Origin of the sequence: Streptomyces sp. NPDC050504 (genome assembly GCF_044458065.1) — a bacterium.
In the GTDB taxonomy this organism is placed as follows: domain Bacteria; phylum Actinomycetota; class Actinomycetes; order Streptomycetales; family Streptomycetaceae; genus Streptomyces.
In genome coordinates this window covers 860,013-916,321 of record NZ_JBITHO010000003.1, presented here as the reverse complement: position 1 = coordinate 916,321, position 56,309 = coordinate 860,013, and the positions used below count along the sequence as shown (strand labels likewise).

Genomic DNA, 56,309 nt, shown 5'->3' with positions numbered 1-56,309 from the left:
CAGGGCCTGCATCAGCGGGGCAGTGACATGCTCCTGCCCGATGACCTCGGCGAACGACTCGGGGCGATAGCGGCGGTACAGCGCAAGGGACGACACACCTACGAGGTTATCCGGGCCCACCGACAACCCGGCCCAGGAACGCAAGGCGCCCCCCACGCACCCGCCAGAGCCGACCTACCCTTGCTGCCTTCCGGCCCTGGGGGAGTTCAGTCAGATAGCGCCACGTGAGGGGCTGCCCCCCACCCTAGCGGATCCCCCCGCCCGGGATCGAGTTCGCGAGCACCCCCCGGCGTCTTGTATTGTTTGCGGCGGAGGATTCGCCTAGAGGCCTAGGGCGCACGCTTGGAAAGCGTGTTGGGGGCAACCCCTCACGAGTTCGAATCTCGTATCCTCCGCAGGCAGAAGGCCCGGACCGTGCAAACGGTCCGGGCCTTCGTCGTTCCCCGGCACAGTTTCCATCTCAGTTTCCGTCTCTGTTTCCGTCCCGGTGCACCGATCCGGTGGTGACATCCGGTTCGACCAGGGGAGGAGGGTCCCTGACCCAGGTGCCAGGGGCCCTCCCGCCTTGTCCGCGTCTCCTACGGGATCGCCGTGGGGGCCGGGACCTTCCTGTTGGCGCCTCCGACGGGTGGTGGAGGTTGGCCGACCTCCTGTTTGCCCTTGGTCACGACCTGTTGACGTAGGTCAGGACCACGAAGATGAAGCCGCCCAGCCCGAGTGCGGCCAGAGCCCCTGTGCTGATGGCCTCGTAGTACGAGACCCCCTCCATCGTTCGACGGAGGATTCCCGCGAAGCACCCGCCGATGATCGCGACCAGGATCGTGATCACGGCTTCCGTCTTCCTGTTTCTCGGAGACCCGTCCCCCGGCCCGGAGAGTTGCGGATTGTTCTGCGCTGCCGTCATGGCTCGCTCTGCCTTCGTCAGCCGCCTATGAAGGATGACCTGTCGGATTCGGGCCAACGAAGTTACCCGGCCGCTGACGCGGCTTCACCCCAAGGGCCGCTCGTTCGGTCGTGGCGCGACCGTCACGGCGACCCGTCTTGCCTGGGTCCTCCACTCCTGCCGATCCACTCCTGTCGACAGAGCGTCCGGGCGGCGGCAGGACTCGGCGTCCGCCCGGACGGCCCCGTCGTCTGTGACGAGGGCTTGTCTTGGAAGAGATCGTGACGCAGAACACCCCAAAAGCCCCTAAGAAATCGGCCATTTGTGGGGATGGTCACTACTGTCCGTTCAGTTGCGAAGAACGATCAATTGACCCTGGTCAAGCGGGGGTTGACCCTCCGTCAACAGGTTCGGGGCTACGGCGTCGGGGTGTTCAGGGCCTCGCAGCTCAGGTCGGGGAACTTCCGGGCGGCTCCTCGGACGTGGCCCGTGCCGGTCAGGACGTGTTTGGTGGTGGTCAGGGCCGTGAGGCCCATGGGGCCGCGGGCGTGCAGTTTCTGGGTGGAGATGCCCAGCTCCGTGCCCAGGCCCAGTTCCGCGCCGTCGGCCAGGCGGGTCGAGGCGTTGACCGCCACCACCGCGGTGTCCAGTGCCGCGACGAAGCGGTGGGCCGCCGTCTGGGAGTCGGTGACGATCGCCTCCGTGTGGCCGCTGCCGTGCAGGCGGATGTGGCGTACGGCGGCGTCCAGCGAGTCCACGACCGCGGCCGCGATGTCCAGGGACAGGTATTCGCGCCCCCAGTCCTCGTCCGTCGCGGGCACCACCGCGTCGCTGTGGGCGCGCACCCGTTCGTCGCCGTGGACCGTCACCTTCCGCTCCGCCAGGGCGGCCAGGGCGCGGGGCAGGAACGCGGGGGCGACGGCGGCGTGCACGAGGAGGGACTCGGCGGCGTTGCAGACCGAGGGGCGCTGGGTCTTGGCGTTGAGCAGGATGTCCAGTGCCATGTCCAGGTCGGCGTGCTCGTCCACGTAGACGTGGCAGTTGCCCACCCCCGTCTCGATCACGGGTACGGCGGACTCGCGCACCGTGGTCCTGATCAGTTCGCGGCCGCCCCGGGGGATCAGGACGTCCACGAGGCCGGTGAGGGACATGAGTTCGCGTACGGAGTCGCGGGTGGCGCCCGGGACGGTCTGGAGCGCGTCGGGCGGCAGCGACGCGTCCGCGACCCCCTCGCGCATGATCTCCACCAGTGCGGCGTTGGTGTGCCGGGCGGTCGACGAGCCGCGCAGCAGCGCCGCGTTGCCGCTCTTGAGGCAGAGCACGCCCGCGTCGACCGTGACGTTGGGCCGGCCCTCGTAGACCATGCCGACCACGCCGATCGGGGTGCGGATCTGCCGTACGTCCAGGCCGCTGGGCATCACCGCCCCGCTGATCACCTCGCCGAGCGGGTCGGGGCGGTCCGCCAGCGCGCGGACCATGGCGGCCAGGTCCTCGACCTGCCCCGCCGTCAGCGTCAGCCGGTCGAGCACCGCGTCCGGCAGTCCGGCCGCGCGGGCGGCGGCCAGGTCCATCGCGTTCGCGGCGATGACGTCCGGGACGCGGGCGGCCAGCCGCGCGGCCACCGCGACCAGCGCCGCGTCGCGCTCGGCGCCCGTGGTGACAGCGAGGCGGTCGGCGGCGGACCTGGCGGCCAGGGCGGCCTCGCGGACCGTGCCGGACGCGAGGGACGTGCAGGGCGGTACGGAGGAGGGGGAGGAGGGGGGTGCGGAGGAGGCGGGGGGTGCGGAGGGCGTGGCGGAGGGCGCGGAGGAGGTGGGGGGCGTGGCGGGGGTGTGCGGCATGTGAGGTGTGGGGTTCCAGAGGGGTGCGGGGAGCGAGGGGTGCAGCGGGGGCGAGGCGGTCATCGGCCCGTACCTCCGTGCACCACGGCTTCGGGCCGTTCGCTGTCGAGGCCGAACGCCGTGTGGACCGCGCGGGCCGCGGCCTCGATGTCGTCGGCGTGGACGACGACCGAGGTGCGGATCTCCGACGTGGAGATCATCTGGATGTTGACGCCGGTGTCAGCCAGGGCGGAGAACAGCGTGGCCGACACCCCGGGGTGGGAGCGCATGCCCAGGCCCACCACGGAGAGCTTGCCGACCCGGTCGTCGAGGCGCAGCGCCGGGAAGCCGGTGTCCTGCTGGATGCGCCGCAGGGCCTCCAGGGCGGGCTCCGTCCCCGACGCGGGCAGGGTGAAGGAGATGTCCGTGCAGTCCGTGGCCTCGGTCGAGGCGTTCTGCACGATCATGTCGATGTCGCATCCGGCGTCGGCGAGCGCGCCGAACACGACGGCGGCCGCTCCCGGCTTGTCCGGGACGCCGACGACAGTGATCTTCGACCGGCCGCGGTCGTGCGCGATTCCGGATATCAGCGGGGCTTCCATGGCGGGGGCCGTCGTTCCTTCCTTGGTGGGCGTGCCTTCCTTGGTGGGCGTGATGCGCGTGCCCGCGTGGGCCGCGGCGGATCCGATGTCGTCCGCGAACGAGGAGCGCACCCGGAGCGGGACCCGGTAGCGCTTGGCGTACTCCACGCAGCGCGAGTGCAGGATCTTGGCGCCGTGGGCGGCGAGTTCGAGCATCTCGTCGTAGCCGACCTCGGACAGCGCACGGGCCGCGGGCACGATCCTCGGGTCGGCGGTGAACACGCCGTCGACGTCCGTGTAGATCTCGCACAGGTCGGCGTCGAGGGCCGCGGCCAGCGCGACCGCCGTGGTGTCGGAGCCGCCGCGCCCCAGGGTCGTCACGTCCCGCGTGTCCTGCGAGACGCCCTGGAAACCCGCCACGATGACGACGGACCCGGCCGCGAGCGCCGCCCGTATCCGGTCCGGCACCACCTCGACGATCCGCGCCCTGCCGTGCACGGCGTCCGTGATCATGCCCGCCTGCGCACCGGTGAACGAGGTGGCGTGGTGGCCGAGTTCCGTGACGGCCATGGCGAGCAGGGCCATGGAGACGCGCTCGCCCGCGGTGAGCAGCATGTCCAGCTCGCGGCCCGCGGGGCCGGTGCTGATCCGGTCCGCCAGGTCGAGGAGTTCGTCCGTGGTGTCCCCCATGGCGGACACCACCACGACGACGTCGTGGCCCGCCTCCCTGGCCGCCACCACCCGCCGGGCGACGCGCTGGACGCACTCGGCGTCGGCCACCGAGGAGCCGCCGTACTTCTGCACGACGAGCGTCATTCTTCTTCCTGCCTTTCTGTCGTCCCTGTGGGGTTCTTCGGTGCTTCTGCCGTCGGGAGCGCGAGGAGTTCCGCGACCGTCGGCGCGCAGCCGCCGCAGCCCGTGGTGGCCCCGGTCGCGCGGGCGACGGCTGCCAGGTCGCGCGCGCCCCCGGCCCGACAGCGCAGCAGCGCGCCCTTGGTGACGCCGTTGCACTGGCAGACGACCGTGTCGTCCGGGAGCGCCGCGGGGCCGTTGCCCGTCGCGGCGCCCGCTTCGGCGAGTTCGGGGAAGAGCAGCAGCCTGCGGTCGCGGGGCACCGCCTCCTGGCGGTCGAAGAGCCGGGTGACGATGCCCGCGGTCGAGGTGTCGCCGAGCAGGACCGCGCCGGTGACGCGCTCGCCGCTGAGCACGATCCGCTGGTAGACGGCCCGCCGGGTGTCGGTGTACGTGACGACCTCGCGGTCGGGACCGGCCCCGGCGGTCGGGTCGCCGAGCGCCGCGAGGTCGACGCCCGCCGCCTTGAGGCGGGCGACCGGGCGGCTCGGCCGGTACGGCGGGGAGCCGGCGGCGCCGGTCAGCGCCGCCGCCGCGACCCCGGCCTGGTCCCAGGCGGCGGCGACGAGGCCCGAGACGGTGTTCTCGTGCTCGGCGCAGTCGCCCACGGCGTACACGGCCGGATCGCTCGTCCGCATCCACGCGTCCACCCGCACGCCGCGCCCCGTGGCGAGACCCGCGCTCCTGGCCAGGGCGATGTCGGGGCGCGTGCCGCACGCCACGACCAGGAGGTCGCCCGGGACGGTGCGGCCGTCGGCGAGTTCGACGCCGTTGAAGGCGTCGGCGAGTTCGGTGGTGGCGAATGTGCCGGTGGGGTCGGTGGCGGCGAAGGCGCCGGTGCGGCCGGTGGCAGTGGACGCGCCGGTGCGGCCGGTGGCGGTGGACGCGCCCGTGCGGCCGGTGGCGGTGGACGCGCCGGTTCGGCCGGTGCCGGTGGACGCGCCCGTGCGGCCTGTGGCAGTGGACGCGCCCGTGCGGCCGGTGGCGGTGGTCGCGCCGGTGGGGTCCGTCCCTGTGGACGCGTGGGGGGCGGTCCCCGTCGGCGCGCAAGAGAGTCCGACGCCCGCGGACTCCTCGTCGCGCGCGCCGCCGACCACGTCGATCCCGGTCAGGACCTCGATGCCCAGCCCGCCCAGCGACTCGGCCAGCATCGCCCCGGCCGTACCGTCGAGTTGGCGTTCCATCAGGTGCGGCGCCGCGTGCAGGATCCGAACGCTCAGGCCGCGCTCCGCGAGCCCCCTCGCCGCCTCGACGCCGAGCAGGCCGCCGCCCAGGACGAGGGCGCGCGTCCCCGCGTCGGCGAGCCGCGCGATGCGTCGGCAGTCGTCGAGGGTGCGGAAGGCCACGACGCCCGGCACGAGACTGCCGTCGTCGCCGACGAGCCTCTTCAGCGGCGGTACGAAAGGCGTGCTGCCGGTGGCCAGGACCAGCCGGTCGTACGGCAGGACGTCCCCGCCGTCGAGCGTCACCGCGCGCTCCGACACGTCCAGGGCCACGGCCGTCCGGCCGGTGAGCACGGACACGTCAGGGGGGAGCGCGGGCAGCGCGATGCTCTCCTCGGTGGCCCGGCCCGCCAGCAGGTTGGTCAGCAGGACCCGGTTGTACGCGTGCCTCGGCTCGCCGCCGACGACGGTGATCCGCACGGCCGGGTCGCGGCGGTGCGTCTCGGCCGCCACCCGGTGGCCCGCCATGCCGTTGCCGACGACGACCAGATGCGTGGGGGTCATCCCAGGCGCTCCAGCCGTACGGCGGCGACCTTGAACTCCGGCATCCGGGACACCGGGTCGAGCGCGTCGCCCACCACCGAGTTGACCCGCTGCGCGCCGCCCCAGTGGAACGGCATGAACAGGGTGTCCGGGGGCACCGCCGCGGTGATCCTGGCGGCCGCCTCGGCCGAACCGCGGCGGCTCACCAGCCGGACCCGGTCCCCGGCGGCGACGCCGTACCGGGCGGCCAGGTCGGGGTGGATCTCCACGTGCGGTTCGCCGACGTCGTCGGTCAGTGCGGAGATGCGACGGGTCTGGGCACCGCTCTGGTAGTGCTGCATGATCCGTCCGGTGGTCAGGTGGAGGGGGTAGTGCGCGTCGGGCGTCTCAGCCGACGGCGTGTGGTCGACGGCCACGAAACGGGCCCGGCCGTCGGGGTGGGCGAAGGCGTCGAGGAACATCCGGGGGGTGCCCTCGGCGGGCGGCCCTTGAGGACCGGGCGGCACGCCCTGGAGGCCGGGGCCCGGCGCGTCCGACGACCCGTCCGGCACCTCACCCGCCTCCTCACCCGCCTCCTCCCCCGGCCCCGCCCCGGGCCGCGGCCAGAACACCCCGTCCTGCGCGTCGATGAGCCCGTAGGTGATGCCCGAGTAGTCCGCGGGCCCGCCCGCCGACGCCCTGCGCAGTTCGTCGAACACCTCGCGCGCGCTGTCGGAGAACCCGGTGGACCGGCCGAGCCCGCGGCTCAGCTCGGTGAGCGTCCACAGGTCCGTACGGACTCCGGGAGGCGGCGCGACGGCCCGGCGCCTGCGGATGACGCGGCCCTCCAGGTTGGTCGTCGTGCCGTCCTCCTCCGCCCACTGGGCCGAGGGCAGGACGACGTCCGCGAGTGCGGCGGTCTCGCTGAGCACCGGATCCGCGACCACCAGCAGGTCCAGGCCGCGCAGCCGCTCCTCGACCAGGTTCGCGTTGGGCGCCGAGACGACCGGGTTGCTGCCGAACACCAGCAGGCCGCGCGGCCCGCCCTCCGTACCGAGGGAGCGCAGCAGTTCGTACGCGCTGACGCCGGGGCCCGGCAGGGAGTCGGGCGGCACGCCCCAGACCCGGGCGACGTGGGCGCGGGCCGCCGGGTCGTCGATGCGGCGGTAGCCCGGCAGCTGGTCCGCCTTCTGGCCGTGCTCCCGGCCGCCCTGGCCGTTGCCCTGCCCGGTCAGGCAGCCGTATCCGGAGCCCTCCCGGCCGGGCAGGCCGAGCGCCAGGGCCAGGTTGATGAACGCGCTGACGGTGTCGGTGCCGCTCCGGTGCTGTTCGCCCCCGCGCCCGGTGAGGACGAGGGCGCGCGGGGCGGCGGCGAGCAGGCGCACGGCGCGGTACTGGTCGGCGACCGGGACGCCGGTGAGGCGTTCGACCTGCTCGGGCCAGTAGGCGGCGACGCTCTCGCGCACGTCGGTGAAGCCCCGGGTGCGCCCGGCCACGTACTCCTCGTCGACCAGGCCCTCGGCCACGGCGATGTGGAGCAGACCGGCCGCCAGGGCCAGGTCCGTGCCGGGTACGGGCCGCAGGTGCAGGTCGGCGCGGGCGGCGGTGGCGGTGCGCCGCGGGTCCACGACCACCAGGGAGCCGCCCGCCGCCTGCTGGGCGTCCAGGTAGCGGACGAACGGCGGCATGGTCTCCGCCGGGTTGGCGCCGACCAGGAGCAGCGCGTCGGCCCGTCCCACGTCGGCGAGCGGGAAGGGCAGGCCCCGGTCGAGGCCGAACGCGCGCAGGCCTGCGGCGGCGGCCGACGACATGCAGAACCGGCCGTTGTAGTCGATGTTCGCCGTGCGCAGCACGACCCGGGCGAACTTGCCCAGGAGGTACGCCTTCTCGTTGGTCAGCCCGCCGCCGCCGAAGACGGCCACGCCGTCGGGGCCGTGGCTCCGCTGGATCGCGCGGATCCCGTCGGCCACGCGGCGCAGCGCCTCGTCCCAGTCGGCCTCTTCGAGCGGTCCGCCGGGGGTGCGCCGCACCAGGGGCGTCGTGAGCCTGCGGCCCCGTGCGAGGAGGTCGGCCGCGGTCCAGCCCTTGCGGCACAGTCCGCCCTGGTTGGTGGGGAAGTCGCGGGGGGCCACGGTGGTGCGGCCCGTGTCGTCGGTGTGCAGCCACATGCCGCACTGGAGCGCGCAGTACGGGCAGTGCGTGGCGGTACCGTGCGGCGCTGCGGCGGCCGTCGGCAGGGGCTCACTCATCGCCGCTCCGTCCCGCACCGGCGAGCCGCGAACCGCCGACCTGTCCCGCACCGCCGAGCCGCGAACCACCCGCCCGTTCCGCACCGCCGAGCCTGCGGCCGCACACCCAGGTCACGGCCGCGCACAGCACGTAGTAGGCGGTGAAGGCCAGCAGCGCGCCGCCGGAGTCGCCCGTCGCGCCGATGGACTCGCCGAGCGCGCGGTTGACGAAGAACCCGCCCAGGGCGCCGATCGCGGAGACCAGCCCCAGCGCGGCGGCCGCCAGCCGTCGGCCCCTGGCGCGCCGCTCCCGCTCGTCGCCGGGCCCGCCCTCGCGCAGGGCGCGCGCGACGAACAGGGCGGGGATCATCCGGTACGTGGATCCGTTGCCGATGCCCGCGGTGAGGAAGAGCGCCAGGAAGGCGAGCAGGAAACCGGCGTACGAGTGGCCGCGCACCGCGGCCCACGCGCCCAGCGAACCCGCCGCCATGCAGAGGAAGTTGGCCAGGGTGACCGCGGACCCGCCGTACCGGTCGGCCAGCAGGCCGCCCAGCGGGCGCGCCGCCGAGCCGACGAGCGCGCCCAGGAAGACGTAGTGGACGGCGTCCGTGCCGGGGAACTCCACGGTCAGCAGCAGGGGCAGCGCGGTCGAGAAGCCGACGAACGAACCGAACGTGCCGATGTAGAGGACCGCGACCAGCCAGGTCTGGCCCGCCTTGAGGGCCTCGAAGGGCCGCACGGGGGCGGTGGCCGCCGTCCGCAGGTTGTCCATGCGCAGCAGGGCGCCGAGCGCGGCCAGGAGCACCAGGGGGAGCCAGACGAGACCGGCCGCGGCGAGCCCCAGGGACGAGATGACGAACGGGACCGCCAACTGCACCGAGCTGACGCCGACGTTGCCGCCCGCGGCGTTGACGCCGAGGGCCGCGCCCTGCCGGGACTCGGGGTAGAAGTGGGTGATGTTGGCCATGCTGGAGGCGAAGTTGCCGCCGCCCAGGCCAGCGGTCGCGGCGCACAGCAGGAAGAACCAGTACGGCGTGGACGGGTCGGCGACCGCGACGGCCAGCAGGACGGCGGGCACCAGGAGCAGCAGCGTGCTGACGACCGTCCAGTTGCGCCCGCCGTAGCGGGCGGGCGCGAAGGTGTACGGGATGCGCAGCACGGCGCCGACCAGGCTCGGCAGGGCGACCAGCCAGAAGAGCTGGTCGGCGGTGAAGTTCCGGTCCGAGAGCTCGACGGTGACGACGCTCCACAGCGTCCAGACGGTGAAGCCCAGGTGTTCGCTGACCACCGACCAGAGCAGGTTGCGCCGGGCCACCCGCCGTCCGGTGCTCCGCCAGAACTCGGCGTCGCCCGGCTCCCAGTGCTCGATCCAGCGGCCCCCGGCCGGTCCCCGGCCGTCGGCCCTGCCCGGGTTCCCCGGCGGGGACGGATCCGCCTCGGTGGCCGGAGCACGCAGTTCGGTGCTCACCCCACCGGCTCCTTCCGGGTCCCCAGGAGGCGGATGCTGCGGATGACCTCGCGCGTGCAGGTCAGTTCGCCGAGCCCGGCGATCACTTCGGTGATCGCGGCGTCCGTGGCCGGGTGCGTGACGAGCGCCAGTTCCGCCTCGGCGCCCAGCCCCTCCTGCCGTACGGTCTCCAGGGAGACCCCCCGGTCGGCGAAGACCGCGCTGATCCGCGAGAGGACCCCGGGTTCGTCGGTGACGAACATGCTGATGTGGTGGCGGGCGGCCACCTGCGACCTGGGGCCGTGCGGCAGCACCCGGGAGAGCTCCGCCTGTGCCGCGCCCCGGCCCGCGACCCGTTCGCGGCACAGCTCGACGAGGTCGCCGAGCACCGCGCTCGACGTGGCGAGGCCGCCCGCGCCCGCCCCGTGGAACATCAGCTCGCCCGCGGCCAGCGCCTCCACGAGGATGCCGTTGTCCGCTCCGCGCACCCCGGCCAGCGCGTGTCCCCTGGGGACGAGCATGGGGTGGACGCGGGCGCTGACGCCGTCCGGCGTGCGGTCGCAGATCCCGACCAGTTTGATGACGCAGCCGTTGGCGTCCGCGTGGGCGACGTCGCTCGGACCGATGTGGGTGATGCCCTCGAAGCGGACTTCCTCCAGGGGCAGTTCGGTGTCGAAGGCGATGCGCGCCAGGATCGCCATCTTCGCCGCGGCGTCCGCGCCGCTGACGTCGGCCGTGGGGTCCGCCTCCGCGTAGCCGAGGCGCTGGGCCTCGTGCAGGGCGCCCTGGAACGTGCCCCCGGAGTCCGCCATCCGGTCCAGGATGAAGTTGGTCGTGCCGTTGACGATGCCCGTCACCCGCAGCGGCCGGTCGCCGGCCAGCGACTGCCGCAGCGGGCGCAGCACCGGCACGGCGCCCGCGACGGCCGCCTCGTAGGCGAGGCCGACGCCCTGTTTGCGGGCGATGCGGTGCAGTTCGACGCCGTCGGCCGCGATCAGCGCCTTGTTCGCGGTGACCACGGACGCCCCGGCCTCCATGGCGGCGGTGACCAGGGAGCGGGCCGGTTCGATGCCGCCGATGAGCTCGACGACGACGTCGACGTCGCCCCGGGTGACGAGGCCGTGCGCGTCGGTGGTGACCAGGGAGCCGTCGATGCCCGGCAGTTCCCTGGGTCTGCGTACGGCGATGCCCGCGAGTTCTACGGGCGCGCCGGTCCTGGTCGCCAGTTCGGCGGCGCGCCCGGTGAGGGCGCGGGCCGTCTCGGCGCCCACGGTGCCGTGCCCGAGGAGCGCGACGCGGAGCGCCCCCGTGGTGCGTTTCATGTGGTCCCCCCAGAGTTCGTGGATGTCCGCGCGGTGGATGTCCGCGCGACGGGCCGGTCGGTCGTCGGCCCGGTGGAGCGCTCAGCCGGCGACGGTCTCGGAGGACGGCCGGTCCTCCTGCGCGGCGGGGGCCGCTTCCGGTTCGGCGGGTGCCGCGCGCCCCGCCGTGAAGCGCTGGAAGACCTTGGCGCCGACGGCGAGCGACACCGGCAGCAGCAGGTACCAGCCGAAGAAGCAGAAGACGACCAGGACGGCGACGAGCGAGACGACGGCGCCCAGGCGGCCGAAGGGGCTGCCGCGCAGCAGCTTGACCGCGGCGGAGAGCCCGGCGACGTACACCGCGACGAAGCAGGCCGAGGCCGCGGTCATGATCGGGTCGAGCCTGATGTCCAGGACGGCCGCGCACACCAGCAGTACGGCGGTCAGCGACGCGAGGACGACGAGGCTGCGCTTGGGGATCTCGCCCGCGCGGTGGCCCTTGCCCAGGGCCCTGGGCAGGTCGCCGTCCCTGCCGAGGGCGGCGCCGAGCCGGGAGCCGCCCGCGATGTAGGCGTTGACGGTGGCGAAGGTGAGCAGGGCGGCCGCGCCCGCGGTGACGGCGCGGGCGGAGTCGCCGATGCCCCGTTCCAGCAGGAGGGTCAGCGGCACCGAGCCGCGCTCGGGGTCGGAGCCGAGCACGGCCATCGACGTGGTGGCCACGCCCAGGTAGAGGACGGCCACGACGACGATGGTCAGGCCGGTGACGATGGGCAGTTGGCGCCGGGGGTTGGAGAACTCGCCCGACAGGTGCGAGACCGCCTCCCAGCCGGAGAAGGCGAAGAACAGCAGGGTGGCGGCGTGGCCGACGGCGAACCAGCCGTGCGGCGCGAACGGGGTGAAGTTGTCGCCGTGCGAGTCGGGCGCGGCGACCGCGATGGCGACGACCATGAGGGCGGCGAGCAGCCCGACGAGCAGCAGTTGCAGCCCGCCGGAGAGCTTCAGGCCCAGCCAGTTGCTGATGTAGGCGCCGAGCAGCAGGACCGCGGCGACGCCGAGCGACATCAGGTAGCCGCCGCCCAGCGCGTCGGCGACGTAGGAGCCGCCGACGATGGCGGCGCTCGCCGTGCCGACGGGGACGGCGAAGTAGAAGAGCCAGCCCACGGGGGCCGAGGTGCGGGGCCCGAACGCCTTGGCCGCGTAGGTGGCCACCCCGCCCCCGTCGGGGTAGCGCATGCCGAGCGAGGCGAACGCGCTGGCGATCGGGACGCAGAACGCGACCATCAGGGCCCAGGCCACCAGGGAGGCCGGGCCCGCCTCGCGTGCCGTCAGGGCGGGCAGGGCGAGGACGCCGCCGCCGAGGACCGCGCCGACGTACAGCGCGGTTCCCTGCGCCACGCCGATGCGATGGCTGGAACTCATGTCTTCTTCTCTCCGTGGGGTCGGGGCCGTACGGACGGGCAGGGGAGTGCGGACCGGCCGGGGCGTCAGCCGGAGCTGGGGACGAGGTCGCCGCGTACGGCGGCGGGGCGCCGGTCGAGTCCCGCCAGGAACCCGGCCGCGGCGGCCAGGAAGCCCGGGACCTCCAGCAGGAACGCGTCGTGTCCGACGTCGCTCGTCGTGTCCCGCTCGTGCCGGGCGGCCAGGCCGCGCGCCGCCAGCCCGGTCCTGACGTGCTCGCTGTGCTCGGGGCCGAAGAGCCGGTCGGACGCGAAGCTGTAGAGCAGCACGTCGGGCGGTACGGGCAGGGTGTGCAGCCGGTCGGGGGCCGCGAACGCGTCGAAGCGGTCCATGGCGTCCATGAGGTGCAGATAGCTCCGGGCGTCGAAGCGGCGCAGGAACTTGTCCGTCTGGTGTTCCAGGTAGCCCTCGACGGCGAAGTCGCCCTGCACGACCGGCGACGGATGGGTGCGCGTGCCGCTCCTGCGCGCGGTGCGGCCGAACTTGCGCTGGAGGGACCGCTCGGAGAGGTACGTGAGGTGGGCGATCATCCGGGCCGTGCCCAGGCCCGCGCGCAGGCCGTCCTCCCGCGAGGGGTCGACCGCGGCGCTGCTGCGGATGGCGTGCCGGGCGATCGCGTTCCAGGCGAGGTTGTCGGCGCTCTGCCGGGCCGTGGACGCGATGACCGCGAAGCCGTCCGCGTCCCCCGGGTGGCGCAGCAGCCACTCCAGGGTCTGCATCCCGCCCAGGGACCCGCCGACGACGGCCCGCAGCCGGCGGATCCCCAGGGTGGTGAGCAGGGCGCGGTGGACGGCGACCATGTCGGCCACGGAGATCTCGGGGAACGCGTCCCCGTGGGGCACGGAGTCGGGTCCCGCCGCCCAGGGGCCCGTGGTGCCCGCGCAGCCCCCGAGGACGTTCGCGCAGACCACGTAGTACTTGTGGGTGTCCACCGGTCGGCCGGGGCCCACCATCGCCTCCCACCAGCCCGGCGCGTCGTCCGCGCCGTGGCGCGCCGGATGCGCATCGCCGGTCAGCGCGTGGCAGACGAACACCACGTTGTCGCGCGTCTCGTTGAGCCGGCCGAAGGTCTCGTACGCCACCTGTACCGGGGCTAATCGCCCGCCCGTCGCGAGGTGTAGCGGACGGCCTTCCGGGAAGGGCGTGACGAACGACAGACGGCTGCTGGTCGGCGCGGGCCAGCCCTTGAGCACCACAAGATCCCCCTGTTGTCGCGTGCGGTTCGAACGGGCGGAGCTGTACGGCCGTACGACTCCGTACGGCCGGGCGGTACTTCCGGTCGTACGGAGTCGTACGGCCGGGTGGAGTCGTACGGCCGGGTGGAGTCGTACGGCCGGGCGGCGCTACACCGCGGCCAGTGCCTGCTCCAGGTCGTGGATCAGGTCGTCGGGGTGTTCGAGGCCGACCGCGAGCCGCACCGACCCCTGGGTGATCCCGGCGCCGAGCAGGTCCTTCTCCGGCAGGTGGGCGTGGGTCGTGGAGGCGGGGTGGGTGGCCAGCGAGCGCACGTCGCCGACGTTCGTGACGTGCGAGAAGAGCTTGAGCCCCTCGATGAATCGGGCCCCCGCCTTCCGTCCGCCCTTCAGCTCGACCATCACCATGGGCCCGAACCCGCCGCCCAGGTAGCGCTCGACCTGCTCGGCCTCGGTGCCCTCCGCCAGGCTCGGGTGGCGCACCAGGTCGACCTTGGGGTGGCCCACGAGGAACTCGGCGACCTTCAGGGCGTTGTCCGAGTGCGCGGGCATGCGCAGCGGCAGCGTCTCGATGCCCTGGAGGATGAGGAAGGCGTTGAAGGGGCTCAGGCACAGGCCGAGGTCGCGCAGCAGGGTCTCGCGGGCCTTGAAGAGGTAGCTGCTGCGGCCCCGGGTGTCGGGGAGCTTGCGGCACTCCTCGCCCCAGACGACGTTCCCGTACGCGGGGTCGGGCAGGGTCATCTGCGGGTGGCGCGGGGAGTTGTCCCAGTCGAAGTTGCCGCTGTCGACGATGACGCCGCCGATCGCCGAGCCGTGGCCGCCCAGGTACTTGGTGCCCGAGTAGACGGAGACCGCGGCGCCGTGGTCGAAGGGGCGGCAGGTGAACGGCTGCAGGGTGTTGTCCATGATCAGCGGGATCCCGTAGCGCGCGCCGATCTCGGCGACCTCCCCGATGGGGAAGATCCGCAGGCGCGGGTTGGGCAGGGTCTCGCCGAAGTAGAGGCGGGTCCTGTCGTCGGTCGCCTCCTCGAAGTTCTTCGGGTCGGCCGGGCTGACGAACCTGGTGTCCACGCCGAGCCGCCGCAGCGTGGCGCCCAGCAGGCTCCAGATGCCGCCGAACAGCTCGTTCGAGGAGACGATGTTGTCGCCCGCCTCGACCAGGTTGAGGATCGACAGCGTCACCGCCGCGTGCCCGGAGGCCGTGGCCAGACCGGCGACGCCGCCGTCTATCTGGGCCATGCGCTCCTCGAACACGTTCAGGGTGGGGTTGCCCAGGCGGGTGTAGGCGTGCCCGTTGCCTTCGAGGCCGAACAGCCCGGCCGCCATGTCGGCGTCGGGGAACTCGTAGGCGGCCGTCATGTAGATGGGCGTGATGAGCGGCGGGTTGACGCCCATGCGGACGTGCCGGCCGCCCTGGACGGTCGCCGACTCGCGCCGGACGTAACCGCGGTCGTCGAACAGCTCCGCTTCGTCGCTGGACAGCATGGAGAGGGGTCCTTCCGGAAAAAGGGGTGGGAGGTGAAAGGGGCCGGCGTACCGGGTCAGAGGTACGTCATGGACTGGTACAGCTCCTCCAGGCGGCGGTTGACCCGCCGCAGCCAGCGCCCGGTCCTGTTCATCAGCCGGCGCGGCGCCGACGTCCCGGTCACGTGCGCACCGACCGCTCGTGCAGCAGCGACACGGCGCGCCGGGCGGAGCCGATGGCCCCGGCCTGCCAGCCGATGTAGTGCGTGAGCCAGTCGCCCGCGAAGTAGACGCGCCCGGCGGGCTCGTTCAGCAGGTCGTAGGCGGCGCCGGAGTCCTCCGGCCATTCGATCCAGCCGCCCTCGATGTGCGGTATGCGGTGCCAGGCGACCGCGAAGCCCGAGGCGAGCTCCTCGCGGTGGGCCGGGCCGTGGATGCGCTCGCCCAGGGCGACGGCCTTCGCGGTCCGCTCGCGGGGCGTCAGCCTGCCGAACGCCAGCGCGTCCTCGCGGTAGTGGTAGTAGCCGACCAGGACGCCGCGCCGGGAGTGGAAGCCGTGTGAGGGGTACCAGACGTGCGTCAGCGGCAGGTCCGTCTCGGTGATGCCGCCGTAGATCCGGTGGTCCTCCTCCCACCAGCGGCGCCGGTACTCGAGGCCCAGCTTGCCGACGGCCAGCGGAGCGGGCACCCGCAGCGCGGAGGCCACCGCGGAGCCGAGGTTGTGCTCCGTGCGCGCCAGGACGTTGGGCGGCAGCGCGGCCACGCAGAAGTCGGCCCGCTCGACCCGTTCCCGGCCGCGCGCGTCCTCGTACCGCACCTCGACGCCGGAGTCGAGGTCCCGGATCTCGCGGACCACCGCCCCGTAGGAGATGCGCCGCTCGCCGACCCGGTCGACGAACGCGTCGACGATCCGGTCCATGCCGCCGACCGGCTGGAACATCATCATCGCCTGGTCGTAGTCCACCTCGAAGGAGAGGTAGCGGCCGCTGCCCCGGGCGAAGTACTCCGACAGCGAGGGCACCGGGCCGTACAGCTCGCCCGCGGCGTCGGCGGCCCCCGGCGGGGTGCGGTAGCCGCGGCGGGGGCCGCCCCGGTAGTCCCGGTCGTCCGCGCGCTTGCCGATGGCGCCGAAGTCGCCGAGGAACGCCAGCAGCCGCTCGCGGTCGTCGGCGGTCAGCTCCTTGTCCAGCGCCCTGCGGTCGACCGCCTTGGCCAGCAGCTCCGACACGTAGCCGTGGGCGTCGGCCTTCACCGTGCGGTGCCGCAGGGGCGTGCCGACCTTGTCCAGGTAGACGTAGGCGTCGCCGTTCTGGTTGGCGAACGGTTCGATGGGGACGCCGAGTTCGCGACAGTAGTCGAGCGTGACCATGTGCTGCGCGATGCGGGCGGGGCCCGCGTTGAAGTACTGCCCGGCGGAGAACTCCGCCCGCTGGGTGCGCCCGCCCAGCTCCCGCTCCTCCGTGCCGGAGCGCACGGTCCAGTTCCGCCCGCCGGGGCGCTGCTTGGCCTCCAGGATCCGGCAGTCGTATCCGGCCTTTCCGAGCTCGTACGCCGCCGTCAGACCGGCGATTCCGGCCCCCAGGACCACGATCCGCGGCGCCTTCCGGCCATCGGTGAAGTCACCCGCACGCGGCGGCACGAACGCCGACGCCTGCTGCGCCGCACGGGCGTCGGGGGCGAGACCGAGCGCGCCCATGGTCGCCCAGAGCATCCCGGCGCCGCCCACGACACCCACGTTCCGCAGGAAATCCCGTCTGCTGCCGTACGCATCCGCCACCGCTGCCTCCGCCTCGTGTCCCGTTCGTGAAGCCGTTCGTGAAGCCGATCCCGGCGCCGTCCCAGGCGCCGTTCGCGGCACTACGAGCATCCGTACTCGGCCAACCCGGCGGGAATGGCTGCTCGGTCGCCCGTCCGGGCTGCCCGGACGGCTACTGCCCGATCGGGCACCCCGGACGGGCGACCGGGCGACCCTTCCCGGCGCGCCGGGCGCACGGAACGCTGACCGCTGCTGTCCGCGCCCACGGCCCAGCCGGTGGGACGGTGCAGCCGGTGGGACGGCGCGCCGGTGGGACGGCGCGGCAAAGCGGCGGACGCGGCGCCGGAAAGCGGCGCCCGCCGGGAACGGCGCCGCGCGGACACCAGCACCGCGCGGACAACGGTCGAGAGACGACGAGGAGTTGGCGATGAGCTTGGCGATGAGCGAGGTGTACTCCATGGACCAGCGCACGGGCCTGGCGGTGGAGTCGGTCGCGGAGGAGTCCGGGGCCCGGGAGGTCGCCCGGGTGTGCGGGGCCGCGGCCGACGCCGCCGCGGGCCTCGACCGCATGGGGCCGGGCGGCCGGGCGGCCCTGCTGGAGGCCGTCGCGGTCGAGCTGGAGGCCGCCGGCGCCGCCCTGGTGGAGGCAGCCGACCGGGAGACGGCGCTCGGCGCGGACCGGCTGCGCGGCGAACTCGTCCGCACGTGCGGACAGTTGCGCTTCTTCGCCGAGGTGCTGCGCGAGGGCTCCTACGCGGACGCGGTGATCGACCGGGCCACGGCCGGGGGCGATACGGGACCCGGGCTGCCCGACATGCGGCGCATGCTGCGGCCCCTCGGCCCGGTCGCCGTCTTCGGCTCCAGCAACTTCCCGCTCGCCTTCTCGGTCGCGGGCGGCGACACCGCGTCGGCCCTCGCCGCGGGCTGCCCCGTCGTCGTGAAGGCGCACCCCTCCCACCCCGCGACCAGTCGGCTGGCGTTCGACGCGGTGGCCAGGGCCGTGGCCGCTGCGGGCGCGCCCGCCGGCACCGTGGGCATCGTCTGGGGGTTCGAGGCGGGCCGCAGCCTGGTCCTCGACCCCCGGATCAAGGCCGTCGGCTTCACGGGCTCGCTCGTCGGCGGCCGCCGGCTCCACCAGCTGGCGGCGTCGCGCCCCGAACCGATCCCCTTCCACGGCGAACTGAGCAGCCTCAACCCGGTCTTCGTGCTGCCGGGCGCCGCACGGGACCGGGCCGCGTCCATCGCCCGGGACTTCGTACGGTCCCTGTCCTTCGGGCACGGCCAGGTGTGCACCAAGCCGGGGCTGCTGCTCGTGCCCGCGGGGACGGACGGGGACGAGCTGCGCGCGGAAGCGGCCGCCGCCGTGACCGAGGTCGCCCCCTCCTGGCTCCTCAACGACGGCATCCGCGCCGCCTTCCGGGAGGGCGTCGAGCGGCTGTCCGCGCTGCCCGGCGTGCGCACCGCCGCGGTCGGCCGACCGGCGGACGACGACGAGCGGCAGGTCGCCGCGTGTCTGCTGCACGTGGCGGCCAAGGAGCTGCTGCGCCCGGAAGCGCCCCTCATGGAGGAGTGCTTCGGCCCCTTCGCCGTGATCGCCGAATACCGGGACGTGGCCGAACTCATCGAGGTCGCGGAGGCGTTGGAAGGACAGCTGTCCTGCGCGGTGCACGCCGACGAGGGCGAGCAGGAACTGTCGGGCCTGCTGCTCGACCGGCTCGCCCGGTCCTGCGGAAGGATCGTCTGGAACGGCTTCACGACCGGCGTGACCGTCGGCTGGGCCACGCACCACGGCGGCCCCTACCCCGCGACGACCTCCCCCGGGCACACCTCCGTCGGCGCCTCCGCCGTCTCCCGCTTCCTGCGCCCCGTCTGCTACCAGTCCGTGCCCGACGCGCTGCTCCCGCCCCAGTTGCGGAACGCCAATCCGCTGTCCCTGCCGCGCCGCATGGACGGCGTACGCGCCTGAAGCACCCCAATTGGCCCCGAGTGGAACGAGGTTGCACAAGAGCCCCTCCGACGTCAGACTGGACGACGCTTGTATGTGTCTGCTGTCCGTGTCGTCCTGGGCAGCGGCCCACCGCCGTCGTGGACCGGTCAGCGCCGACCATCCGCTGATCAGCGATGACCGACGTACGAGGGGGAAGCCGCATGTCAGCAGCGACAGAGCGGGTCGCCGTCATGACCAGGAGCGAAGTGCTGCGCAGGGGGGTGCAGACCCTCTTGGGGGACGTCCCCGACGTCGAGTCCGTACGCGACTGCGCCTACGAACCGCAGGCGGCCGCCGCGATCGACTTCACCGACGTGGACATCCTGTTACTTTCCTGCCCCCGGGAGGACTGGGTCAAGGAGACCGCGAACCGCGCGGGCGCGGCAGGGGCGAAGGTACTGCTCCTGCTGGACGAGCGCATGGTCGACGACCCGGACTCCATCCGCGGGCTCGTCGCCGACGGGGTGCTGCTGAAGCACGAGCTGACGTCAGCCGCCCTCGCCCTCGCCTTCACCCAGGTGCGGAGCGGGGGCTTTCCGCTGCCGTCCGCCTTCTCCCACGCCCTGATCAGGCGCTCCCCCGGCCCGGCCCTGGGGCACCGCGACCGCATCGCCACCCTCACCCCGCGCGAGCGCGAGACGCTGGAGCTGCTGGTGGAGGGGCTGAGCAACAAGCTGATCGCCCGGCGGCTGCGGATCTCGGAGCACGGCGCGAAGCGGCTCGTGGCGAACATCCTGGCCAAGATGAACTGCCCCAACCGCACCCAGGCGGCGGCCATCGCCGTGCGCATGGACGCGGTGCGGATGGACGCCGTCTGCTGAAGCACCCGGCCGCCTGCGGGCGCCGCGCCGATCACGGCCCGGCGCCCGCAGGCCACGCGGTCACGCGCCCACGTACTCCGCCAGGTGCTCGCCCGTCAGCGTCGCGCGCGCCGCGACCAGGTCGGCCGGGGTGCCCTCGAAGACGACCTGGCCGCCGTCGTGGCCCGCGCCTGGCCCCAGGTCGATGATCCAGTCGGCGTGAGCCATGACCGCGGGGTGGTGCTCGACCACGATCACCGACTTGCCCGCGTCGACCAGCCGGTCCAGCAGGCCCAGCAGCTGCTCCACGTCGGCGAGGTGCAGGCCGGTGGTCGGCTCGTCCAGGACGTACACACCGCCCTTGTCGCCCATGTGCGTCGCCAGCTTGAGGCGCTGGCGCTCGCCGCCGGAGAGGGTGGTCAGGGGCTGGCCGAGGCGGAGGTAGCCGAGGCCGACGTCCGCGAGGCGCGCCAGGATGCGGTGGGCCGCGGGCGTGGCCGCGTCGCCCGACCCGAAGAACTCCTCCGCCTCGTCCACCGACATCGCCAGCACCTCGCTGATGTCGCGCCCGCCGAGGTGGTATTCGAGGACCGACGGCTGGTACCGCTTGCCTTCGCAGTCCTCGCAGGGGGTGGCGACGCCGGCCATCATGGCGAGGTCGGTGTAGATGACTCCGGCGCCGTTGCAGTGCGGGCAGGCGCCTTCGGAGTTGGCGCTGAACAGGGCGGGCTTGACCCCGTTGGCCTTGGCGAACGCCTTGCGGATCGGGTCGAGCAGTCCGGTGTACGTCGCCGGGTTCGAGCGCCGGGACCCCCGGATCGGCGACTGGTCGACCACGACGACGCCCTCGCCTGGCGGGATCGAACCGTGCACCAGGGAGCTCTTCCCCGAGCCCGCCACACCGGTCACCACGGTCAGCACGCCGAGCGGGACGTCCACGTCGACATCCCTGAGGTTGTGCGCGCTCGCGCCCCGCACCTCAAGGGCGCCGGTGGGCTTCCGTACGGACTCCTTGACGGCGGCCCGGTCGTCCAGGTGGCGGCCGGTGACCGTGTCGCCCTTCCGCAGCCCTTCCACGGTGCCCTCGAAACACACCTCGCCGCCCGCCGTACCGGCGCCGGGTCCCAGGTCCACCACGTGGTCGGCGATCGCGATCGTCTGCGGCTTGTGCTCGACGACCAGCACCGTGTTGCCCTTGTCCCGCAGGCGCAGCAGCAGGTCGTTCATCCGGTTGATGTCGTGCGGGTGCAGGCCGGTGGTCGGCTCGTCGAAGACGTACGTGACGTCGGTGAGGGACGAGCCCAAGTGCCGCACCATCTTCACGCGCTGCGCCTCGCCGCCCGAGAGCGTGCCCGAAGGGCGGTCCAGGGACAGGTACCCGAGGCCGATCTCGACGAACGAGTCGAGGGTCTCGCCCAGCGCCGTGAGCAGCGGGGCGACCGAGTCGTCCTTGAGGCCGCGCACCCACTCGGCCAGGTCCCTGATCTCCATCGCGCAGGCGTCGGCGATGCTGATCCGCTTGATCTTCGACGACCTGGCGCCCTCGCTGAGGCGCGTGCCCCCGCACTCGGGACAGGAGGTGAAGGTGACCGCCCGCTCCACGAACGCCCTGATGTGCGGCTGCATCCCCTCCTTGTCCTTGGCGAGGAACGACTTCTGGATCTTGGGGATCAGGCCCTCGTAGGTGAGGTTGACGCCGTTGACCTTGACCTTGGTGGGCTCCCGGTAGAGGAAGTCCTGCATCTCCTTCTTGGTGAACCTGCGGATCGGCTTGTTCGGGTCGAGGAAGCCCGACTCGGCGTAGATCCCGACCGTCCACACGTTGTCCGACTTCCAGCCGGGGATCGTGAAGGCACCCTCCGCAATCGACTTGGAGTCGTCGTACAGCTGGGTGAGGTCGATGTCGGAGACCGTGCCGCGGCCCTCGCAGTTCGGGCACATGCCGCCAGTGCGGCTGTAGGTCGCCTTCACCGCCTTCTTGTCGCCCACGGAGATCGCGCCGCTGCCGCGGACCGAGGCGGTGTTGAAGGAGTACGCGCTGGGCGGGCCGATGTGCGGCACGCCGAGGCGGCTGAAGAGGATGCGGAGCATGGCGTTGGCGTCGGTGACCGTGCCGACCGTGGAGCGCGGGTCGGCGCCCAGCCGCTGCTGGTCGACGACGATCGCCGTCGTCAGCCCTTCGAGCACGTCGACCTCGGGCCGCGCCAGCGACGGCATGAAGCCCTGGACGAAGGCGCTGTACGTCTCGTTGATCAGGCGCTGCGACTCGGCGGCGATCGTGTTGAACACCAGCGAGCTCTTGCCCGAGCCCGAAACGCCCGTGAACACGGTCAACCGGCGCTTGGGGATCTCGACGCTGACGTCCTTGAGGTTGTTCTCGCGCGCCCCGTGCACCCGGATCAGGTCGTGGCTGTCGGCGGCGTGCTCCGCGGGCGACCGCCCGTCCGTCCTCTTGGCCATGGTCCTCGGGTCTCCATCCGTCGGGGCGGGGCGGGCCTGCCGTTCGCCGTACGACTGCCACGCTAGACGCGGTGCGGCGGTCGGCGCTTCTCGAAACCTGACCGGGCGCGGTGCCGTGCGTCAGGCTCCCGGGTGCACGTGGAGGTCCAGGCCCGTCGTGCCCCCGGGCTCCCGGTCCGGCAGGAGCCGCATGTCGTGGTCGTAGTCGCCGCCCGTGAGCGTGCGGAACGGGACGGGGGCGTCCGTGAAGAGGCCGTCCAGGCGGTGCGCGTACGCCTGCTTCGCGGCCTCGTACTCCTCGTCGGTCAGCGCGTTCGCCCCGGTCACCGCGTACGGCTCCAGCGGCTCCATGCCCGTGAACCAGAACAGTCCGTGCTGCAAGGGGTGGAGCAGGTCGGACAGGCGGCCGTGGATGCCCCGGTCGGAGAACGCCGTCCCCCTGGCCCCCGCCGTCACGGAAACCAGCGCCCTGCGGCCCGCCAGAGGGCCGTGGCTGTACGGCGGCGGAACGGCGGGGCCGTAGGCGAAGCCCGCCGTGAACACCCGGTCGACCCAGCCCTTGAGGATCGCGGGCGCCGAGAACCACCACATCGGGAACTGCAGGATCACCGCGTCCGACCAGAGCACCTTCTCCTGCTCCGCCGCGATGTCCGCCGCCAGCCGGCCGTCCAGGGTGGCCCGCTCCGAGTCGGCCATCACCGCGAGCCGTTCGTCCGCGTCCCTGTCGGGGAAGTCGTCGGCGTCGACGGTCGCCTTCCACTTCATCGCGTACAGATCGGAGACGCGCACCTCGTGGCCCGCCGCACGGAGGTGTTCGGCCGCGAAGGAGGTGAGGGAGGCGTTGAGGGAGCGGGGCTCGGGGTGGGCGCTGACTATCAGGATCTTCTTCTTCGACATGGTCCTACGGTGGCCCGGCCGCGGGGCGGTAGCCAGCACCTTGTTCGTCCGGGGAACGGCGTTCCTGGTACTCGCGGGACCACCCTCGCGAAAGTGCCGCCCATACTTGGGTTACTTGGGTCCATGGACGTGACGGGGGACGGCGGCATGGCCGACAGGGACGGGAACGGCGGAAGCGGCAGCACGGGCAGCGGGGGCACGGGCGGGGGCGGCGCCGTCGGGGGCGGCGCCGCGCACGGGGCGGGCGGGGCGGGCGGGGGCGACAACCGGCTGGCCCTCGGCGGCTTCCTGCGCGCCCGCAGGGCCCGCGTGTCCCCCGAGCACGTCGGGCTCGTCGGAGGGCGGCGCAGGCGCGTGCGCGGGCTGCGCCGCGAAGAGCTGGCCCAGCTCGCCGGAATCAGCGTGGACTACTACGTACGGCTGGAGCAGGGCCGGGCCACCCAGCCCTCTCCCGAAGTGCTGGACGCGCTCGCGCGGGCGCTGGGGCTCGACGCCGCCGAACACCGCCACCTCGCCACCCTCGCGGCCGCCCGGCACAGCGCCGCGCCCCGGGCCAGAGTGAGCCCCCAGTTGCAGCGGCTGCTGGACTCCCTGGACGGCTTCCCCACGTTCGTGACGGACCACAGACTCGACGTGGTGGCGTGGAACGCGCCGGGCGCCGAACTGATCGGCGGCGTGGCCGCCCCGGAGCGCCGGGACCGCAACAACGCCAGGTTCCTCTTCCTCGACCCCGCGTCGCGCGACGTCCACCCCGACTGGGCGGACCGGGCGGCGGAGGCCGTGGGCCAACTGCGGGTCGCGTCGGGGCGCTACCCGGACGACACGGAACTCGCCGCGCTCATCACCGAACTGTCCGCGCTCAGCACCGACTTCCGGAAGATCTGGGACAGCGGGGAGATCACGATGTGCGCGGCGGGGCGCAAACGGCTGCGGCATCCCGTCGCCGGACTGCTCGAACTGAACTTCGAGGTACTGTACGTCCCCGGCGCGCCGGGCGAACAAGGGCTGGTGGTGCACGTGTTCAGCGCGGAGGCGGACAGCCCGGAGGCCGCCGCCCTCGCCCTGCTGGGGAGCCCGTTGGAACGCCCCCGCTCTTGAGGCGGACGGGGCTCGAACCTCGCCGCCCTCGGAACGTGCCGCCCCTAGACCTTGCCGCCGCAGATCACGTCGTACGGGCGGCCGATCGCCATCGTCAGCTTCATGGGCTCGGTCGTCCCTGACGGGCACGTCGCCTCGCTCTTGGCCAGTGCGAGCACCTTGAAGTCGCTGCCGCCCGCCGACGCGCACTTCACTTCCTGCGCGGTCGACGAGACGCAGTCGCCCACCACCAACTGGCCGCCGCCCTCGCCCGCGTCACCGGGGTGGGGGGCGGCGAGGTTGCGGCCGCAGACGGTGCTGGTGGGGATGCCCCCGCCGGTCTTCTTGTCGCCCGATCCGTACGACACCGAGACCTTGATGATCAGGTCCGTGCCCGCGGGGCACTGCACGGAGTCCGGGAGCATGCTCCCGGGCTGGATCTCCAGCGCCTTGAACGAGGCGGTGGAGTCCTCGCACCCGATCTTGCGGAAGCCGTCGGGGGCGTCGTCCGGGTCGGGGCCGCCGCAGTCCCCGACCTTCCACGCGCCGGTGGAGCCCGAGCCGTCCTTGCTCGCGGACGACCCCTTGGATCCCTTGCCGTCGCCGAACAGGACCGAGGCGCCGTACCCGAGGCCGAGGACCACCGCCAGGACCACCAGGGCTTGGAGGCAGCCTCCGCGGCGCTGGGCGGGGCGTGGGGGCGTTCCGGGGTGAGCCATGGTGTTCCTCCGGTCGGGGACGGTGCCGGGCGGACGGGGACGGGGCGTGTCAGGGCCGTACGGCCCTGGATGATCGCCCGGCGCAGGAGTGGGGACGCGCCCCGGCCGATGCCCGGTTCCCGTCCGTACGGCCGGGCGGAACCGGGTCCCTCGGGCGGGGCGCGCCCCCAACTCCCTCACCCCACGGGGCGCTTCGCGGGAAACGCCCGCGCCCTCGCCGCCACCACCACGACGAGCACCGGCGCCATGAGCCCCAGCACCGCCCACGGGAAGGACCCGGAACCCGCCAGGTCCAGGAGCACGCCCCCGACGACCCCGCCCCCGGCCATCGCGACGTTCCAGAGGGTCACGAGCATCGCCTGCACGGCGTCCCCCGCGTCCTTGCCCGCGTCGCCCGCGGCCGTCTGGAGCAGGGTCGGTACGCCGCCCCAGCCCAGGCCCCACAGGACGGCGGCCGCGTACACGAGCGCGGTGCTGTCCGCGAGCACGGCGAGCAGCCCCGCGGCCACCGCGACCAGCAGTGCGCTGCCGATGGTCAGGACGCGCAGCTTGCCGTTGATGTGCGCCCCCACGATCCAGATGCTCAGCAGGGACGCGGCGCCGAACACCAGCAGGACGAGGTCGGTCGAACCGCCCATCCCCAAGTCGTCGAGGAACGTGGCGATGTACGCGTACAGCACGGTGTGCGCGAGGACGAACACCAGCGTGACGAAGAGGACCGGGGCGACGCCGGGGACGCGCAGGGCGCTCAGCATCGGCGTACGGGCGCCCCGTGCCTGTCCCGGCCGGTCGGGCACGGCCGCCACGATCCACGCCAGCAGGGCGACGGTCAGCGCGGTCATCGCCAGGAACGCCCACCGCCAGCCGAGCGCGTCGCCGAGGAACGTGCCCGCCGGCACGCCGAGCGAGAGCGCCACCGGTATGCCCGCCATCGCGACCGCCAGCGCCCGGCCCTGGAGGTGCGCGGGCGCGAGGCGGCGGGCGTATCCGGCGAGCAGCGCCCAGGCCAGACCGGCGGCCACGCCCGCGGCGAACCTCGCGACCATGGTCAGGGTGTAGTCGGAGGAGAGCGCGGTGACCGTGTTGGCGGCGGCGAAGCCCGCCATGGCGGTCAGCAGGAGGCGCTTGCGGCGCCAGGCGGCGGTGGCGGCCGTGAGGGGCAGGGCGGTGAGCGCGGTGCCCAGCGCGTAGACGGTGACCGTCTGGCCCGCCGCGGACTCGCCGACGCCCAGATCGGCGCTCATGGCGGGCAGCAGTCCGGCGGGCAGCGTCTCGGTCAGGCTGGTGACGAAGACGGCGGTGGCGAGGGCGAGGAGGGCCGGGAGGGGAAGTCTCCGAGAGGTGTCGGGGGTCCCTTGTACTGGGTCCGTGTTCTTCAACTGCGCTGTGCCGGACATGCGGTGGGGTCCTTACTAGGTGAAGGGAAGGGAGGGGAGGCGAAGGGAAAAGGGAAGTGAAGGGACAGCGGTACGGAGGAGGTACCGGGCTTCCTTCGTGTTTCCTTCGTGGGGAGGGGGCGCCGCTACGCGTCCCGTGCCGTGTCCACGGGCAGTTCCGCGCCCGTGGTGAACACCGCGTCGGCCGCGAGGAACAGGGCGGCGCGCGCCACCGCGTCGAAGGAGCCCCCGCGCCGCGTCCGGGCGCCGTCGTGACCGGTCAGCACCGCGTTCACCCGGATGTTCCGGCCGGACAGTTCGGCGGCCAGCTCCCGTACGGAGGGGCGGAAGGCGGTGTGGCCCTCGGCGACCAGAACCACCGCGCCGCCCTCCCGCAGCAGCGGCAGCAGGGCCCGTACGGCGGCCTCGGCACTGTCCGTACAGTCGGAACCGGGCCCCGCGTACGCGAAGAGGTGGTCGATCCGGCCCAGCCTCCGCTCCACAGCGGGGACGAGTTCCGCGAGCGCCGCGGGATCCGACGGGTCGCAACCGACGACGTGCGCACCGGAGCCGCACTCCGGCGCCACCGCCGCGAGGCCGCCCCGGTCCCGGCCGGTGAGCAGCACGTCGGCGCCGCCCTCCACGAGCCGTTTGGCGACGGCCAGTCCGGGTCCCGGGGCGCCGCCGACGACGACGGCGCTGCTGCCGCCGTACCGCGTCCTGCCGGGCACGCGCCACGGGCCCCGAACATCGCTCGTCTTGTGCGTCCCGCCGCCGCTCGCTGTCATGCGTACGACGGTGCCCGGCGGCCCTTCGGGGCCGCTGACGGTCCGCTGACGGCCGGTGCGCCTGGTGGGAGCGCGCCCGGTGGGAGCGCGCCTGGTGGGAGCACGCTCGGCGGGAGCGCGCTCGGCGAAGTGCGCCGATCGGTACGTGTGTACGGTTCTGGCATGCGGTTCGGGGTGCTGGGTCCACTGGCGGTGTGGGACGACGACGGGGAGCCCGTCAGGGTCCCCGAGGCGAAGGTCAGGGCGCTGCTCGCGGACCTCCTGGTGCACGAGGGGCGGCCGGTCTCCGTGGACCGGCTGGTCGACGACCTCTGGGGCGGGCGGCCCCCGGGCAATCCCGCCAACGCCCTCCAGGCCAAGGTCTCCCAGCTCCGCCGCGCCATCGGCCGCGACCTGGTGGTGCACCAGCCGCCCGGCTACCGGCTGCGCCTCGGCGCGGCCGGCGGCGAGGTGGGCGGCGAGGTGGACGCCGACCGGTTCCGCGCCCTCGCCGAACGCGCCCGCCGCGAGCCCGACCCGCGCACCAGGGCGGCCCTGCTCACGGAAGCGCTGGAGCTGTGGCGCGGACCCGCGTACGCCGACTTCGCGGACGAGGAGTTCGTCCGCACGACCGCGCACCGCCTCGCGGAGCAACGGCTCACCGTCCTTGAGGAGCAGGCCGAGGCGCGCCTCGACGCGGGCGAACACACCCTCCTGACCGGCGAACTGTCCGACCTCGTGGCACGCCATCCGCTGCGCGAACGGCTGCGCGCCGTACAGCTGCGCGCGCTGTACCTGGCCGGGCGGCAGAGCGAGGCGCTCGCCTCCTACGCCGAGCTGCGCGACCGGCTGGCCGACGAACTCGGCCTGGATCCGGGCCCGGAGCTGGCCGCGCTGCACGAGGCGATCCTGCGGCAGGACTCGGCCCTGGGCGTGCGCCACGCGTCCACCGCGCCGGGCGGCGCGCCCGTGGCCCCGTCCCGCCCCACGCCCTTGTCGGTCCGTCCCCACCGGTCCCGGCTGCCCCTCCCTCTCACTTCGCTCGTCGGGCGCGAACAGACCCTCCGTACGCTCGGTTCGCTCCTGTCCGCAGGGCGGCTCGTCACGCTCACCGGGCCCGGCGGGGTCGGCAAGACGCGGCTCGCGCTGGCCGCTGCCGCACAGGCCGAATCGGCGCCCTCCGACACGATCGCGCCCGACGGGGTGTGGCTCGTCGAACTCGCCGGACAGTACGGCGGTGTCGACGACCTCATGGAGTCGGTCTCCGCCGCCCTCGGGCTGCGCGACGACACCCCTGCCGGTACGCGCTCCCCCGGCGCCGCGTTCGCCCTGCCCTCCCCCGCCGAGCGCGTCGCCGACGCCCTGTGCGACCGGCGCGCCCTGCTCGTGCTCGACAACTGCGAGCACGTCGTCGAGGCCGCCGCCGCACTCGCCGACCGGCTGCTGCGCGCCGCTCCGGGACTGCGCGTACTGGCCACCGGCCGGCAGCCGCTGGGCATCGCGGGCGAGGCCGTCCTCCCCGTGGAGCCGCTGCTGCCCGCCGACGCCGAGCGGATGTTCGCGGAGCGTGCCGCGTCCGCCGCCCCCGGCTTCGCGCTCGACGACGCCGCCGCGCGGGACGCCGTGGCGGAGATCGTGCGCAGGCTCGACGGGATCCCGCTCGCGCTCGAACTGGCGGCGACCCGGGTGCGGGCGCTGGGCGTGGGCGAGTTGGCCGCGCGCATCGGCGACCGGTTCCGGGTGCTCGCATCGGGGCAGCGGGGCGCGCCCGCCCGGCAGCAGACCCTGCGCGCGGTGCTCGACTGGAGCTGGGAGCTGCTGAGCGCGCCCGAGCGCATCGTGCTGCGCCGGCTGGCCGTGCACCACGACGGCTGCTCGCTGGAGGCCGCCGAGGCGGTCTGCGCGGGCGAGGGGGTGGCCGCGGACGAGGTGCTGGACCTGGTGGCCCGGCTGGTGGACCGCTCGCTGGTGGTGGTGGTCCCGGGCCGGGCCGGTGCGGCGCCGCGCTACCGGCTGCTGGAGTCCGTCGCCGCGTACGCCGTGGAGCGGCTGCACGAGATGGACGACGTCGCCGCCGTACGGGACCGGCACCTGCGCCACTACCTGGACCTCGCCGAGCGCGCCGAACCGCACCTCAGGAGCGCGGGACAGCGGGAGTGGCTCGCCCGGCTCGACGCGGACGGCGCGAACCTCCGCGCCGCGCTCGACGCGGCACCGTCCGGTGAGGCGGTACGGCTCGCGACGGCGCTGTCGTGGTGGTGGCTGCTGCGCGGCCGTCTGCACGAGGCGTACCGGGCGCTGTCCGCGACGCTGGGCGCCGCGCCCGAGAACACGGAACTCCGTACCCTCCGGGACGCTTTCGCCCTGCTGACAGGCACGCGCCCGGAGCCCGTACAGCCGGGGTCCCGGCCGGATTCCCGGCAGGGGTCCCGGCCGCAGGACGGGCGGGCCGCGTGGCTGTACGCGTACGCCCTGTTCAGCGGTGGCGACCGGGCGGCAGGCGAGGAGGCGAACGCCCGGGTGCTCGCCCGGTTCGAGGCCGACGGCGACCGCTGGGGCACGGCCGCCGCCCTCGCGCTGCGCGCCATGCACGCGCTGGTCACCGGTGACCTCGGCGCGATCGGCAGGGACGGGCTGCGCAGCGCGGCGCTCTTCGCCGAGCTGGGCGACCGGTGGGGCGAGTCGCAGACGGTGACCCCGCTCGCGGTGCTCGCGGAGATCAAGGGGGAGTACGCGGAGGCCGAGCGCCGCCACCGCGAGGGCCTGGCCATCGCCCGCGAACTCGGCCTGGAGACGGAGGTCTCCGCACGCCTCTCCGGGCTCGGCAGGCTCGCCCTGTTCGCGCACGACTGGCAGCGCGCCCGCGAACTGCACGAAGAGGCCCGACTGCTGGCCGTCGAGCAGGGCTACAAGTACGGCGAGGTCCACTCGATGATGGGCCTCGCCCTCGGGGCGCGCCGCTCGGGCGACCTGGCCGGGGCGCAGACGCACCTCTCGCGCATCAGGGAGGGCTACGCGGACGTCTCGTCGGACGTGGGCGACCATCTGCTCCACGCCGAACTGGGCTTCGTCGCCGAACTGTACGGCGATCGCGAGGGTGCGGTGGAACAGCATCGAAAGGGTCTGGCGATCGCCCGCACGATCGGTGAGCCGCGCGCGCTCGCCCTTTCGCTGGAGGGCCTGGCGGGCGCGGCGGCCCTGCGCCCGGAGACCGCAGGGCACGCGGCGGAACTGCTGGGTGCCGCGCACGCGGCCCGGCTCGGGGCGGGCGCGCCGCTGCCACCGGCCGAGCGGGGCGACGTGGACCGGATCGCGGCGGCGGCGACGCGGGCCCTGGGCGGGGCTGCGTTCGAGGAGGCGTTCGCCCGAGGGGCGGAACTCGCGGCGCTGGACGCGGTGGAGCACCTGACAGTGCGGGACTGACCGGACTGACGGAACAGCCGGAAGCCGGACAGCTGGAACACGTTTTACGGCACGCGAGAGGCGGAGGGACCCGATCGGGTCCCTCCGCCTCTCCGTACGCGCGCTCAGGTCACACCAGGCTCGGCTCCTTGTCTCCCCTGTCGGCGGCCGCCGTGTCCACAGCCTGTGCATCCACTTGTGCATCCACCCGCGCACCCTCCTGCGCGTCCCGCTCCTCCGCCTTGCGCCCCTTCAGCAGCAGCAGTGCGAGGAGGGCGGCGCCCACCACCCCGGCCGCACCGGCCAGGAAGCTGCCCGACATGCCCTGGGTGAACGCGTCCCTGGCGGTGGCGGCCAGGGCCCCGTCGCCCGACCCCGCCGCGATCCCGAGGGCGTCGGCGATCGAGTGCCGCGCGGCCTCCGGGGCGGAGTCCGGCATCTCGGACGCGTACGTCCCCGAGAGGACCGCGCCGAGCACCGCGACGCCCAGCGCCGCGCCCGCCTGCTGGATGGTGTCGTTCAGCGCGGAGCCGACCCCGGCGTGCTCGGCGGGCACCGCGCCCATCAGCGCGCCGATCGTGGCGGGCATCGCCAGGCCGCCGCCCGCGCCCATCACGACCATCGCGGTGGCGAGCAGGCCCCAGCCGTCGCCCGCCTCCAGGCCGGAGAGGAGCGCGAACCCGGCGGCGGTGAGCAGGAGTCCGGTGACCGCGACGGCGCGGTTGCCGAGCCTGCCGACGAGCCCGGCTCCGATGCCGTTGAAGACGAGGCTGGCGACGGCGAGCGGGGTGAAGGCGAGGCCGGTCTCGGTCGGGGTGTACCCGGCGACGAACTGGAGGTACTGGGTGAGGACCAGCATCAGGCCGCCGTTGGCGAAGGTCAGCAGGACCAGGGAGAAGCTGGCACCGGTGAAGACGCGGTTGCGGAAGAGGGCGACCGGGATCATCGGGGACCCGGTGCGCAGCTCCCACACCGCGAACCCGGCGAGCGCGGCGACGCCGACGACCAGCGAGACGACCGTTCCGGTGTGCGAGAGGCCGCCCTTGGGAAGCTCGTTGATGGTCCAGACGAGCGCGGTCATGCCGACGACGGAGAGCACCATGCCGAGCGGGTCGGCCTTGCGGGCGGGGCCCTTGGACTCGGGCATCAGGACCAGCGCGGCAACGATCGCCAGGACCGCGATCGGAACGTTGATCAGGAAGACCGCGCCCCACCAGAACTTCGCGATCAGCACGCCGCCGAGGACGGGGCCGCCGACCAGACCGACCATCGCGACGGTGGACCAGGCGGCGATCGCCTTGGGGCGCTCGGCCTCGTCGAAGACCGTGATGAGGATGGAGAGGGTGCTCGGCATGATCAGCGCGCCGCCGACGCCCATCAGGACGCGGGCCAGGATCAGTTGGTCGGGGCTGTCCGCGACCGTCCCGAGCAGTGAGGCGGCCCCGAAGACCGCAAGCCCGACGATCATCACCTGGCGGCGGCCGAAGCGGTCGGAGAGGCTTCCGGCGGTGAGCAGCAGCCCGGCGAAGACCAGGATGTACGACTCGATGATCCACTGGATGTCCTGCGAGCCCGCCCCGGTGTCCTCGGCCATCGCCGGGATCGCCACGGTCAGCGCCATGTTGTCGATGACCAGCACCAGCGTGCTGAGGCACAGCACGATCAGGATCAGCCAGCGTCGCGGGTGACGCCCTTCGGTCGCTTCCACGGGAACCCCTCACACTCATTCGGCGCGTACGTCGTGCCCTCGATGCGCACACTGTACGCACGACGGAACAGCGTGCGCAAGAGAGGTATGTCGTACGCGAGAGGAGGGGGGGAGGGAAGAGAGGAAGGGGGGAAGCGTCGAAGGCGGGGGCGAGGGCGAGGGGCACGGCGCACCGGCATCCTGCGGGTGGCCCCCGGCCCGGGGAAAACCGCACGGTCACGCGGAGCGCCCCGCACCACCCTCCGCACTCCCCGACAGCACCGCGCCCCGCACGATCCACCGCGCCGCCTTCGCCGCGGCCTCCACGGGGCCCGTGTCCCTGGCAGCGCGGCCCAGCATGAACGCGCCCTCCAGCAGCGCGATCACCGAGACGGCCGTCTCCCGCGCCACGCCCTCCGGGAGGCCGCTCGCCGCGTAGTACGCGGCGAGCGCCGCCGTCCAGCTGTCGAACACCTCGGCCGTGGCAAGCCGCAACCCCTCGTGCGTACTGGCGACTTCGAGCGCCACCGTCGCGATCGGGCACGGGTCGGCGAAATCCAGCTCGCGCAGCGTCCCGGCCGCCCCGAGGAACGCCTCGCCCGTCGCATCCACCAAGTCCCTGCCCGGTACGAAGAGTTCACCGATGAGCTCCAGGTACGCCGCACCCGACGTGCGCACCACCTCCTCGCCGAGCTGCGCCTTGCCGCCGGGGAAGAAGTGGTACGCCGATCCGTACGGCGCCCCGGCCGTCGCGACGATCTGCTTCATCCCGGTCGCCGAGTAGCCCTGGCGCCGGAAGAGCTCGGTGGCCGCCGAGACGATGCGCTGTCTGGTGTCGCCCGTGGTCCTCATGTTCGCTAGCCTCTCACTAGATCGGTCTATCAAGTGAGAGGCAGGATCATGCCCGAGGTGGAACTGAGCGCGGGAACCGTGGAGTTCACCGACACCGGGGAGCCCGACGGCAGCACGACGGGGTCCGCGCCGGACGGGCCGGACCGTTCAGATGGTTCGGGCACCTCGGCGGGCACGGTCGTCCTCGTCCACGGCCTCGGTTTCGACGGCTCCGTCTGGGACGCCCTGGTGGAGGAGCTGCGCCCCGACTACCGGGTGGTCGTCCCCGTACTGCCGATCGGCAGCCACCGCACCCCCATGCGCCCGGACGCCGATCTGTCGGCACGGGGAATGGCCGTACTGCTCGCGGAGTTCCTGGACCGGCTCGACCTGCGCGACGTCACCCTCGTGCAGAACGACGCGGGTACGGCCCAGCTCCTCGTGGGCGTACGGGACGAGCGTGTCGGACGGCTGGTGCTCACCTCCTGCGAGGCGCTGGAGAACTACCCGCCGGGGTTCCAGGGCAGGACCCTGCACGCGGCGGCCCGGGTGCCTGGCGGCCTGTTCCTGCTGCTCCAGTCCTTCCGGGTGCCGTTCCTCGTACGGATGGGCTCGTCGCTCGGCGGGATGGCGAAGCGGCCGATCCCCTTCGAGCTGGTGCGCCGCTGGTACCGGCCACTGCTCACCAGCGGTGCGATCCGCAGGGACCTGCGGAAGTTCGTCCTGGGCGGCAGCAGGGACACGTACCTCAAGGCGGCGGAGAACCTCGCCGCCTTCGACCGCCCCGCACTGGTGGCCTGGGGCGCGGAGGACCGGATGATGCCGCACCGTACGGGCAGGCGGCTGGCGGAACTGCTGCCGGACGGACGGTACGTGGAGATCCCGGACGCGGGGACGCTGGTGCAGCTGGACAACCCCTCTGCCCTCGCGGAGGAGTTGCGGCGCTTCATCGCGTCGACGGTTCCCGGGCGCCCGTAACGGACGGACACGTGACGGACGGGCACACCACGGGCCGGGGCGCGACAGGCGGGCACGTAACGGACGGGCACGTAACGGCCCCGGGCGCGACGGACGGGTACACGACGGACGGGCGCGCGACGGCGAGGTCGCGCGCCCACCCACTCGTCCGTACGGTCAGCCGAGCAGCCGGGCGGTGATCTTCGCCAGGCGCTCGCCCTGGTAGCGGGCCGCCGCCAGGACGTTCTCGTCGGGCGCGCCGCTGCCCGCCGCGTGCGAGGTGCCGTACGGGTTGCCGCCGGCACCGTACACGACCGGGTCGGTGAAGCCGGGCGAGACGATGACCGAGCCCCAGTGGTGGAACGTGTTGTAGAGCGCGAGCAGCGTGGACTCGTTGCCGCCGTGCGCGTTGTGGGCGCTGGTGAACGCGGTGGCGGGCTTGTCGATCATGACGCCCTGCTGCCACAGCCCGCCCGTGGTGTCGATGAACTGCTTCAGCTGCGACGAGATGTTGCCGAAGCGGGTCGGCGAACCGAGCGCATAGGCGTCCGCCCAGGTCAGATCGTCCAATGTGGCCGTCTCGACGTCCTGCGTGGCGTCGACGTGCTCGCGCCAGGCGGGGTTGGCGTCGATGGCCGCGTCGGGGGCGAGCTCCGGCACCCGGCGCAGCCGCACCTCGGCGCCCGCCTTCTCCGCACCCTCGGCTATGGCCTGGGCGAGCTGGTGGACGGTGCCGGTCGAGGAGTAGTAGACGACGGCGATCTTGGCAGACATGGCTGGGCCTCCGGGCGGGCGACGTGCGGGCATGGCGTACGGGGATGACGTGCGGGAACGCGGCGGACTCCGGTGGCGAACTCCGGCGGGGGACCCAGCGGGGGACCCACCCGAGGAGCTGAAGCGGATAGCCATCCGTTTCCGTTGGCACGAGTTAAACGGATGGCTATCCGTTTGGCAAGACCTTCCGGAGGGCTAACCGGATAGTTTTCCGTTACGCTCGGGACATGAGCCGTGAGATCCCCGCACCCGCCTCCCCCGGCCTCGGCCTGCCGCTCGCGGGCGAGGCCCCGCCCGAGCGCGCCGACGCCGCCCGCAACCGGCGGAAGATCGTCTGCGCGGCGGCCCGGATCGTCCGCGAGCAGGGGCCCGACGCGCTCACGATGAACGCGGTCGCGCACGCCAGCGGCATCGGCGTGGGCACGGTCTACCGCCGCTTCGGAGACGTGGGACAACTCCTCGTCGCGCTGCTGGACGAGCGCGAACGACAGCTCCAGGAAGCCTTCTTGAGCGGCCCGCCCCCGCTCGGCCCCGACGCGCCGCCCGCCGTACGGCTCCGCGCCTTCCTGCACGCGCTGGCCGACCGGGTGCTGGAGCAGCGGGAGTTGATGTACGCGGCCGAGGCGGCGTCGCCCGAGGGGCGCTACAGGGGCGCCCCGTACATCACGCAGCACGCCCACACGGCCATGCTGATCAAGCACATCAAGCCCGAGGCCGACGCGGTGGTCCTGGCGGACCTGCTGCTCGCCCCCTTCGTACCGAGCATGCTGTGCCACCTGACCCAGGGGCGGGGCGCGACGCCGGAACGGATCAGGGCGAGCATCGACGAGTTGCTGGGGATGAGCGGACTGGACGGGGCCGGAGACGGACGGGCGGACGCGGACACGCCCACCGAGCAGAGCCGAACCGAGGAGGGCTGACACCGAGGAGGACCGAGCCGCCCCCCTTACCCCTCGCCCCTCACCCCTCGCCCCTCCCCCTTCGCCTCTCCCCCCTCACCCCTCGATCAGCCGCTCCAGCCCGTCCAGGATCAGCGCCAGGCCGAACTCGTAGGCGCGGTCCGGGCTGTGCAGCGCCTGGTACGCCTCCCCCGCGGCGCTTCCCACGCGCGTGGCGACCGGGTACCGGTCCGGGTCGAAGACCCGGGCGAGCAGCGGGGCGTTGGCCGTCCACCACTGCTCGTCGGACATGGCGGTCTCGCGCTCCACGGCCGCCGCGTCATGGGCCGTGCGCGCGATCGACTGGACGAACGCGAGCAGGTGCGAGAGCGCCAGGTCCTGCTGCACGTCACCGAGGCCGAGGCCCTCGAAGGCGCTCAGCTCGTGCTCGTACTTGGCCATCAGACCGGGCCCGAGCGGCGGCCTCGACAGGGGAAGCGCCGAGACCCAGGAGTGCCGGACGTAGAGCGCCAGGTTCTCGTGCGCGATCGCCGAGATCCGCTCGCGCCACGAGCCGCCGGGCGCCGCCGGGCGCTCCATCCGCAGATAGACGGCGTCGAGCATCAGATCGAGCAGCTCCGCCTTGCCCGGCACGTACGTGTAGAGCGTCATGGGCGTGACGCCCAGGTGCTGGGCCACCCGCCGCATGGTGACGGCGTCCAGCCCCTCGGCGTCGGCGACCGCGATCGCGGCACCGACCACCGCGTCGACGCTCAGCCCCTGCTTGGGGCCCCTGGTCCTGGCGCCGCTCCTCCCCCCGCCGCCACCGCCGCCGCCTCCGGCCCTGCCGTCACCGCCGGCCTCCCGCCACAGCAGCTCCAACGTGCGGGAGGGGTCACCCGAGTCGCTCCGGTCCTTAGCCATGAACCAATTCTCCCTCACCCCTTTTCTTCGTACGAAGTATAGAGTACGTTGTACAAAGTAACGCTGAAAGCCTTGCCGCAGCTCTGCTCAGCCTCGCCCTGGGAGTCCCGCATGCAGATCACCTCGACCGCCCTCTCACTCACCGTCGACGACACCGCCGCGTCGGCCGCGTTCCTCGCCAAGCACTTCGGGTTCGAGGAGGTCGCGGCGGCGGACGGCTTCGTCTCGCTCGCCCGCGAGGGCGCCCCGAACGTCATATTCCTGAAGCGCGGCACGGAAGTCCTCCCCGAGGGCTTCCGCGACGAGCGCGCCGCGGGCGTGATCGTCGCGTTCACGGTCGACGACCTCCCCGCCGCGTACGAACACCTGCGCGCCGAAGGCGTCTCGATCACCATGGAGTTGAGGGTGGAGCCGTGGGGAGAGCGGCTGTTCCAGGTGACCGACCCCAACGGCGTCACCGTCCAACTGGTCGACTGGGTAACGCCCGCCTGACCCGCCTTACCTGCATTACCCGCCTGACCTGCCTGACCTGCCTGACCCGCCTGACTCTCCCGGCCCACCGCCCAACAGCCCGACCCAGAGCAGAGAGCGAGGACCGGCATGCCTGCCGACCAGCAGAAGATCACCGCCGACAGCCACCACCTGATCGAGGTCCGAGGAGCCCGCGAGAACAACCTCAAGGACGTCTCCCTCGACCTCCCCAAGCGACGGCTCACGGTCTTCACCGGCGTCTCGGGCTCGGGAAAGTCCTCGCTCGTCTTCGGCACGATCGCCGCCGAGTCGCAGCGCCTGATCAACGAGACGTACAGCGCCTTCGTCCAGGGCTTCATGCCGAGCCCGGGGCGCCCCGACGTGGACGAGCTGCGCAACCTGAGCGCGGCGATCGTCGTGGACCAGGAGCGGATGGGCGCCAACTCCCGCTCCACGGTGGGCACGGCCACCGACGCGTACGCCATGCTGCGCATCGTCTTCAGCCGGCTCGGCACCCCGCACGTGGGCACCTCGGGGGCCTTCAGCTTCAACGTCCCCGAAGGGATGTGCCCCGCCTGCGAGGGGACCGGCAAGGTCTCGGACGTCGACGTGGCCGAGCTGGTCGACCGGGACAAGTCGATCAACGAGGGCGCGATCAAGGTCCCCGGGTACGGCGTGGACTCCTGGCCCTGGTCCGTCATGGCCGGGTCCGGCTTCTACGACCCCGACAAGAAGCTGGCGGACTTCACCGAGCGGGAATGGGACGACCTGCTGCGCAAGACGGCGGTCAAGGTGAAGGTCGGCAGCAACGGCTTCACCTACGAGGGCCTGGTCACCAAGCTCCAGCGGACCGTCCTGGTCAAGGACCGCGAGGCGATGCAGCCGCACATCCGGGCCTTCGTCGACCGGGCCGTGGTCTTCACCGCCTGCCCGACCTGCGACGGCACCCGCCTCACCAGGGCGGCACTCTCCTCGAAGATCAACGGGCTGAACATCGCCCAGTGCTCCTCGATGCAGATCAACGACCTGGCGAAGTTCGTCCGGGACCTGGACGAGCCGTCGGTGGCGCCGCTCCTGGCCGGGCTCCGCGACCTGCTCGACTCCCTGGTCGAGATCGGCCTCGGGTACCTGTCCCTGGACCGCCCTTCGGGCACGCTCTCGGGCGGCGAGGCGCAGCGCGTGAAGATGGTGCGGCACCTGGGCTCGTCCCTCACCGACGTCACGTACGTCTTCGACGAGCCGACCACCGGCCTGCACCCGCACGACATCCAGCGCATGAACGACCTGCTGCTGCGCCTGCGGGACAAGGGCAACACGGTCCTGGTCGTCGAGCACAAGCCCGAGGTCATCGCCATCGCCGACCACGTGGTGGACCTCGGCCCCGGCGCGGGCTCGAACGGCGGGGAGCTCTGCTACGCGGGCGACGTCGCGGGCCTGCGCGCGTCCGGCACGCTCACCGGGCGCCACCTGGGCCACCGCACCCGGCTCCGCGAGACCCCGCGCACCCCCACGGGCCACCTCACGATCGAGAACGCCACTGCGCACAACCTCAAGAACGTCTCGGTGTCCGTCCCCACCGGAGTGCTCACCGTCGTCACCGGGGTGGCCGGTTCCGGAAAGTCCTCGCTCGTCCACGGCCACCTCTCCGGCCGGGAGGGCGTCGTCGTGGCCGACCAGTCGCCGATCCGGGGGTCCCGGCGCTCGAACCCGGCCACGTACACCGGACTGCTCGACCCGATCCGCAAGGCGTTCGCCAAGGCCAACGGGGTCAAGCCCGCCCTGTTCAGCGCCAACTCCGAAGGCGCCTGCCCGCACTGCAACGGCGCCGGAGTCATCTACACCGACCTCGCCATGATGGCCGGCGTCGCCACCCCCTGCGAGGACTGCGAAGGCAAGCGGTACACCCCCCAGGTCCTCACCTACACGCTGGACGGCAAGAACATCAGCGAGGTGCTGTCCATGTCGGTGGACGAGGCGCACGACTTCTTCGGTACGGGCCAGGCCCGCACCGTCCTCGGCCGCCTCCGGGACGTGGGCCTCGGCTACCTCCGCCTCGGCCAGCCCCTCAACACCCTCTCCGGCGGCGAGCGCCAGCGCCTCAAGCTCGCGATCCACATGGCGGAGAAGTCCTCCACCTACGTCCTGGACGAGCCGACGACGGGCCTCCACATGGCGGACGTCGACAAACTCCTGGCGCTGTTGGACCGACTGGTGGACGACGGCAACACGGTGGTGGTGATCGAGCACCACCAGGCCGTGATGGCCCACGCGGACTGGCTCATAGACCTCGGCCCGTCCGGCGGCCACGACGGCGGCGAAATCGTCTTCACGGGAACGCCGAGGCAGTTGGTGGACCGGGGCGACACGCTGACGGCCCACCACCTCCGCGAGTACGTCGGCTGACAGGGGCCCCGGGCCTTCCCCGCGCCCCGACAGCGGCGCGGGGAACCGCCCGGGAGCACGGGAGCACGGCACACGCCGCACGCACCCACCCCGCGCGACGGGACCCCGCGAAGCCCCCGCGCACCGGACCCCGCGAAAAGCCGGCGCCCCACCCCCGCCCCTCTACTCGTGCACCGCGCCCTCCACGTGCCCCACGGGCTCCACCTGCACCGTGGAGTGCGCCACGTCGAAGTGCTCCCCCACACACCCCTGCAACCGCCCCAGGACCACCCCCAGCCCCTCCTCCCGCACGACCGCCTCGTCCACCACCACGTGCGCCGTCAGGACCGGCATCCCCGACGTCACCGTCCACGCGTGCAGATCGTGCACGTCCACCACCCCCCGCTCCGCCAGCAGGTGCCCCCGCACCTCCCCGAGGTCCATGTCCTGCGGCGTCGCCTCCAACAGGACGTGCACCGCGTCCCGCAGCAGCCCGTACGACCGGGGCACGATCAACAGGCCGATCACGATCGAGGCGACCGGGTCCGCCGCCTGCCACCCCGTGAACAGGATCACCAGCCCGCCCACGATCACCGCGACCGACCCCAGCGCGTCCCCCAGGACCTCAAGATACGCCCCGCGCAGATTCAGGCTCTGGTCCTTGGCGTCCCGCAGCAGCCACAGCCCCACCAGGTTCGCGAGCAGCCCGCCCACCGCGACCGCGAACATCAGCCCGCCCTCGACCTCCACCGGATTCCGGAAGCGCCCGATCGCCGACCAAAGGACCCAGACGAAGATCCCGAGCAGCAGCAGCGCGTTCAGCACGGCGGAGAAGATCTCCACCCGGTAGAAGCCGAAGGTCCGCCGGGGCGTCGGCGCCCGCTGCGCCAGCGTCACCGCGCCCAGCGCCAGTGACACCCCGACCGCGTCCGTGAGGCTGTGCGCCGCGTCCGCGAGCAGCGCCAGGCTCCCCGACAGCAGACCGCCCACGACCTGGATGACGGTGATCGTTCCGCTGATGGCGATCGTCAGCACCAGCCGCTTGCGGAACGAACCGCTCAGCGTCCCGCTGCCCGCCGCGACGGACGCCGTGCTCGGCCCGTGGTCATGACCCATACCCGCCAGTCGAGCACAGGAAGCCCTTACTTGCGACACATCCATTCACAGGAGGAACCCAAGTCGCTACGTTCGGCTCACCCTGTTCACCCGCACGCTCGCACCGGAAGGACGACGGACTCCTGTGAACGCAACTCGCCGCAGAGCCACAGCTCTCGCCGCAGCCGCCGCACTGGCCACCCCGCTCCTGCTCGCAGCGGCCCCCGCGTCGGCCCAGCACCCGACCGCAGCAGGAAAGGACCCCGCCAAGGAAGCGGCCAAACTGGCGCGGCAGCTGGTCAAGGGCGCGAAAGCCGAGGACGCGTACAAGCACCTGAGGCGGTTCCAGGCGATAGCCGACTCCGCGGGCGGCCACCGCTCGGCTGGCTCCCTGGGCCACGACGCCTCCGCCGCGTACGTGTACAGCGTGCTGAAGAAGGCCGGGTACGACGTCTCGTACCAGACCTTCCAGTTCACCTACATCGAGACGCTCGCCGAGAAGCTGCGGGTCACCTCGGGCACCCCGCGCGACCTGACCGTGCGCGCCATGTCGTACACCAAGTCCACGCCGACCGGCGGCATCAACGCCTCCCTCGCGGTCGTCCCGGCCGACGCCACCACCGGCTGCGAGGCGTCCGACTACGCCTCGGGCACCTTCACCGGCAAGATCGCGCTCATCAAGCGCGGCGGCTGCGACTTCGCCCTCAAGCAGGCCACGGCCGCCGCCGCCGGCGCGGTCGGCGCGGTGATCTACAACAACGTCCCCGGGGCGCTCAACGGCACCCTCGGCTCCCCCGAGGCCGGAAAGCTCCCGACCGGCGGCATCACCCTCGCCGACGGCGAGGCCCTCGTCGCCGAGGCCGCCCAGGGCGAGGTGAAGCTCAACCTGGAGATCCGCCAGCTCCAGGAGCTGCGCACCACGCGCAACGTCATCGCCGAGACCAAGGGCGGCCGGTCCGACCGGACCGTCATGCTCGGCTCCCACCTCGACTCGGTGACCGCGGGCCCCGGCATCAACGACAACGGCTCCGGCTCGGCCGGTCTCCTCGAAGTCGCCCAGGAGCTCGCCAAGTCCAAGGCCAAGCCCGCGAACAAGGTCCGCTTCGCCTGGTGGTCCGCCGAAGAGCTGGGCCTGCTCGGCTCCGAGCACTACGTCGCGCAGCTCACCGAGGCACAGCGCAAGGACGTCAAGCTCTATCTGAACTTCGACATGATCGCCTCGCCGAACTACGGCCAGTTCGTCTACGACGGCGACGACTCCGACGGCACGGGCGCGGGTCCTGGCCCCGAGGGCTCGGCCCAGCTGGAGCGGGACATCAACACCTTCCTGGACTCCAGGAAGCAGCCACACGAGGGCACCGACTTCAGCGGCCGCTCCGACTACGGCCCGTTCATCGAGGTCGGCATACCCTCCGGCGGCACCTTCACCGGCGCCGAGGGCATCATGACGGCGGCCCAGGCCGAGAAGTTCGGCGGGCAGGCCGGGGTGGCGTACGACAAGTGCTACCACGCCAAGTGCGACGACCTCGGGAACATCAACATGAAGGCGTTCGACGTCAACGTCGACGTCATAGCCAACGCCGTGGGCACCTACGCCCACGACCTGTCCTCGCTGACCAAGCCGGTCGTCTCCAAGCCCACCGTGGGCGGCGACACCGGAGGCGGCGGGCTGCACGGCGACCACGCCCACGACGGCGTCCGTTCCTAGACGCTCCCGGCCGGGCGCGGCGCGCCGCGGGCCTCAACGCCTGCGGCGCGCCGTACCGAAGAGGGACCGGGTGATCTCCCGCCCGATCTGCGTCCCCGCCGACCTGAGCAGCGACTTGAACATCCCGCTGTCCATCACCTGCTCGGCGAGCGAGGGATCCGGCGCGGGCCTGTCCCGAGCCGCGGCCTTCGCCGCCTTCTCGGCCTTCACCGCCTCCGCCGCGTCGGCGGCCTCCGCGGCGGCCCGCAGCGCGGCCTGCTCCGCCGCCGCCTGCTCGGCCGTCAGCTTCTCGTACGCCGACTCCCGGTCGACGGCGTCGGCGTAGCGCGCGTACAGCGGCGAGGCCCGCACCGCGCCGTCGAGCGCCGCCTCCCCGATCGGCCCCATCAGCGACACGGGCGCCCGCAGCCGGGTCGCGGCGACCGGGGTGGGCGCGCCCGTCTCGCTCAGCACGGTGATCACCGCCTCGCCCGTGCCGAGCCGGGTGAGCACCTCCTCCAGGTCGTACGGGGAGTTGGGGAACGTCCGCACGGTCGCCTTCAGCGCCTTCGCGTCGTCGGGCGTGAAGGCCCGCAGCGCGTGCTGCACGCGGTTGCCGAGCTGGGCGAGCACATCGGCGGGCACGTCCTTCGGCGTCTGCGTCACGAAGAACACCCCGACCCCTTTCGAGCGAATCAGCCGGACCGTCTGGGTGATCGACTCCAGGAACGGCTTCGACGCGCCCTTGAAGAGCAGGTGCGCCTCGTCGAAGAAGAAGACCAGCTTGGGCCGCTCCACGTCCCCGACCTCGGGAAGGTCGTTGAACAGGTCCGCCAGCAGCCACATCAGGAACGTCGAGAAGAGCTGCGGCTTGTCCTGTACGGCGGGCAGTTCCAGGACCGACACGATCCCGCGCCCGTCCGGGCCCTGCCGCAGCAGCTCGCCCGTGTCGAACTCCGGCTCCCCGAAGAACTCCCCCGCCCCCTGCTGCTCGAAGGCGGTGATGGACCGCAGGATCACCCCTGCGGTGACCGTGGAGAGCCCGCCGATCCCCTTGAGTTCGGCCTTCCCGGTGTCCGACACCAGATGGGCGACCACGGCCCGCAGGTCCTTCAGGTCGATCAGTTCGAGGCCCTTGCCGTCGGCGTAGTGGAAGATCAGCCCGAGCGACTGCTCCTGCGTCGGGTTCAGCTGGAGGACCTTCGACAGCAGGACGGGCCCGAAGCTGGTGACCGTCGCCCGCAGCGGGATGCCGTGGCCGAGGCCGCCGAGCGCGTAGAACTCGCTGGGAAAGCCCTGCGCTTCCCACTCCTGACCCACCTGACCTGCGCGTTCACGCACCTTCTCGCCGTCGGCGCCGGGCGCCGAGATGCCCGAGACGTCGCCCTTCACGTCCGCGAGGAAGACCGGCACGCCGTTCGCGGACAGCTGCTCGGCCAGCAGTTGCAGGGTCTTGGTCTTGCCCGTGCCCGTGGCGCCCGCGACCAGCCCGTGCCGGTTGAGCATCCCCAGCGGGACGCGGATCCGCGCCTCGGGGAGGCAGGCGCCGTCCCAGAGCAGCGCCCCGAGTTCGAGGGCGGGGCCCTCGAAGGCGTACCCGGCGGCGATGTCCTGCGACGGCTGCGGCGGCGACTGCTGCGGCTGAGTCACGACGGCCCCTTTTTTCAAGGTCTGCGGCAGATTGCCCCAGCATCGCAGTACGTCTCCATGGCTGCGCCCGGAGGCGCTTGCCCGGTAGGCTTTCCGTGTGATCTTCAAGCGCATCGGAAACGGACGGCCGTACCCCGACCACGGCCGGGAAAGCACCCGCCAGTGGGCGGACGTAGCACCGCGACCGGTCCGCCTCGATCAGCTCGTCACCACCAAGGGCCAGCTGGACCTGGAGACCCTCCTCGCGGAGGACTCCACCTTCTACGGCGACCTCTTCGCGCACGTCGTGAAGTGGCAGGGCGATCTGTATCTGGAGGACGGACTGCACCGCGCGGTGCGCGCCGCGCTCCAGCAGCGGCAGGTGCTGCACGCGCGCGTGCTGGAGCTCGACGCCGCGACCTTCGGCCCCGTCGAACTGAGCTGACGCCCGCTCCGCTCCCCGCGCCCTCGGGCCCCTACGCCTTTAGGGCCATTTGGGCCGCACACGGGCACAACCCGTTGATCACTTAATAGGAATCGCCATCGGGCGGCACTACGCTGCGCCCATGAGCATGCTCACTCCCCCTGGTATGGGCGGAAAGTACCGCATCACGGGTGACAAATATCCGCGCATGCGGCGCCCCGGCAACCGTCGCAGGATCGTGCTCGCGGTCGTCGCCGCGGTGGTGGCCCTCGGCCTGGCCGGCTGGGGAACGCTGCAGCTCATCGACGTCTTCACGGGCGACGGCGAGAAGGCGGAGGCGGCGGGACGCGGCACGGACTGCAAGGCGGTCGCGGCCGCGCCCGTGGCGAAGCCCAAGGCCGTGACCCTGCCCGGACCCGGGCAGATCTCCGTCAACGTCTACAACGCGACGCCGCGCTCGGGGCTCGCCAAGTCGGTGGCCGACGAGCTCAAGAAGCGCGGATTCGCCGTGAAGACCTTCGGCAACGCCCCCGCCGCGTACGACAAGAAGGTCCCCGGGCCCGGAGTGCTGCTGGGCGCGCCCAGCGCGGCGAAGGGGCCGTTCGCGGTGCTCGCCACGCAGCTGAAGGGCGCGCAGCAGAAGACGGACGCGCGCAGGACGCCGGACGTGGACCTGATCCTGGGTACGGCGTACAAGGCGCTCACGCCGAAGAAGGCCGCCGACGCCGAGCTGGTGGCGCTCGCGCACCCGAAGAGCGCGGCGGGAGCGGGCTGCGCGAAGAAGTAGGGGCGGGAGGCGTTCCCGAAGCCCTGCCCCGGTTCCGGGAAGGGGCGGGGTGGGGTGCCGCCCGCCGCAGGCGGTACGCCTCCCCCGGGAGCCGTACCGCCGCGAGCCGTGCCGCGCCTTCCCGGTGAGGGCTACTCCGCCGTGCCGTACATGCGGTCGCCCGCGTCGCCGAGCCCGGGGACGATGTACCCGTTCTCGTTGAGGCGCTCGTCGACCGAAGCCGTCACCACCGTCACCGGCGTCCCCGCCAGCTCGCGCTCCATGACCTCGACGCCCTCGGGCGCCGCGAGCAGGACGACCGCCGTGACGTCGTCCGCACCGCGCTTGATCAGCTCCTGGATCGCCGCCACCAGCGTCCCGCCGGTCGCGAGCATCGGGTCCAGGACGTACACCTGGCGCCCGGACAGGTCCTCGGGCATCCGCGTCGCGTACGTCTCCGCCTGGAGCGTCTCCTCGTTGCGGATCATGCCGAGGAAGCCCACCTCGGCGGTCGGCAGCAGCCGCACCATGCCGTCGAGCATGCCGAGCCCGGCGCGCAGGATCGGCACGACCAGCGGGCGCGGGTGCGAGAGCCGGACGCCCGTGGTGGGCGTGACCGGGGTCACGATGTCGACCTGCTCGGTGCGCACGTCCCTGGTGGCCTCGTAGGCGAGCAGGGTGACCAGTTCGTCGGCGAGGCGCCGGAAGGTCGGGGAATCGGTGCGCTGGTCGCGCAGCGTGGTGAGCTTGTGCGCCACCAAGGGGTGGTCGACGACGTGGATCCGCATGTCACCACAGTATCCCCGGCCGGCATCAACGTGCCGCCCCGAGGGAAGGTGGGGGACAGTGGACGTATGCAGGGGGGACGTACGGGACGGAACCCTAGCCCTGGGGTGGTTCACCGATGCCAGACCCGGAACAGCCCGAGCACTCGGCGCCGCCGAGCGACTCGGAGAGCGATGCCGAGCGCCGCAGGCGGCGTGCCCAGTTCCTCCGGGAGCTGAACGAGGCCAAGGCGCTGCGCGAGCGCGTCCAGCCGCGTCGGGCGCGCGCCGCGAGAATGCGCCAGGCCATGCGGATGCGGACCTTCCGCTGGTAGTGCGCGCGGTGCGCCGAGGGCGGTTCGGGCGGGTACGGCACCCCGCTCACCAGGCCCGCGTCAGAACTGATGGACGACGCAACCGCGGAAGACCTCTCGCGAACGCCTCGTTTCTGCCACGATTCCGAGTGGGCGGGGTACAGACAGCCGATGTGGCTGTCCTCCCGTCGGACCGACACACCTATGACCAGTGGGAGAGTCACGGTGTATTTCGCCGCACTGCTCGCGCGCACCGAAGACGGGTGGGAAGCGAGCGACACGGAGCTCGACGACGTGGAGACCCTGTCCGACCTGACGGACCTGGCCCGTGAGGCCGCGATCGACGAGGACACCGTGCTGGTCCTCATCGAGCAGGAGGACGCCTGGTTCGGCGTCGTCCGCGTGGACGGCGAGGACGATCCGCGCATCTACGTCTCGGACGCGCTCGCCGCCGCCCGCTCCTCGTACGGAGAGATCCTCACCAACGAACTGACGGGCGGAGACGACGACCCCGAAAGCGAACTCGACGACCTGGACGCCCTGGACCTCGACGGCACCGAGGAACCGGACGACGAAGGCGCCGCACCGGACGGCGACCTGGACGACGACGAGGGCGCGAGCGCGCCCGGGGCCCACTCCGCCCTGCCGGCGGGCCCGCTGGGCGACCGCGAGGTCCTCGCCGACCTCGGGGTCTCCGAGAAGGACCTGCTCGCCCTCGACAACACCGACGCGCTGACCGACATCGCCGACACCCTGGGGGCGTCGGAGCTGCTGGAGGCAGTGCGCTAGTGGAGCACGAGCACGACCCCGTACGAGATCCCTGGCGGGCCGCGATGCGGCTCGCCCTGGACGAGGCGGCGCACGCGGCGTCGGCCGGCGACGTGCCGGTCGGCGCCCTGCTGCTGGACCCCGCGGGCGCGGTCCTGGCCGCGGGGCACAACGAACGCGAGGCGACCGGCGACCCGACGGCGCACGCGGAGGTGCTGGCGCTGCGCAGGGCGGCGGCGAAGCTGGGCGAGTGGCGGCTGACCGGCTGCACGCTCGTCGTGACCCTGGAGCCGTGCGTGATGTGCGCGGGCGCGCTGGTGCAGTCCCGGGTGCGGCGGGTCGTCTACGGCGCCCGCGACGAGAAGGCCGGGGCGGCGGGTTCGCTCTGGGACCTCGTACGGGACCGCAGGCTGAACCACCGCCCCGAGGTGATCGCGGGGGTGCTGGAGGCGGAGTGCTCGGACCGGCTCACGGCCTTCTTCAGGACCCGCTGAGGACGTTTTCCGATACCGATTTCAGAGCACGGCCCACCTTGGGCTAAGCTCTCTCTCGGTAGCGTGTCCGAGCGGCCGAAGGAGCTCGCCTCGAAAGCGAGTGTGGGGAAACTCACCGAGGGTTCAAATCCCTCCGCTACCGCTCTTGATACAAGGGCCCCGGTGCTTCGGCACCGGGGCCCTTGTCGTGCTGCCGCCGTGCCGCCGAGGCGTTTGTGGCCCCTTCAGGACGTGCGGAAGCCCCGGCCACAGGGGGGAGTGGGCCGGGGCTTCGCGTTTTGGACGGGGGGAGCGGCATCGGGGGGACAAGCCGCTCCCCCCGATGAGAACGGCTCCTCGTAGTCCACGCCGCGATCAGGGGGGGGAAGCCCGCGCCGTGGACCCCGCAGTGAGGTCCGTTCCTCGCCCGGTGGGATTCCTGCCAGATCCGCCGGGCTTGGCATCCATCCTGCTCCCGTACGCGCCCCGTGCGGTCCGGCGAAGGGCCCTCATCGGCGGGTCCTTGGTCCTTAAAGCCCGGATCAGTGATCGGGGATAGACTCACTCGACTGCGCGCACAGGGGACGTCGGGGAGGCAGGGACTGATGGTGCAAACGAAGAAGATCGCGCTCTACATAGTTGTCGTCTTCGTGCTGTACACGATCATCACCTCCCCGGCCAGGGCCGCGGATCTGGTCCAAGTAGGGTTCGAGGGCATCTCGGACGCCGCCAACGGCATCGGCGAGTTCATGACCGAACTCATCAAGTAGGAGTGCCCTTGATCCGCCATCTGGTCCTCTTCAAGCTCAACGACGGCGTGGAGCGGGACGAGCCCCGCGTCGCCGCCGGCGTGAAGGCCTTCCAGGAGCTCGACGGGCTGGTGCCCGAGCTGGAGTTCTGGGAGTGCGCCTGGAACATCACGGACCGGCCCATCGCCTACGACTTCGCCATCAACTCCGCCGTCGCGGACCGCGATGCGCTGAAGCGCTACATCGAGCACCCGGCCCACCAGGCGGCCGCGGGACAGTGGCGCGAGTTCGCCACTTGGGTGATCGCCGACTACGAGTTCTGAGCCGACGGCTCGCCCGGCCCCCCGCCCCTGTGGCGGGGGGCCTTTCCGCTTTCCGGGGCGCTTCCCGCACACGTTCCGCCCAACTTGCCGTCAACACGGCGTTATACGGTGCTTGCACACAGTGGACATGTCTTGTGATGCTATGACCGCTTTTGACGGATGAGTTGACCGTTGTTGACCGTGAAGCGTTGACCGTGAAGGGGTGGCGTGACCGTGCCGGCCAGTACCGCACCGCAGCAAGTGCCTCCCCAGGCGCCCGAGCACGAGCCGCCCGCCCCGCCGCCCGCCGAACCCCTCGCCGGGGCCGCCCCCGAGCCGCGTACGGCCGCACAGCGGCGCGGCGCCGACACCAGGGCGCTCACCCAGGTCCTCTTCGGCGAGCTCAAGGGCCTCGTCCCGGGCACCGACGAGCACCGCAGGGTCCGCGCGGCCCTGATCGAGGCGAACCTCCCCCTCGTCCGCTACGCCGCCGCCCGGTTCCGCTCCCGCAACGAGCCGATGGAGGACGTCGTCCAGGTCGGCACGATCGGCCTGATCAACGCCATCGACCGGTTCGACCCCGACCGGGGCGTGCAGTTCCCGACGTTCGCGATGCCGACCGTCGTCGGCGAGATCAAGCGGTACTTCCGGGACAACGTGCGGACCGTGCACGTCCCGCGCCGCCTCCACGAGCTGTGGGTGCAGGTCAACGGCGCCACCGAGGACCTGACGACGCTGCACGGCCGCTCCCCCACGACCGCCGAGATCGCCGAGCGCCTGAAGATCTCCGAGGAAGAGGTGCTGGCCTGCATCGAGGCGGGCCGGTCGTACCACGCGACGTCCCTGGAGGCCGCCCAGGAGGGCGACGGGCTGCCGGGCCTGCTCGACCGCCTCGGCTACGAGGACCCGGCGCTCGCCGGGGTCGAACACCGCGACCTCGTACGGCACCTGCTGGTGCAGCTGCCCGAGCGCGAGCAGCGGATCCTGATGCTCCGTTACTACAGCAATCTGACGCAGTCCCAGATCAGCCAGGAGCTGGGCGTTTCGCAGATGCACGTTTCGCGTTTGCTGGCCCGGAGCTTCGCGCGGCTGAGATCCGCAAATCGTATCGAGGCGTGACCTGATCGGGTGATCCCCGATCCGGGCCGAAAACCCCCACAACCCCTGTTTCCTGCGCGGATTCGCCACATACTTGTCGACATGTCACTACAGCGCGTTGCCGACATGTGACATTCTGCTGGAAGAGCGTTTGCCGCGGCCCCGCCTCCGGTATTCAGGTGGAGGCTGCGTTCCTCAGATGGTCGTGGCCCTCCGCGACCGTCCGCGACCTCAAGGGGGTGGCATGTCCGCAGAACAGGGCAGCTCGAAGGTGCTCGTCAAAGAAGCACCCGTCGTGCGCACCGGCTCGGAAGCCATCGACACCCGCACTCTGTCCCGCTCTCTGTTCCTGCGGCTCGCCGCCCTCGACAAGGACAGCCCCGAGCGCGCGTACGTACGGGACACACTGATCGAGCTCAACCTCCCGCTGGTGCGTTACGCGGCGGCCAGGTTCCGCTCGCGCAACGAACCGATGGAGGACATCGTCCAGGTCGGAACGATCGGTCTGATCAAGGCGATCGACCGTTTCGACTGCGAACGCGGCGTGGAGTTCCCGACGTTCGCGATGCCGACGGTCGTGGGCGAGATCAAGCGCTTCTTCCGGGACACCAGTTGGTCGGTGCGGGTGCCGCGCCGCCTCCAGGAGCTGCGGCTCGCGCTCACGAAGGCGAGCGACGAGCTGGCGCAGCAGCTGGACAGGTCGCCGACCGTGCCGGAGCTGGCGCGGGTGCTCGGCGTCTCCGAGGAGGACGTCGTCGACGGCCTGGCGGTGGGCAACGCCTACACCGCGTCGTCGCTCGACTCGCCGTCCCCCGAGGACGACGGCGGCGAGGGCTCGCTTGCGGACCGGCTGGGGTACGAGGACTCGGCGCTGGAGGGCGTGGAGTACCGCGAGTCCCTCAAGCCGCTGCTGGCCAAACTCCCGCCGCGCGAGCGCCAGATCATCATGCTGCGCTTCTTCGCGAACATGACGCAGTCGCAGATCGGCGAGGAGGTCGGCATCTCGCAGATGCACGTCTCGCGGCTGCTGACGCGCACGCTCGCGACGCTGCGGGCGGGGCTCATCTCCGACTGAACCCGGGGTGCGTCCCGGCAGGCTCAGTACCGATCGAAGCGTTTCGCCAACAGGCGCAGCGGGGTTCCTTCTTGACGGTCCGTCAGTGACACTGGCGCGATGCGACGCGAGGAACGCACCGTCGGCCGCCGTCGAGGCCTCACCGCCGCGTCGGCGGCCGCGCTGTGCCTGGGGCTGGGCAGCGGGCTGCTGACCGGCTGCGGGGGCGGCTCGGGCGAGGACGGGTACGCGGCGGTCGGCGCTGCGGGACAGGGCGGCGCCCCGAGCGGTACGGCGCCACGGGGCGAGGTGCTGCTGGTGCCGCTGGACGGGACCGGGACGCCCGCGGCGGGCGGCAGCGGCGGCAAGGGCGGCAGGAGCGGTACGCCGGGGAGCGCGGGCAACGGGAAGAGCGGCGCCCCCGGCCCCGCGGGCACGGCGTCGGGTACGGCGTCGGACGCCCCGCGCCCGCCCGCGACGCGGCCCACCGGCGGTCCCGGTGCAGGCTCAGGACACGCGGAGCCCGGCGGCGCTCCACGCCCGAACGGTCCGGGCGGCGCGAACGGTCCGGGCAGGCCGAGGCCACCCGTGAACCCGCCGGACCCGCCCGACCCGACCCGCCCGCCGAAGCCCCCGAAGCCCCCGAAGCCCCCGGAGCCTTCGCACCCGCCCGTGGACCCGCCGTCGCCCGCCCTGCTGAAGGTGGTCGGCGCGCCCGAGCGGGCCGAGGCCGACCGGCGCTGGTGCGAGAAGGTCACGGTGACCTTCCGCAACGCCGGGGGCACGCCGGTGCGTTCGGGCACGGCGACGTTCGCGACGCACGTCATCGGGCTGCTCGGCACCGACTGGGCGACCGTGCGGACCGCTCAGCCGCTGCCGGCGCCGATCGCCGCGGGCGGTACGGCGAGGAAGACGTACACCGTCTGCGTGGAGGCCTGGCGGGTGCCGCTGGGCATGCACGTGGAGACGCGCGCCGTCACCGTCGAGTGGACGTGAGGGTCGCTCCCGGCAGAGAACCCGGCGGCTGAGAACCCGTCAGCCGAGCGCCAGCCAGGCGACGCCCGCGAGGACGACGAGCACGGCGACGACGCCGACGATCAGCCCCACCTTCGGGCCCGACTGCTGCGGGGCGGGCTGCCGCCCGCTCTGCTGGGGCGCTCCCTCGTCGACGAAGGCGCGGAACATCTGGGTGCTGCCCGCGGGGTCGTACTGGCCCTCGGGGCCCTGGTTCTGCGGGGCGTGGGGGTTGTGTGCCATGGGGCCCGACCCTAGCGAACACCCGGGTTCCGCCCAACCCCGGGCCCGCCCGTACGGCCCACTGGCCCCACGGGCCCCGCATTGACTCCGCACATGCGAAGCCTTTTGGGTTCCTTTACCCCGCCGGGCCCGTTTTCGTTTGCCTGTGGCAACCAACAACTTCTATCGTTGCCCTAAGCAACAAGATGCGGCGACAGAACGCGCCGCACCACCGCAACCCGGGGGTGCCCATGGCCGCACGGAGCCAGTACGAGGAGCTGGCCCGGCAGCTCAGCGCCATCGGGGCCGTCAAGCGCGGGCTCTCCCGCGTCCTGCCCGCCGACTGCCCGAGCGGCTCGGCCGCCGTGCTCACGCTGCTCGACCGCTACGGCGAGATGCGGATGAGCAGGATGGCCGAACTGCTCGCGGTCGACATCTCGGTGACGAGCCGCCACGTCGCCCACGTCGCCGAGCGCGGGTGGATCGAGCGGTCCCCCGACCCGGCCGACAAGCGCTCCCGGATCCTGCGGATCACCCCGCAGGGCAAGGAACTCCTCGACGAGCTGGGGCGGCGCACCGCCGAGGTCTTCGCCGACCGGCTGGACGACTGGAGCGACGACGAGGTCGGGCAGCTGAACGCGCTGCTCGCCCGGCTCCGCGACAGCTTCGGGGACTGCCGGACGCGACCCGAACAACCCGAACAGCCCGAATAACCCGTACACCCGCGCAACGAAGCAACAGAGAAGGAAATCCATGGCTACGACCACACCGTCCGGTGTGCGGGGCGGCCACGCCGAGCACGGAGGGCACCCCCACGGCTCCTCCGGCGACGGTACGCCGATGACTCACCGGCAGATCATGGAGGCGCTGACCGGGCTGCTGCTCGGCATGTTCGTCGCGATCCTGTCGTCGACGGTCGTCTCCAACGCCCTCCCCGAGATCATCAGCGACCTCGGCGGCGGCCAGTCCGCCTACACCTGGGTCGTGACGGCCTCGCTGCTCGCGATGACCGCGACCACCCCGCTGTGGGGCAAGCTCGCCGACCTCTTCAGCAAGAAGCTGCTGGTCCAGATAGCCCTGGTCATCTACGTCCTGGGCTCGGTCGTCGCCGGTCTCTCGCAGAACGCCGGGACGCTGATCGCCTGCCGCGTCGTCCAGGGCGTCGGCGTCGGCGGCCTCTCCGCCCTCGCGCAGATCGTGATGGCCGCGATGATCTCGCCGCGCGAGCGCGGCCGCTACTCCGGCTACCTCGGCGCGACCTTCGCCGTCGCCACCGTCGGCGGCCCGCTGCTCGGCGGCGTCATCACCGACACCTCCTGGCTCGGCTGGCGCTGGTGCTTCTACGTCGGCGTGCCCTTCGCGGTCATCGCGCTGGTCGTGCTCCAGAAGACCCTGAAGCTCCCCGTGGTCAAGCGCGACGTGAAGGTCGACTGGACCGGCGCGTTCCTGGTCAGCGCGGCCGTCTCGCTGCTGCTCGTCTGGGTCACCTTCGCCGGTGACAAGTACGACTGGATCTCCTGGCAGACGTACGCGATGGTCGGCGGCTCCCTGCTGCTCGCCGCGCTCTTCGTCTACGTCGAGTCCAGGGCGAGCGAGCCGATCATCCCGCTGCGGCTCTTCCGCAACCGCACCATCACGCTGGCCTCGCTGGCCTCGCTCTTCGTCGGCGTCGCGATGTTCGCAGGCACGGTCTTCTTCAGCCAGTACTTCCAGCTGGCGCGCGGCAAGTCGCCGACGATGTCCGGCGTGATGACCATCCCGATGATCGCGGGCCTCTTCGTCTCGTCGACCGTCTCGGGCCAGGTCATCACCAAGACCGGCCGGTGGAAGGCGTGGCTGGTCTCGGGCGGCGTGCTGGTGACCGCCGGCCTCGGGCTGCTGGGCACCATGCGGTACGACACCCCGTACTGGCACCTCGCGATCTACATGGCCGTCATGGGCCTGGGCATCGGCATGATGATGCAGAACCTCGTGCTCTGCACCCAGAACCAGGTCTCCCCCGAGGACCTCGGCGCGGCCTCGTCCGTCGTCACCTTCTTCCGCTCGCTGGGCGGCGCGATCGGCGTCTCCGCGCTGGGCGCGGTCATGGCGAACCGGGTCACGCACTACGTCAAGGACGGCCTGGCCGAGCTGGGCCCGCAGGGCGCGGCGTTCGGCCACGGCGGTACGGGCGGCGGGGGCATCCCCGACCTGGACAAGCTGCCCGCCCCGCTGCGCACGGTCATGGAGGCCGCGTACGGGCACGCCGTCGGCGACGTCTTCCTCTACTCGGCCCCGGCCGCGCTGCTCGCCTTCCTGGTCACGCTGTTCATCAAGGAGGTCGCGCTCAAGTCGAACGCGGCGCCGAAGGAGGGCGCGGAGCAGGGCGCGGCTCCCGCGAGCGCCGAGGGCGCGTAACGCGGGACCCACGGACTCGGGCGCTTTCGAGCGGAGGCGCCCGACACCGGGGAGGCGGGCAGGGGACGGCCCGCCTCCCCCATACACACCACGCATCACGCACCGCACTCCACGCATGGAAACGCCTCCCGTCCGCTGCTGCGGAGGGGAGGCGTTGGAGTACCCGAGGTCAAGGGCGGCGACGGCGACGTAGCGTCCTGGGCCGCTGGACGACACCGACTCTCGTCGGCGACGGGATTCGAACCCGCGTTGCTCACTTTGGAGGTGAAGTAGCCGTGGCCTGCGCACCGGGTGCCCCGAACTGTACGGGACCGCGGCCCGGCGCGCGCCGGATTATCGGGCCGCTTCGCCGGCCTCCCTGCGGGTCATCGTCTCGATGCCCGCCACCAGGATGTCCAGCGCGAACTCGAAGTCCCGCTCCCGCATCTCGGCGACCGTGTCCCCGGCCCTCGCCTCCATCAGCTTCGTGGACTTCGCGAGCACCTCCCTGGCCTCGGGGTTCGCCGCGATCGTGCCCATCGCCTCCTGGAAGTACTCGTCCTGGGTCATCCCCGCCGACGCGCACCGCTGCACGAAGTGGCCCTCGATCGTGCCGAACCCGTAGACGAACTGGAAGACCGCGGCGAGGCCGCCCATCTGGCCGCGCGGCGAGAGGCCCGAGGCGCGGACGATGTCCTGCACCGCCATCGAGAACCGCATCGAGTGCGGGCCGATGTTCAGGAACGTGCCGAGCAGCGCCGACATCCAGGTGTGCCGCACCAGCAGCCCCCGGTAGGCCGTCGCCGTCGCGCGCAGGCGGTCGCGCCAGTCCGCCGACTCGTCGTGCACCTCCAGCTCGTCGAAGACCGAGTCGAGCGCCAGCTCCAGGAGGTCGTCCTTGGTGTCGACGTACCAGTAGACGGACATCGCCGTGACGTTCAGCTCGGCGGCCAGCCGCCGCATCGAGAACTTCGCCAGGCCCTCCGCGTCGAGCAGCCGCACGGACGCGGCGATGATCCGCTCGCGGTCGAGGCCCGCCGGGTGCCCCGGGTCCGACGGCCTTCGGGCCCGCATCGTCTTGCCGCTCAGCCACACGCTCATCCGTGCGGACTTCTTCACGCGGTCGGCCGCGGACACCATGACGCGCTCCTTCGGGTCTTCGAGAGGGGCGTACCGGACCCGAAGGTTCCGCTACGCCCCTCCTACGATGCTAAGCCGCTGCTACGGGTGAGTCTGCCCGCTCCGCGCGCCGAAGGAGCATCGCCGCCAGCAGTCCGCCCGCGAGCACCGCGGCGGCGCCCACCAGCTGACTGGTCTCCAGGCCCGACGCGAACGCGTCGGTGATCTCCCGCTCGGCGTCCGGCGAGTCCGCGGCGGCCAGCGCGGCGGGCAGCGAGGCCGCGCTCACCGCGCCCGGGATCAGCGCGGCGAAGCGGGAGTTGAGGACCGCGCCGAGCACCGCGACGCCCAGGCCGTTGCCGAACTCCGCGAGGGTGCCGTTGACGCCGGCGCCCACGCCCGCCTTCTCCGGCGGGATCGCGCTCATGATGGCGTTGGCCATCGCGGGCATCGCCACCGCGATGCCCGCGCCCATCACGACCAGGCCGAGCAGCATCCCGGAGTACGAGTCCCTGCCGAGCACCGCGATGGCGACGAGGCCGCCCGACAGCAGGGTCATGCCGGACGCGATGGTGCCGGGCGTGCCCAGCTTGGGCAGGATCCGCGCGCCGACGCCCGTGAGGTTGAGCGCCACCACCGTGAGCGCGAGCGGCGCCGTGCGCAGCCCCGCGTCCAGCGGCCCGTACCCGAGCACGAACTGGAGGTGCTGGGTGAGCAGGTAGAGCGAGCCGCCCATGCCGAAGGCGACGAGGATCGAGCCCGCGACGGCCCCGACGAAGCGCTGGTTGCGGAAGAAGTGCATGTCCAGCATCGGGTACGGGATCTTCAGCTCCCACAGCGCGAAGGCGGCGAGGGCCACCGCGCCGACGCCCGCCGAGGCCAGCACCCGCCCGGAGAGCCAGCCGTGCTCGGGACCGGAGATGATCGCGAACACCACGCCCGCCATGCCGATGGTGGAGAGCAGCGCGCCGAGCAGGTCGGGGCGGTCGCCCTGCGGGTTCTTGGACTCGGGGACCAGGGAGAGCACGGCCACCAGGCCGATGATCGCGACCGGGATGTTGATCAGGAAGATCGCGCCCCACCAGAAGTGGTCGAGCATGACCCCGCCGATCAGCGGACCGGCGGCGAATCCCAGGGAGTTGACGGTCGCCCAGAGGCCGATCGCCTTGACCCGCTCCTCGTCGGAGAAGATCTGCACGACGACCGCGAGCGTGGTGGTCATCAGCAGCGCGCCGCCGACGCCCATGCCCGCGCGCGCCGCGATGAGCTGTGCGGAGGAGTCGGCGAGGCCCGCGACGAGCGAGCCGACGCCGAACAGGACGAGTCCGGCGGCCAGCATCTTCTTGCGGCCGTAGCGGTCGGCCGCGCTGCCCGCGGTGAGCAGCAGCCCGGACTGGA

48 protein-coding genes, 2 tRNA genes, 1 other RNA gene and 1 riboswitch (2 of these 52 cut by a window edge) are annotated in these 56,309 nt (G+C 72.6%); of the genes, 23 read left to right on the top strand and 28 right to left on the bottom strand.

Annotated features, from left to right (window positions below; genetic code table 11):
- Together ACIBNE_RS14995 and ffs are read right to left on the bottom strand one after the other, a co-directional pair.
- Positions 1 to 96 carry the start of a DNA polymerase III subunit gamma and tau gene (locus ACIBNE_RS14995; RefSeq protein ID WP_399271351.1) on the bottom strand. Its footprint begins 2,151 nt before the window's first position, so the window shows 96 of its 2,247 coding nt (coding positions 1-96); its start codon is at positions 94 to 96; the stop codon falls past the left edge of the window.
- A 45-nt stretch (positions 97 to 141) separates the two neighbouring features.
- Positions 142 to 236: signal recognition particle sRNA small type (gene ffs / locus ACIBNE_RS14990), an RNA gene on the bottom strand.
- Positions 237 to 310: 74 nt separating this feature from the next.
- Here ffs and ACIBNE_RS14985 point away from each other — a divergent pair.
- A tRNA-Ser gene (locus ACIBNE_RS14985) sits at positions 311 to 395 on the top strand.
- A gap of 269 nt (positions 396 to 664) precedes the next feature.
- On the opposite strand, the gene ACIBNE_RS14980 is transcribed toward ACIBNE_RS14985, so the two are convergent.
- From ACIBNE_RS14980 to ACIBNE_RS14930, 11 genes are all read right to left on the bottom strand, one after another.
- A complete protein-coding gene (locus ACIBNE_RS14980) occupies positions 665 to 829 on the bottom strand; it encodes a hypothetical protein (protein ID WP_399271352.1) in 165 nt (54 codons plus the stop codon).
- 82 nt (positions 830 to 911) lie between these two features.
- A riboswitch (cyclic di-AMP (ydaO/yuaA leader) is annotated at positions 912 to 1,122 on the bottom strand.
- Between the two features lie 177 nt (positions 1,123 to 1,299).
- Complete coding sequence (locus tag ACIBNE_RS14975) at positions 1,300 to 2,787, bottom strand: glutamate-5-semialdehyde dehydrogenase (RefSeq protein WP_399271353.1); 1,488 nt, start codon at positions 2,785 to 2,787, stop codon at positions 1,300 to 1,302.
- Positions 2,784 to 4,100, bottom strand: coding sequence for an aspartate kinase (locus ACIBNE_RS14970; protein ID WP_399271354.1), 1,317 nt, complete (start codon positions 4,098 to 4,100; stop codon positions 2,784 to 2,786). Before ACIBNE_RS14970 ends, ACIBNE_RS14975 begins: the two co-directional genes overlap by 4 nt.
- Entirely contained in the window at positions 4,097 to 5,863 is a 1,767-nt protein-coding gene (locus ACIBNE_RS14965; protein WP_399271355.1) for an FAD-dependent oxidoreductase, read from the bottom strand. Before ACIBNE_RS14965 ends, ACIBNE_RS14970 begins: the two co-directional genes overlap by 4 nt.
- Positions 5,860 to 8,070: a molybdopterin oxidoreductase family protein gene (locus ACIBNE_RS14960; protein WP_399271356.1), complete on the bottom strand. Its 2,211-nt coding sequence runs from the start codon at positions 8,068 to 8,070 to the stop codon at positions 5,860 to 5,862. Before ACIBNE_RS14960 ends, ACIBNE_RS14965 begins: the two co-directional genes overlap by 4 nt.
- On the bottom strand, positions 8,063 to 9,517 hold the full coding sequence (locus ACIBNE_RS14955; protein WP_399271357.1) for an MFS transporter: 1,455 nt from the start codon (positions 9,515 to 9,517) through the stop codon (positions 8,063 to 8,065). The genes ACIBNE_RS14960 and ACIBNE_RS14955 overlap by 8 nt, the downstream gene beginning before the upstream one ends.
- Positions 9,514 to 10,818 carry a homoserine dehydrogenase gene (locus ACIBNE_RS14950; RefSeq protein WP_399271358.1) on the bottom strand — a complete coding sequence of 435 codons (1,305 nt, stop codon included), beginning with the start codon at positions 10,816 to 10,818 and terminating at the stop codon, positions 9,514 to 9,516. Before ACIBNE_RS14950 ends, ACIBNE_RS14955 begins: the two co-directional genes overlap by 4 nt.
- A gap of 81 nt (positions 10,819 to 10,899) precedes the next feature.
- Positions 10,900 to 12,216: an APC family permease gene (locus tag ACIBNE_RS14945; protein WP_399271359.1), complete on the bottom strand. Its 1,317-nt coding sequence runs from the start codon at positions 12,214 to 12,216 to the stop codon at positions 10,900 to 10,902.
- 65 nt (positions 12,217 to 12,281) lie between these two features.
- On the bottom strand, positions 12,282 to 13,448 hold the full coding sequence (locus tag ACIBNE_RS14940) for a homoserine O-acetyltransferase (protein WP_399271649.1): 1,167 nt from the start codon (positions 13,446 to 13,448) through the stop codon (positions 12,282 to 12,284).
- Between the two features lie 150 nt (positions 13,449 to 13,598).
- Entirely contained in the window at positions 13,599 to 14,933 is a 1,335-nt protein-coding gene (locus tag ACIBNE_RS14935; RefSeq protein WP_399271361.1) for an O-acetylhomoserine aminocarboxypropyltransferase/cysteine synthase family protein, read from the bottom strand.
- A gap of 160 nt (positions 14,934 to 15,093) precedes the next feature.
- Positions 15,094 to 16,623 carry a flavin monoamine oxidase family protein gene (locus ACIBNE_RS14930; RefSeq protein ID WP_399271655.1) on the bottom strand — a complete coding sequence of 510 codons (1,530 nt, stop codon included), beginning with the start codon at positions 16,621 to 16,623 and terminating at the stop codon, positions 15,094 to 15,096.
- Positions 16,624 to 17,101: 478 nt separating this feature from the next.
- Between ACIBNE_RS14930 and ACIBNE_RS14925 the strand changes: the two genes are divergently transcribed.
- Both ACIBNE_RS14925 and ACIBNE_RS14920 read left to right on the top strand, forming a co-directional pair.
- The gene (locus ACIBNE_RS14925; protein WP_399271656.1) at positions 17,102 to 18,634 is read left to right on the top strand and encodes an aldehyde dehydrogenase (NADP(+)); all 1,533 of its coding nucleotides are present in this window, start codon (positions 17,102 to 17,104) and stop codon (positions 18,632 to 18,634) included.
- A 182-nt stretch (positions 18,635 to 18,816) separates the two neighbouring features.
- A complete protein-coding gene (locus ACIBNE_RS14920; protein WP_399271362.1) occupies positions 18,817 to 19,476 on the top strand; it encodes a LuxR C-terminal-related transcriptional regulator in 660 nt (219 codons plus the stop codon).
- A 60-nt stretch (positions 19,477 to 19,536) separates the two neighbouring features.
- Here the strand turns inward: ACIBNE_RS14920 and ACIBNE_RS14915 are convergent, their stop codons facing one another.
- Complete coding sequence (locus ACIBNE_RS14915; protein ID WP_399271363.1) at positions 19,537 to 21,915, bottom strand: ATP-binding cassette domain-containing protein; 2,379 nt, start codon at positions 21,913 to 21,915, stop codon at positions 19,537 to 19,539.
- A 120-nt stretch (positions 21,916 to 22,035) separates the two neighbouring features.
- Positions 22,036 to 22,812, bottom strand: coding sequence for an NAD(P)H-dependent oxidoreductase (locus tag ACIBNE_RS14910; protein ID WP_399271364.1), 777 nt, complete (start codon positions 22,810 to 22,812; stop codon positions 22,036 to 22,038).
- Between the two features lie 123 nt (positions 22,813 to 22,935).
- On the opposite strand from ACIBNE_RS14910, the gene ACIBNE_RS14905 reads away from it, so the two are divergent.
- Positions 22,936 to 23,910 carry a helix-turn-helix domain-containing protein gene (locus ACIBNE_RS14905; protein WP_399271365.1) on the top strand — a complete coding sequence of 325 codons (975 nt, stop codon included), beginning with the start codon at positions 22,936 to 22,938 and terminating at the stop codon, positions 23,908 to 23,910.
- A gap of 44 nt (positions 23,911 to 23,954) precedes the next feature.
- On the opposite strand, the gene ACIBNE_RS14900 is transcribed toward ACIBNE_RS14905, so the two are convergent.
- From ACIBNE_RS14900 to ACIBNE_RS14890, 3 genes are all read right to left on the bottom strand, one after another.
- Positions 23,955 to 24,608 carry a hypothetical protein gene (locus ACIBNE_RS14900; RefSeq protein WP_399271366.1) on the bottom strand — a complete coding sequence of 218 codons (654 nt, stop codon included), beginning with the start codon at positions 24,606 to 24,608 and terminating at the stop codon, positions 23,955 to 23,957.
- A 176-nt stretch (positions 24,609 to 24,784) separates the two neighbouring features.
- Complete coding sequence (locus ACIBNE_RS14895) at positions 24,785 to 26,005, bottom strand: MFS transporter (protein WP_399271367.1); 1,221 nt, start codon at positions 26,003 to 26,005, stop codon at positions 24,785 to 24,787.
- Positions 26,006 to 26,130: 125 nt separating this feature from the next.
- Complete coding sequence (locus ACIBNE_RS14890; protein WP_399271368.1) at positions 26,131 to 26,772, bottom strand: SDR family NAD(P)-dependent oxidoreductase; 642 nt, start codon at positions 26,770 to 26,772, stop codon at positions 26,131 to 26,133.
- Positions 26,773 to 26,934: 162 nt separating this feature from the next.
- On the opposite strand from ACIBNE_RS14890, the gene ACIBNE_RS14885 reads away from it, so the two are divergent.
- Positions 26,935 to 30,174 (top strand): BTAD domain-containing putative transcriptional regulator, encoded by a 3,240-nt coding sequence (locus ACIBNE_RS14885; RefSeq protein WP_399271369.1) that lies wholly within the window; start codon positions 26,935 to 26,937, stop codon positions 30,172 to 30,174.
- Between the two features lie 109 nt (positions 30,175 to 30,283).
- On the opposite strand, the gene ACIBNE_RS14880 is transcribed toward ACIBNE_RS14885, so the two are convergent.
- Positions 30,284 to 31,861, bottom strand: coding sequence for an MFS transporter (locus ACIBNE_RS14880; protein WP_399271370.1), 1,578 nt, complete (start codon positions 31,859 to 31,861; stop codon positions 30,284 to 30,286).
- A gap of 216 nt (positions 31,862 to 32,077) precedes the next feature.
- On the bottom strand, positions 32,078 to 32,692 hold the full coding sequence (locus ACIBNE_RS14875; protein WP_399271371.1) for a TetR/AcrR family transcriptional regulator: 615 nt from the start codon (positions 32,690 to 32,692) through the stop codon (positions 32,078 to 32,080).
- A gap of 48 nt (positions 32,693 to 32,740) precedes the next feature.
- On the opposite strand from ACIBNE_RS14875, the gene ACIBNE_RS14870 reads away from it, so the two are divergent.
- Positions 32,741 to 33,649: an alpha/beta fold hydrolase gene (locus ACIBNE_RS14870; RefSeq protein WP_399271372.1), complete on the top strand. Its 909-nt coding sequence runs from the start codon at positions 32,741 to 32,743 to the stop codon at positions 33,647 to 33,649.
- Between the two features lie 156 nt (positions 33,650 to 33,805).
- Here the strand turns inward: ACIBNE_RS14870 and wrbA are convergent, their stop codons facing one another.
- On the bottom strand, positions 33,806 to 34,402 hold the full coding sequence (wrbA, locus tag ACIBNE_RS14865) for an NAD(P)H:quinone oxidoreductase (RefSeq protein WP_399271373.1): 597 nt from the start codon (positions 34,400 to 34,402) through the stop codon (positions 33,806 to 33,808).
- A 227-nt stretch (positions 34,403 to 34,629) separates the two neighbouring features.
- Between wrbA and ACIBNE_RS14860 the strand changes: the two genes are divergently transcribed.
- The gene (locus ACIBNE_RS14860; protein ID WP_399271374.1) at positions 34,630 to 35,322 is read left to right on the top strand and encodes a TetR/AcrR family transcriptional regulator; all 693 of its coding nucleotides are present in this window, start codon (positions 34,630 to 34,632) and stop codon (positions 35,320 to 35,322) included.
- A gap of 75 nt (positions 35,323 to 35,397) precedes the next feature.
- On the opposite strand, the gene ACIBNE_RS14855 is transcribed toward ACIBNE_RS14860, so the two are convergent.
- Positions 35,398 to 36,204, bottom strand: coding sequence for a TetR/AcrR family transcriptional regulator (locus ACIBNE_RS14855; RefSeq protein WP_399271375.1), 807 nt, complete (start codon positions 36,202 to 36,204; stop codon positions 35,398 to 35,400).
- A gap of 111 nt (positions 36,205 to 36,315) precedes the next feature.
- On the opposite strand from ACIBNE_RS14855, the gene ACIBNE_RS14850 reads away from it, so the two are divergent.
- A complete protein-coding gene (locus ACIBNE_RS14850) occupies positions 36,316 to 36,696 on the top strand; it encodes a VOC family protein (RefSeq protein WP_399271376.1) in 381 nt (126 codons plus the stop codon).
- 108 nt (positions 36,697 to 36,804) lie between these two features.
- Positions 36,805 to 39,078 (top strand): ATP-binding cassette domain-containing protein, encoded by a 2,274-nt coding sequence (locus ACIBNE_RS14845; RefSeq protein WP_399271377.1) that lies wholly within the window; start codon positions 36,805 to 36,807, stop codon positions 39,076 to 39,078.
- A 162-nt stretch (positions 39,079 to 39,240) separates the two neighbouring features.
- Here ACIBNE_RS14845 and ACIBNE_RS14840 read toward each other — a convergent pair whose 3' ends face one another.
- Positions 39,241 to 40,173 carry a cation diffusion facilitator family transporter gene (locus tag ACIBNE_RS14840; RefSeq protein WP_399271378.1) on the bottom strand — a complete coding sequence of 311 codons (933 nt, stop codon included), beginning with the start codon at positions 40,171 to 40,173 and terminating at the stop codon, positions 39,241 to 39,243.
- 124 nt (positions 40,174 to 40,297) lie between these two features.
- On the opposite strand from ACIBNE_RS14840, the gene ACIBNE_RS14835 reads away from it, so the two are divergent.
- Positions 40,298 to 41,860, top strand: coding sequence for a M28 family metallopeptidase (locus tag ACIBNE_RS14835; RefSeq protein ID WP_399271379.1), 1,563 nt, complete (start codon positions 40,298 to 40,300; stop codon positions 41,858 to 41,860).
- 33 nt (positions 41,861 to 41,893) lie between these two features.
- On the opposite strand, the gene ACIBNE_RS14830 is transcribed toward ACIBNE_RS14835, so the two are convergent.
- The gene (locus tag ACIBNE_RS14830) at positions 41,894 to 43,489 is read right to left on the bottom strand and encodes a helicase HerA-like domain-containing protein (protein WP_399271381.1); all 1,596 of its coding nucleotides are present in this window, start codon (positions 43,487 to 43,489) and stop codon (positions 41,894 to 41,896) included.
- A gap of 97 nt (positions 43,490 to 43,586) precedes the next feature.
- On the opposite strand from ACIBNE_RS14830, the gene ACIBNE_RS14825 reads away from it, so the two are divergent.
- The gene (locus ACIBNE_RS14825; protein WP_399271382.1) at positions 43,587 to 43,913 is read left to right on the top strand and encodes a type II toxin-antitoxin system VapB family antitoxin; all 327 of its coding nucleotides are present in this window, start codon (positions 43,587 to 43,589) and stop codon (positions 43,911 to 43,913) included.
- A 121-nt stretch (positions 43,914 to 44,034) separates the two neighbouring features.
- Positions 44,035 to 44,679 carry a LytR C-terminal domain-containing protein gene (locus tag ACIBNE_RS14820; protein WP_399271383.1) on the top strand — a complete coding sequence of 215 codons (645 nt, stop codon included), beginning with the start codon at positions 44,035 to 44,037 and terminating at the stop codon, positions 44,677 to 44,679.
- A gap of 131 nt (positions 44,680 to 44,810) precedes the next feature.
- Here the strand turns inward: ACIBNE_RS14820 and upp are convergent, their stop codons facing one another.
- Positions 44,811 to 45,446, bottom strand: coding sequence for a uracil phosphoribosyltransferase (gene upp / locus ACIBNE_RS14815; protein WP_399271384.1), 636 nt, complete (start codon positions 45,444 to 45,446; stop codon positions 44,811 to 44,813).
- A gap of 116 nt (positions 45,447 to 45,562) precedes the next feature.
- On the opposite strand from upp, the gene ACIBNE_RS14810 reads away from it, so the two are divergent.
- From ACIBNE_RS14810 to ACIBNE_RS14770, 9 genes are all read left to right on the top strand, one after another.
- On the top strand, positions 45,563 to 45,757 hold the full coding sequence (locus ACIBNE_RS14810; RefSeq protein ID WP_399271385.1) for a hypothetical protein: 195 nt from the start codon (positions 45,563 to 45,565) through the stop codon (positions 45,755 to 45,757).
- Positions 45,758 to 45,961: 204 nt separating this feature from the next.
- Positions 45,962 to 46,525, top strand: coding sequence for a hypothetical protein (locus tag ACIBNE_RS14805; protein WP_399271386.1), 564 nt, complete (start codon positions 45,962 to 45,964; stop codon positions 46,523 to 46,525).
- A gap of 44 nt (positions 46,526 to 46,569) precedes the next feature.
- Positions 46,570 to 46,998 carry a tRNA adenosine(34) deaminase TadA gene (gene tadA / locus ACIBNE_RS14800; protein ID WP_399271657.1) on the top strand — a complete coding sequence of 143 codons (429 nt, stop codon included), beginning with the start codon at positions 46,570 to 46,572 and terminating at the stop codon, positions 46,996 to 46,998.
- Positions 46,999 to 47,055: 57 nt separating this feature from the next.
- Positions 47,056 to 47,140, top strand: a tRNA-Ser gene (locus tag ACIBNE_RS14795).
- Positions 47,141 to 47,582: 442 nt separating this feature from the next.
- Positions 47,583 to 47,747, top strand: a complete 165-nt coding sequence (locus ACIBNE_RS14790; RefSeq protein ID WP_399271387.1) for a hypothetical protein — start codon at positions 47,583 to 47,585, stop codon at positions 47,745 to 47,747.
- An 8-nt stretch (positions 47,748 to 47,755) separates the two neighbouring features.
- A complete protein-coding gene (locus ACIBNE_RS14785) occupies positions 47,756 to 48,049 on the top strand; it encodes a Dabb family protein (protein WP_399271388.1) in 294 nt (97 codons plus the stop codon).
- 213 nt (positions 48,050 to 48,262) lie between these two features.
- Entirely contained in the window at positions 48,263 to 49,147 is an 885-nt protein-coding gene (locus ACIBNE_RS14780) for an RNA polymerase sigma factor SigF (protein ID WP_399271389.1), read from the top strand.
- A 223-nt stretch (positions 49,148 to 49,370) separates the two neighbouring features.
- Positions 49,371 to 50,201: an RNA polymerase sigma factor SigF gene (locus ACIBNE_RS14775; RefSeq protein WP_399271390.1), complete on the top strand. Its 831-nt coding sequence runs from the start codon at positions 49,371 to 49,373 to the stop codon at positions 50,199 to 50,201.
- Between the two features lie 99 nt (positions 50,202 to 50,300).
- Positions 50,301 to 51,176, top strand: a complete 876-nt coding sequence (locus tag ACIBNE_RS14770; protein WP_399271391.1) for a hypothetical protein — start codon at positions 50,301 to 50,303, stop codon at positions 51,174 to 51,176.
- A gap of 39 nt (positions 51,177 to 51,215) precedes the next feature.
- Here ACIBNE_RS14770 and ACIBNE_RS14765 read toward each other — a convergent pair whose 3' ends face one another.
- A complete protein-coding gene (locus ACIBNE_RS14765) occupies positions 51,216 to 51,437 on the bottom strand; it encodes a hypothetical protein (protein ID WP_399271392.1) in 222 nt (73 codons plus the stop codon).
- A 230-nt stretch (positions 51,438 to 51,667) separates the two neighbouring features.
- On the opposite strand from ACIBNE_RS14765, the gene ACIBNE_RS14760 reads away from it, so the two are divergent.
- Positions 51,668 to 52,129, top strand: coding sequence for a MarR family winged helix-turn-helix transcriptional regulator (locus ACIBNE_RS14760; RefSeq protein ID WP_399271393.1), 462 nt, complete (start codon positions 51,668 to 51,670; stop codon positions 52,127 to 52,129).
- A 40-nt stretch (positions 52,130 to 52,169) separates the two neighbouring features.
- A complete protein-coding gene (locus ACIBNE_RS14755) occupies positions 52,170 to 53,813 on the top strand; it encodes an MDR family MFS transporter (protein ID WP_399271394.1) in 1,644 nt (547 codons plus the stop codon).
- Between the two features lie 333 nt (positions 53,814 to 54,146).
- Here ACIBNE_RS14755 and ACIBNE_RS14750 read toward each other — a convergent pair whose 3' ends face one another.
- On the bottom strand, positions 54,147 to 54,932 hold the full coding sequence (locus ACIBNE_RS14750; protein WP_399271395.1) for a TetR/AcrR family transcriptional regulator: 786 nt from the start codon (positions 54,930 to 54,932) through the stop codon (positions 54,147 to 54,149).
- A 70-nt stretch (positions 54,933 to 55,002) separates the two neighbouring features.
- Positions 55,003 to 56,309, bottom strand: the 3' portion of a protein-coding gene (locus ACIBNE_RS14745) for an MFS transporter (protein ID WP_399271396.1). It continues 202 nt past the right edge of the window; only the last 1,307 of its 1,509 coding nucleotides appear in the window; its start codon lies beyond the right edge, outside the window; the stop codon is at positions 55,003 to 55,005.

Bases quoted from the DNA above. Each gene is read 5' to 3' on its own strand.
- ACIBNE_RS14895 (WP_399271367.1), bottom strand. From the start codon at position 26,005: ATGTCCGGCACAGCGCAGTTGAAGAACACGGACCCAGTACAAGGGACC.
- ACIBNE_RS14840 (WP_399271378.1), bottom strand. From the start codon at position 40,173: ATGGGTCATGACCACGGGCCGAGCACGGCGTCCGTCGCGGCGGGCAGC.
- ACIBNE_RS14905 (WP_399271365.1), top strand. From the start codon at position 22,936: ATGGACGTGACGGGGGACGGCGGCATGGCCGACAGGGACGGGAACGGC.
- ACIBNE_RS14930 (WP_399271655.1), bottom strand. From the start codon at position 16,623: ATGCTCTGGGCGACCATGGGCGCGCTCGGTCTCGCCCCCGACGCCCGT.
- ACIBNE_RS14765 (WP_399271392.1), bottom strand. From the start codon at position 51,437: ATGGCACACAACCCCCACGCCCCGCAGAACCAGGGCCCCGAGGGCCAG.
- ACIBNE_RS14970 (WP_399271354.1), bottom strand. From the start codon at position 4,100: ATGACGCTCGTCGTGCAGAAGTACGGCGGCTCCTCGGTGGCCGACGCC.
- ACIBNE_RS14750 (WP_399271395.1), bottom strand. From the start codon at position 54,932: ATGGTGTCCGCGGCCGACCGCGTGAAGAAGTCCGCACGGATGAGCGTG.
- ACIBNE_RS14890 (WP_399271368.1), bottom strand. From the start codon at position 26,772: ATGACAGCGAGCGGCGGCGGGACGCACAAGACGAGCGATGTTCGGGGC.
- ACIBNE_RS14935 (WP_399271361.1), bottom strand. From the start codon at position 14,933: ATGCTGTCCAGCGACGAAGCGGAGCTGTTCGACGACCGCGGTTACGTC.
- ACIBNE_RS14960 (WP_399271356.1), bottom strand. From the start codon at position 8,070: ATGAGTGAGCCCCTGCCGACGGCCGCCGCAGCGCCGCACGGTACCGCC.
- ACIBNE_RS14755 (WP_399271394.1), top strand. From the start codon at position 52,170: ATGGCTACGACCACACCGTCCGGTGTGCGGGGCGGCCACGCCGAGCAC.
- ACIBNE_RS14845 (WP_399271377.1), top strand. From the start codon at position 36,805: ATGCCTGCCGACCAGCAGAAGATCACCGCCGACAGCCACCACCTGATC.
- tadA (WP_399271657.1), top strand. From the start codon at position 46,570: ATGCGGCTCGCCCTGGACGAGGCGGCGCACGCGGCGTCGGCCGGCGAC.
- ACIBNE_RS14775 (WP_399271390.1), top strand. From the start codon at position 49,371: ATGTCCGCAGAACAGGGCAGCTCGAAGGTGCTCGTCAAAGAAGCACCC.
- ACIBNE_RS14900 (WP_399271366.1), bottom strand. From the start codon at position 24,608: ATGGCTCACCCCGGAACGCCCCCACGCCCCGCCCAGCGCCGCGGAGGC.
- ACIBNE_RS14875 (WP_399271371.1), bottom strand. From the start codon at position 32,692: ATGAGGACCACGGGCGACACCAGACAGCGCATCGTCTCGGCGGCCACC.
- ACIBNE_RS14820 (WP_399271383.1), top strand. From the start codon at position 44,035: ATGAGCATGCTCACTCCCCCTGGTATGGGCGGAAAGTACCGCATCACG.
- ACIBNE_RS14850 (WP_399271376.1), top strand. From the start codon at position 36,316: ATGCAGATCACCTCGACCGCCCTCTCACTCACCGTCGACGACACCGCC.
- ACIBNE_RS14885 (WP_399271369.1), top strand. From the start codon at position 26,935: ATGCGGTTCGGGGTGCTGGGTCCACTGGCGGTGTGGGACGACGACGGG.
- ACIBNE_RS14915 (WP_399271363.1), bottom strand. From the start codon at position 21,915: ATGGCCAAGAGGACGGACGGGCGGTCGCCCGCGGAGCACGCCGCCGAC.
- ACIBNE_RS14975 (WP_399271353.1), bottom strand. From the start codon at position 2,787: ATGACCGCCTCGCCCCCGCTGCACCCCTCGCTCCCCGCACCCCTCTGG.
- ACIBNE_RS14965 (WP_399271355.1), bottom strand. From the start codon at position 5,863: ATGACCCCCACGCATCTGGTCGTCGTCGGCAACGGCATGGCGGGCCAC.
- ACIBNE_RS14855 (WP_399271375.1), bottom strand. From the start codon at position 36,204: ATGGCTAAGGACCGGAGCGACTCGGGTGACCCCTCCCGCACGTTGGAG.
- wrbA (WP_399271373.1), bottom strand. From the start codon at position 34,402: ATGTCTGCCAAGATCGCCGTCGTCTACTACTCCTCGACCGGCACCGTC.
- ACIBNE_RS14945 (WP_399271359.1), bottom strand. From the start codon at position 12,216: ATGAGTTCCAGCCATCGCATCGGCGTGGCGCAGGGAACCGCGCTGTAC.
- ACIBNE_RS14860 (WP_399271374.1), top strand. From the start codon at position 34,630: ATGAGCCGTGAGATCCCCGCACCCGCCTCCCCCGGCCTCGGCCTGCCG.
- ACIBNE_RS14910 (WP_399271364.1), bottom strand. From the start codon at position 22,812: ATGTCGAAGAAGAAGATCCTGATAGTCAGCGCCCACCCCGAGCCCCGC.
- ACIBNE_RS14810 (WP_399271385.1), top strand. From the start codon at position 45,563: ATGCCAGACCCGGAACAGCCCGAGCACTCGGCGCCGCCGAGCGACTCG.
- ACIBNE_RS14770 (WP_399271391.1), top strand. From the start codon at position 50,301: ATGCGACGCGAGGAACGCACCGTCGGCCGCCGTCGAGGCCTCACCGCC.
- ACIBNE_RS14920 (WP_399271362.1), top strand. From the start codon at position 18,817: ATGTCAGCAGCGACAGAGCGGGTCGCCGTCATGACCAGGAGCGAAGTG.
- ACIBNE_RS14790 (WP_399271387.1), top strand. From the start codon at position 47,583: ATGGTGCAAACGAAGAAGATCGCGCTCTACATAGTTGTCGTCTTCGTG.
- upp (WP_399271384.1), bottom strand. From the start codon at position 45,446: ATGCGGATCCACGTCGTCGACCACCCCTTGGTGGCGCACAAGCTCACC.
- ACIBNE_RS14950 (WP_399271358.1), bottom strand. From the start codon at position 10,818: ATGAAACGCACCACGGGGGCGCTCCGCGTCGCGCTCCTCGGGCACGGC.
- ACIBNE_RS14870 (WP_399271372.1), top strand. From the start codon at position 32,741: ATGCCCGAGGTGGAACTGAGCGCGGGAACCGTGGAGTTCACCGACACC.
- ACIBNE_RS14760 (WP_399271393.1), top strand. From the start codon at position 51,668: ATGGCCGCACGGAGCCAGTACGAGGAGCTGGCCCGGCAGCTCAGCGCC.